The 57,671-nt window shown below is 30.0% G+C and carries 62 protein-coding genes (1 of these 62 running past the window's edge); 26 read left to right on the top strand and 36 right to left on the bottom strand.

Annotation, left to right across the window (positions count from 1 at the left end):
* Positions 1 to 1,110, top strand: the 3' portion of a protein-coding gene (locus tag ACW9UN_RS14910; RefSeq protein ID WP_459487144.1) for a hypothetical protein. Its footprint begins 873 nt before the window's first position; only the last 1,110 of its 1,983 coding nucleotides appear in the window; its start codon lies beyond the left edge, outside the window; it ends in the stop codon at positions 1,108 to 1,110.
* Positions 1,111 to 1,128: 18 nt separating this feature from the next.
* Here ACW9UN_RS14910 and ACW9UN_RS14905 read toward each other — a convergent pair whose 3' ends face one another.
* Positions 1,129 to 1,893: a TerB family tellurite resistance protein gene (locus ACW9UN_RS14905; protein ID WP_459487143.1), complete on the bottom strand. Its 765-nt coding sequence runs from the start codon at positions 1,891 to 1,893 to the stop codon at positions 1,129 to 1,131.
* A 160-nt stretch (positions 1,894 to 2,053) separates the two neighbouring features.
* On the opposite strand from ACW9UN_RS14905, the gene ACW9UN_RS14900 reads away from it, so the two are divergent.
* From ACW9UN_RS14900 to ACW9UN_RS14860, 9 genes are all read left to right on the top strand, one after another.
* The gene (locus ACW9UN_RS14900) at positions 2,054 to 2,464 is read left to right on the top strand and encodes a BrxA/BrxB family bacilliredoxin (RefSeq protein ID WP_459487142.1); all 411 of its coding nucleotides are present in this window, start codon (positions 2,054 to 2,056) and stop codon (positions 2,462 to 2,464) included.
* A gap of 73 nt (positions 2,465 to 2,537) precedes the next feature.
* Complete coding sequence (locus ACW9UN_RS14895; protein WP_459487141.1) at positions 2,538 to 2,777, top strand: hypothetical protein; 240 nt, start codon at positions 2,538 to 2,540, stop codon at positions 2,775 to 2,777.
* 81 nt (positions 2,778 to 2,858) lie between these two features.
* On the top strand, positions 2,859 to 3,356 hold the full coding sequence (locus tag ACW9UN_RS14890; protein ID WP_459487140.1) for a Riean_0653 family protein: 498 nt from the start codon (positions 2,859 to 2,861) through the stop codon (positions 3,354 to 3,356).
* Positions 3,357 to 3,394: 38 nt separating this feature from the next.
* Complete coding sequence (locus tag ACW9UN_RS14885) at positions 3,395 to 3,637, top strand: hypothetical protein (protein WP_459487139.1); 243 nt, start codon at positions 3,395 to 3,397, stop codon at positions 3,635 to 3,637.
* 3 nt (positions 3,638 to 3,640) lie between these two features.
* Complete coding sequence (locus ACW9UN_RS14880; protein ID WP_459487137.1) at positions 3,641 to 4,120, top strand: hypothetical protein; 480 nt, start codon at positions 3,641 to 3,643, stop codon at positions 4,118 to 4,120.
* Positions 4,093 to 4,740, top strand: coding sequence for an esterase/lipase family protein (locus tag ACW9UN_RS14875; RefSeq protein WP_459487136.1), 648 nt, complete (start codon positions 4,093 to 4,095; stop codon positions 4,738 to 4,740). Before ACW9UN_RS14880 ends, ACW9UN_RS14875 begins: the two co-directional genes overlap by 28 nt.
* A gap of 25 nt (positions 4,741 to 4,765) precedes the next feature.
* The gene (locus ACW9UN_RS14870) at positions 4,766 to 6,043 is read left to right on the top strand and encodes a hypothetical protein (RefSeq protein WP_459487135.1); all 1,278 of its coding nucleotides are present in this window, start codon (positions 4,766 to 4,768) and stop codon (positions 6,041 to 6,043) included.
* Positions 5,977 to 6,222, top strand: coding sequence for a T9SS type A sorting domain-containing protein (locus ACW9UN_RS14865; protein WP_459487134.1), 246 nt, complete (start codon positions 5,977 to 5,979; stop codon positions 6,220 to 6,222). Before ACW9UN_RS14870 ends, ACW9UN_RS14865 begins: the two co-directional genes overlap by 67 nt.
* Before the next feature lie 172 nt (positions 6,223 to 6,394).
* Positions 6,395 to 7,054 carry an HD domain-containing protein gene (locus tag ACW9UN_RS14860; RefSeq protein WP_459487133.1) on the top strand — a complete coding sequence of 220 codons (660 nt, stop codon included), beginning with the start codon at positions 6,395 to 6,397 and terminating at the stop codon, positions 7,052 to 7,054.
* On the opposite strand, the gene ACW9UN_RS14855 is transcribed toward ACW9UN_RS14860, so the two are convergent.
* Positions 7,055 to 7,240: a hypothetical protein gene (locus ACW9UN_RS14855; RefSeq protein WP_397444784.1), complete on the bottom strand. Its 186-nt coding sequence runs from the start codon at positions 7,238 to 7,240 to the stop codon at positions 7,055 to 7,057.
* 2 nt (positions 7,241 to 7,242) lie between these two features.
* The gene (locus ACW9UN_RS14850; RefSeq protein ID WP_459487132.1) at positions 7,243 to 8,115 is read right to left on the bottom strand and encodes an AraC family transcriptional regulator; all 873 of its coding nucleotides are present in this window, start codon (positions 8,113 to 8,115) and stop codon (positions 7,243 to 7,245) included.
* A 501-nt stretch (positions 8,116 to 8,616) separates the two neighbouring features.
* Between ACW9UN_RS14850 and ACW9UN_RS14845 the strand changes: the two genes are divergently transcribed.
* From ACW9UN_RS14845 to ACW9UN_RS14835, 3 genes are all read left to right on the top strand, one after another.
* The gene (locus ACW9UN_RS14845) at positions 8,617 to 9,201 is read left to right on the top strand and encodes a hypothetical protein (protein WP_459487131.1); all 585 of its coding nucleotides are present in this window, start codon (positions 8,617 to 8,619) and stop codon (positions 9,199 to 9,201) included.
* A gap of 261 nt (positions 9,202 to 9,462) precedes the next feature.
* Positions 9,463 to 10,047, top strand: a complete 585-nt coding sequence (locus ACW9UN_RS14840) for a T9SS type A sorting domain-containing protein (protein WP_459487130.1) — start codon at positions 9,463 to 9,465, stop codon at positions 10,045 to 10,047.
* Between the two features lie 262 nt (positions 10,048 to 10,309).
* Complete coding sequence (locus ACW9UN_RS14835) at positions 10,310 to 10,891, top strand: hypothetical protein (protein ID WP_459487129.1); 582 nt, start codon at positions 10,310 to 10,312, stop codon at positions 10,889 to 10,891.
* A 659-nt stretch (positions 10,892 to 11,550) separates the two neighbouring features.
* On the opposite strand, the gene ACW9UN_RS14830 is transcribed toward ACW9UN_RS14835, so the two are convergent.
* Both ACW9UN_RS14830 and ACW9UN_RS14825 read right to left on the bottom strand, forming a co-directional pair.
* Positions 11,551 to 11,694, bottom strand: coding sequence for a hypothetical protein (locus ACW9UN_RS14830; RefSeq protein WP_459487128.1), 144 nt, complete (start codon positions 11,692 to 11,694; stop codon positions 11,551 to 11,553).
* Between the two features lie 134 nt (positions 11,695 to 11,828).
* Entirely contained in the window at positions 11,829 to 12,608 is a 780-nt protein-coding gene (locus ACW9UN_RS14825) for an amidohydrolase (RefSeq protein ID WP_459487127.1), read from the bottom strand.
* Positions 12,609 to 12,677: 69 nt separating this feature from the next.
* Here ACW9UN_RS14825 and ACW9UN_RS14820 point away from each other — a divergent pair, with 69 nt between their 5' ends.
* Positions 12,678 to 15,416 (top strand): PD-(D/E)XK nuclease family protein, encoded by a 2,739-nt coding sequence (locus ACW9UN_RS14820; RefSeq protein WP_459487126.1) that lies wholly within the window; start codon positions 12,678 to 12,680, stop codon positions 15,414 to 15,416.
* Positions 15,417 to 15,451: 35 nt separating this feature from the next.
* Positions 15,452 to 15,673, top strand: a complete 222-nt coding sequence (locus ACW9UN_RS14815; RefSeq protein ID WP_459487125.1) for a hypothetical protein — start codon at positions 15,452 to 15,454, stop codon at positions 15,671 to 15,673.
* A gap of 1 nt (position 15,674) precedes the next feature.
* On the opposite strand, the gene ACW9UN_RS14810 is transcribed toward ACW9UN_RS14815, so the two are convergent.
* Positions 15,675 to 16,466 (bottom strand): universal stress protein, encoded by a 792-nt coding sequence (locus ACW9UN_RS14810; protein ID WP_459487124.1) that lies wholly within the window; start codon positions 16,464 to 16,466, stop codon positions 15,675 to 15,677.
* 236 nt (positions 16,467 to 16,702) lie between these two features.
* On the opposite strand from ACW9UN_RS14810, the gene ACW9UN_RS14805 reads away from it, so the two are divergent.
* The 5 genes from ACW9UN_RS14805 (at position 16,703) to ACW9UN_RS14785 (ending at position 21,961) form a co-directional block, all read left to right on the top strand.
* The gene (locus ACW9UN_RS14805; protein ID WP_459487123.1) at positions 16,703 to 18,037 is read left to right on the top strand and encodes an MATE family efflux transporter; all 1,335 of its coding nucleotides are present in this window, start codon (positions 16,703 to 16,705) and stop codon (positions 18,035 to 18,037) included.
* 55 nt (positions 18,038 to 18,092) lie between these two features.
* A complete protein-coding gene (locus ACW9UN_RS14800; RefSeq protein WP_459487122.1) occupies positions 18,093 to 18,710 on the top strand; it encodes a hypothetical protein in 618 nt (205 codons plus the stop codon).
* Between the two features lie 199 nt (positions 18,711 to 18,909).
* Positions 18,910 to 19,374 carry a hypothetical protein gene (locus tag ACW9UN_RS14795; protein ID WP_459487121.1) on the top strand — a complete coding sequence of 155 codons (465 nt, stop codon included), beginning with the start codon at positions 18,910 to 18,912 and terminating at the stop codon, positions 19,372 to 19,374.
* Positions 19,375 to 19,425: 51 nt separating this feature from the next.
* Positions 19,426 to 20,835, top strand: a complete 1,410-nt coding sequence (locus tag ACW9UN_RS14790) for a sensor histidine kinase (RefSeq protein ID WP_459487163.1) — start codon at positions 19,426 to 19,428, stop codon at positions 20,833 to 20,835.
* Between the two features lie 343 nt (positions 20,836 to 21,178).
* The gene (locus ACW9UN_RS14785) at positions 21,179 to 21,961 is read left to right on the top strand and encodes an enoyl-CoA hydratase/isomerase family protein (protein WP_459487120.1); all 783 of its coding nucleotides are present in this window, start codon (positions 21,179 to 21,181) and stop codon (positions 21,959 to 21,961) included.
* 144 nt (positions 21,962 to 22,105) lie between these two features.
* On the opposite strand, the gene ACW9UN_RS14780 is transcribed toward ACW9UN_RS14785, so the two are convergent.
* The 3 genes from ACW9UN_RS14780 to ACW9UN_RS14770 are packed head-to-tail and all read right to left on the bottom strand — an operon-like array spanning position 22,106 to position 24,250.
* Positions 22,106 to 23,089, bottom strand: a complete 984-nt coding sequence (locus ACW9UN_RS14780; protein ID WP_459487119.1) for an acyl-ACP desaturase — start codon at positions 23,087 to 23,089, stop codon at positions 22,106 to 22,108.
* 4 nt (positions 23,090 to 23,093) lie between these two features.
* Complete coding sequence (locus tag ACW9UN_RS14775; protein WP_459487118.1) at positions 23,094 to 23,822, bottom strand: lysophospholipid acyltransferase family protein; 729 nt, start codon at positions 23,820 to 23,822, stop codon at positions 23,094 to 23,096.
* Entirely contained in the window at positions 23,822 to 24,250 is a 429-nt protein-coding gene (locus ACW9UN_RS14770; RefSeq protein ID WP_459487116.1) for a hypothetical protein, read from the bottom strand. The genes ACW9UN_RS14775 and ACW9UN_RS14770 overlap by 1 nt, the downstream gene beginning before the upstream one ends.
* A gap of 459 nt (positions 24,251 to 24,709) precedes the next feature.
* On the opposite strand from ACW9UN_RS14770, the gene ACW9UN_RS14765 reads away from it, so the two are divergent.
* Entirely contained in the window at positions 24,710 to 27,286 is a 2,577-nt protein-coding gene (locus tag ACW9UN_RS14765; protein WP_459487115.1) for a glycoside hydrolase family 3 C-terminal domain-containing protein, read from the top strand.
* Between the two features lie 59 nt (positions 27,287 to 27,345).
* On the opposite strand, the gene ACW9UN_RS14760 is transcribed toward ACW9UN_RS14765, so the two are convergent.
* The 21 genes from ACW9UN_RS14760 to trxA all read right to left on the bottom strand — a co-directional run bounded on the left by ACW9UN_RS14760 (position 27,346) and on the right by trxA (position 44,743).
* Entirely contained in the window at positions 27,346 to 28,824 is a 1,479-nt protein-coding gene (locus ACW9UN_RS14760) for a tetratricopeptide repeat protein (RefSeq protein WP_459487114.1), read from the bottom strand.
* A gap of 195 nt (positions 28,825 to 29,019) precedes the next feature.
* Complete coding sequence (gene atpG / locus ACW9UN_RS14755; RefSeq protein WP_459487113.1) at positions 29,020 to 29,883, bottom strand: ATP synthase F1 subunit gamma; 864 nt, start codon at positions 29,881 to 29,883, stop codon at positions 29,020 to 29,022.
* 29 nt (positions 29,884 to 29,912) lie between these two features.
* Positions 29,913 to 30,251 carry a four helix bundle protein gene (locus ACW9UN_RS14750; protein ID WP_459487112.1) on the bottom strand — a complete coding sequence of 113 codons (339 nt, stop codon included), beginning with the start codon at positions 30,249 to 30,251 and terminating at the stop codon, positions 29,913 to 29,915.
* A gap of 31 nt (positions 30,252 to 30,282) precedes the next feature.
* Positions 30,283 to 31,860 carry a F0F1 ATP synthase subunit alpha gene (atpA, locus tag ACW9UN_RS14745; protein WP_459487111.1) on the bottom strand — a complete coding sequence of 526 codons (1,578 nt, stop codon included), beginning with the start codon at positions 31,858 to 31,860 and terminating at the stop codon, positions 30,283 to 30,285.
* A gap of 100 nt (positions 31,861 to 31,960) precedes the next feature.
* Complete coding sequence (gene atpH / locus ACW9UN_RS14740; RefSeq protein WP_459487110.1) at positions 31,961 to 32,518, bottom strand: ATP synthase F1 subunit delta; 558 nt, start codon at positions 32,516 to 32,518, stop codon at positions 31,961 to 31,963.
* Between the two features lie 4 nt (positions 32,519 to 32,522).
* Positions 32,523 to 33,023 carry a F0F1 ATP synthase subunit B gene (locus tag ACW9UN_RS14735; RefSeq protein ID WP_459487109.1) on the bottom strand — a complete coding sequence of 167 codons (501 nt, stop codon included), beginning with the start codon at positions 33,021 to 33,023 and terminating at the stop codon, positions 32,523 to 32,525.
* Between the two features lie 147 nt (positions 33,024 to 33,170).
* Positions 33,171 to 33,359 carry an ATP synthase F0 subunit C gene (gene atpE / locus ACW9UN_RS14730; RefSeq protein ID WP_013993139.1) on the bottom strand — a complete coding sequence of 63 codons (189 nt, stop codon included), beginning with the start codon at positions 33,357 to 33,359 and terminating at the stop codon, positions 33,171 to 33,173.
* A gap of 36 nt (positions 33,360 to 33,395) precedes the next feature.
* Positions 33,396 to 34,532, bottom strand: coding sequence for a F0F1 ATP synthase subunit A (gene atpB / locus ACW9UN_RS14725; RefSeq protein WP_459487107.1), 1,137 nt, complete (start codon positions 34,530 to 34,532; stop codon positions 33,396 to 33,398).
* 80 nt (positions 34,533 to 34,612) lie between these two features.
* Complete coding sequence (locus ACW9UN_RS14720) at positions 34,613 to 35,002, bottom strand: DUF6168 family protein (RefSeq protein ID WP_459487106.1); 390 nt, start codon at positions 35,000 to 35,002, stop codon at positions 34,613 to 34,615.
* On the bottom strand, positions 34,995 to 35,237 hold the full coding sequence (locus ACW9UN_RS14715) for an AtpZ/AtpI family protein (RefSeq protein WP_459487105.1): 243 nt from the start codon (positions 35,235 to 35,237) through the stop codon (positions 34,995 to 34,997). The genes ACW9UN_RS14720 and ACW9UN_RS14715 overlap by 8 nt, the downstream gene beginning before the upstream one ends.
* Positions 35,176 to 35,574 (bottom strand): bactofilin family protein, encoded by a 399-nt coding sequence (locus tag ACW9UN_RS14710; protein ID WP_459487103.1) that lies wholly within the window; start codon positions 35,572 to 35,574, stop codon positions 35,176 to 35,178. Before ACW9UN_RS14710 ends, ACW9UN_RS14715 begins: the two co-directional genes overlap by 62 nt.
* A gap of 27 nt (positions 35,575 to 35,601) precedes the next feature.
* Positions 35,602 to 37,830 (bottom strand): type IX secretion system periplasmic lipoprotein PorW/SprE, encoded by a 2,229-nt coding sequence (gene porW, locus ACW9UN_RS14705; protein ID WP_459487101.1) that lies wholly within the window; start codon positions 37,828 to 37,830, stop codon positions 35,602 to 35,604.
* A 291-nt stretch (positions 37,831 to 38,121) separates the two neighbouring features.
* On the bottom strand, positions 38,122 to 38,817 hold the full coding sequence (locus ACW9UN_RS14700) for an ABC transporter ATP-binding protein (protein ID WP_459487099.1): 696 nt from the start codon (positions 38,815 to 38,817) through the stop codon (positions 38,122 to 38,124).
* A gap of 7 nt (positions 38,818 to 38,824) precedes the next feature.
* Positions 38,825 to 40,291, bottom strand: coding sequence for a DUF5687 family protein (locus ACW9UN_RS14695; protein WP_459487097.1), 1,467 nt, complete (start codon positions 40,289 to 40,291; stop codon positions 38,825 to 38,827).
* A 51-nt stretch (positions 40,292 to 40,342) separates the two neighbouring features.
* Positions 40,343 to 41,050 carry a hypothetical protein gene (locus ACW9UN_RS14690; RefSeq protein ID WP_459487095.1) on the bottom strand — a complete coding sequence of 236 codons (708 nt, stop codon included), beginning with the start codon at positions 41,048 to 41,050 and terminating at the stop codon, positions 40,343 to 40,345.
* 9 nt (positions 41,051 to 41,059) lie between these two features.
* A complete protein-coding gene (locus ACW9UN_RS14685; RefSeq protein ID WP_459487093.1) occupies positions 41,060 to 41,758 on the bottom strand; it encodes a hypothetical protein in 699 nt (232 codons plus the stop codon).
* The gene (locus ACW9UN_RS14680) at positions 41,755 to 42,438 is read right to left on the bottom strand and encodes a hypothetical protein (RefSeq protein WP_459487091.1); all 684 of its coding nucleotides are present in this window, start codon (positions 42,436 to 42,438) and stop codon (positions 41,755 to 41,757) included. Before ACW9UN_RS14680 ends, ACW9UN_RS14685 begins: the two co-directional genes overlap by 4 nt.
* 2 nt (positions 42,439 to 42,440) lie before the next feature.
* Positions 42,441 to 43,118: a hypothetical protein gene (locus ACW9UN_RS14675; protein ID WP_459487089.1), complete on the bottom strand. Its 678-nt coding sequence runs from the start codon at positions 43,116 to 43,118 to the stop codon at positions 42,441 to 42,443.
* A gap of 2 nt (positions 43,119 to 43,120) precedes the next feature.
* The gene (locus tag ACW9UN_RS14670) at positions 43,121 to 43,774 is read right to left on the bottom strand and encodes a hypothetical protein (protein ID WP_459487087.1); all 654 of its coding nucleotides are present in this window, start codon (positions 43,772 to 43,774) and stop codon (positions 43,121 to 43,123) included.
* Positions 43,775 to 43,786: 12 nt separating this feature from the next.
* Entirely contained in the window at positions 43,787 to 44,125 is a 339-nt protein-coding gene (locus ACW9UN_RS14665; RefSeq protein ID WP_459487085.1) for a PadR family transcriptional regulator, read from the bottom strand.
* 258 nt (positions 44,126 to 44,383) lie between these two features.
* Entirely contained in the window at positions 44,384 to 44,743 is a 360-nt protein-coding gene (gene trxA, locus ACW9UN_RS14660) for a thioredoxin (protein WP_459487083.1), read from the bottom strand.
* Positions 44,744 to 44,897: 154 nt separating this feature from the next.
* Between trxA and ACW9UN_RS14655 the strand changes: the two genes are divergently transcribed.
* A complete protein-coding gene (locus tag ACW9UN_RS14655; RefSeq protein WP_459487162.1) occupies positions 44,898 to 47,051 on the top strand; it encodes a prolyl oligopeptidase family serine peptidase in 2,154 nt (717 codons plus the stop codon).
* Between the two features lie 120 nt (positions 47,052 to 47,171).
* On the opposite strand, the gene ACW9UN_RS14650 is transcribed toward ACW9UN_RS14655, so the two are convergent.
* Positions 47,172 to 48,014: a DMT family transporter gene (locus tag ACW9UN_RS14650; protein ID WP_459487081.1), complete on the bottom strand. Its 843-nt coding sequence runs from the start codon at positions 48,012 to 48,014 to the stop codon at positions 47,172 to 47,174.
* 202 nt (positions 48,015 to 48,216) lie between these two features.
* Positions 48,217 to 48,561 (bottom strand): HopJ type III effector protein, encoded by a 345-nt coding sequence (locus tag ACW9UN_RS14645; RefSeq protein ID WP_459487079.1) that lies wholly within the window; start codon positions 48,559 to 48,561, stop codon positions 48,217 to 48,219.
* A 118-nt stretch (positions 48,562 to 48,679) separates the two neighbouring features.
* Here ACW9UN_RS14645 and ACW9UN_RS14640 point away from each other — a divergent pair, with 118 nt between their 5' ends.
* From ACW9UN_RS14640 to ACW9UN_RS14630, 3 genes are read left to right on the top strand one after another with little or no spacing between them, the layout of a single operon-like run.
* The gene (locus ACW9UN_RS14640; RefSeq protein ID WP_459487077.1) at positions 48,680 to 49,192 is read left to right on the top strand and encodes a GFO_1088 family ECF-type sigma factor; all 513 of its coding nucleotides are present in this window, start codon (positions 48,680 to 48,682) and stop codon (positions 49,190 to 49,192) included.
* Entirely contained in the window at positions 49,173 to 49,601 is a 429-nt protein-coding gene (locus tag ACW9UN_RS14635) for a hypothetical protein (protein ID WP_459487075.1), read from the top strand. The genes ACW9UN_RS14640 and ACW9UN_RS14635 overlap by 20 nt, the downstream gene beginning before the upstream one ends.
* Before the next feature lie 31 nt (positions 49,602 to 49,632).
* Positions 49,633 to 50,157, top strand: a complete 525-nt coding sequence (locus ACW9UN_RS14630) for a hypothetical protein (RefSeq protein ID WP_459487073.1) — start codon at positions 49,633 to 49,635, stop codon at positions 50,155 to 50,157.
* A gap of 74 nt (positions 50,158 to 50,231) precedes the next feature.
* Here ACW9UN_RS14630 and ACW9UN_RS14625 read toward each other — a convergent pair whose 3' ends face one another.
* The 4 genes from ACW9UN_RS14625 to ACW9UN_RS14610 all read right to left on the bottom strand — a co-directional run bounded on the left by ACW9UN_RS14625 (position 50,232) and on the right by ACW9UN_RS14610 (position 56,962).
* The gene (locus ACW9UN_RS14625) at positions 50,232 to 53,738 is read right to left on the bottom strand and encodes an efflux RND transporter permease subunit (protein ID WP_459487071.1); all 3,507 of its coding nucleotides are present in this window, start codon (positions 53,736 to 53,738) and stop codon (positions 50,232 to 50,234) included.
* Positions 53,739 to 53,843: 105 nt separating this feature from the next.
* Positions 53,844 to 55,013: an efflux RND transporter periplasmic adaptor subunit gene (locus ACW9UN_RS14620; RefSeq protein ID WP_459487069.1), complete on the bottom strand. Its 1,170-nt coding sequence runs from the start codon at positions 55,011 to 55,013 to the stop codon at positions 53,844 to 53,846.
* Between the two features lie 11 nt (positions 55,014 to 55,024).
* A complete protein-coding gene (locus ACW9UN_RS14615) occupies positions 55,025 to 56,356 on the bottom strand; it encodes a TolC family protein (protein ID WP_459487067.1) in 1,332 nt (443 codons plus the stop codon).
* Entirely contained in the window at positions 56,357 to 56,962 is a 606-nt protein-coding gene (locus ACW9UN_RS14610) for a TetR/AcrR family transcriptional regulator (protein ID WP_459487065.1), read from the bottom strand.
* Between the two features lie 128 nt (positions 56,963 to 57,090).
* Between ACW9UN_RS14610 and ACW9UN_RS14605 the strand changes: the two genes are divergently transcribed.
* Positions 57,091 to 57,671, top strand: a 581-nt coding sequence (locus ACW9UN_RS14605; protein WP_459487063.1) for a polyprenyl synthetase family protein, incomplete at its 3' end; no start/stop codon positions are given.

Here is a 57,671-nt window from a genome sequence, read left to right as displayed (position 1 = left end):
ATTATTTCAATGGGTAAAGGAGATGCTAATTTTAGTAACAATTATATTTCGGATTCTCAAGGAATGTTTGTAGACAATAGAATGTTTACGGATACTTTAAAGCCGATTACAATTGATAGTAATTATTTTAGTAATATGACTGGACCGCAAGTTGTTAGAAATATGAACGAACTAAATCCAATAGAAATAAACAACAATACTTACAGTACTAACATTCCATTTTATAATAACGACTCTGGTAACTTGAATAATTTTAGCCTTAGTAATAATAATTTGTCAACTATTCATCAAATTACATTTAAAGATACCATTAATAATGATTATTCACTTTCTGATGACACCCCTTTAGCTTTAAAAGGATTAGGAGCAACTAGTGGGCCAGAATTTTTTGATGTTCTACCAACCGCTCAACAGATTGTTATTGATAGTACAATGGTTACTGACCAAGTAGCTGGAGGCAGTGTGGTTTCTCCACTATTTCTGTTTGATGAACAACAAACTGACGTATTTGCCAACGAACATCCTGCAAGTAATTCTTGGAAACCATTTTGGTCTTGGAATGATGAAACTGCACCTTATCATGTAGTAATTGATTTGGGAGAAGAATATCATCTAACAGAAATTTACCTACATGATATGCATGACACCTATGAATTTACGGTTGAATATGGAAGCGAAAATAACTGGACAGAATTATTTGTAGATTCTTGCTCGAGCTTTAATACTTGGAAAACACACATTACTAATGTGGATACAAGATACTTAAGATTATCAATGTATGAAAATGTATTTGGAGCTGTAAACGAAATTATAGTGTTTGGTTATTCAAATGCTATTCCAGAAACTACAAACCAACAAGAATCGACCATAAACCCCATAATTCAGAAAGATACTAAAACACGTGCTAATACATCTGAGCAACACGAGGTAAATATTTTTGACATTTACGGAAAAAAAGTAATGTCAAAAATCACTCAAGTATTTGATAAAAAATATATTAACGCATTTAAAGGAACAGCCTATAAGAAATTAAAAAAAGGTTGTTACATTGCTTTATTTAAAAATAAAGGTGATGGGAGTTTAAAAAAAATAAAATTTTATAAACGCTAAAATTGATTATTAAAATTTCTAGAAATCTCGTTCGTTTTTAATTTTTTCATAAGCATCTTGTATGCTTTGAAACTTTTCTTTAGCACCTTGTAGATGCTCATCACCTAAATCTCTTAATTTATCTGGGTGGTATTTTTTTACTAACTTTCTGTACGATTTTTTTATTTCATCATTAGATGCAAATTTGTCTACTTCTAAAATTTTATAGGCATTACCAGAAGCATCATAAAACATTGCTTTTATAGACTCGTAATCATTTTGATTGATGTATAAATAACCAGAAATTTTCTTGATTTCATCAATTTCTTTTTGTGACACAAATTCGTCTGCTTTGGCAATACCAAATAAGAAATGAATTAACTGTAAACGTGAAGCGTGAGACATATGTTCTCTAATTTGTATACAAACTTGGCGTGCAGAAATCTCTTTTTTAACAACACCTTTAAATAATTTAAAAGCATTATTGGCACGCTCTTTACCATACATACTCAAAAATTGAGAACGTACAAAGTTCAATTCACGTTGGTCTACTTTTCCATCTGCCTTAATCACAATAGAGGCTAAAACCAGTAAACTCATTTCAAAATCACCAGATTGAGTGCTAGATTGTCTTTTAGAAGTTCTTCTAGGTTGCTCTCTATCATAATCTATTTGTTCTTGCTTAAAATCATCAATTTCAAATTTGTCTACAAAGCTTCCTAAGGCAAAGCCAATAGCTGCACCTATTGGACCCCCTAACGTAAAACCTAAACCTGCTCCTAACCATTTGGTAAAACTTCCCATAAAAATTTTAATTTTGAGCTCAAAGATAAGGAATCAACAGTATTTTAAGTATTTTTTAAAATATCAATTTTATTGATATACCTATCAACAGTAGTTAATTATCAACTTGAATTCTGTGCTTTTTATGATTATCTTTGTACCTCTAAAATTATAGATAATTATGTATCCAGAAGAATTAGTAAAACCAATGCGTGATCAATTAATTGACGCTGGTTTCGAAGCACTATATACAAGTGAAGACGTAGAAAAAGCAATGGCAAAAGAAGGTACTACTTTAGTAATGGTAAATTCGGTTTGTGGTTGTGCTGCTGGTACTGCAAGACCTGGAGCAATAGCTTCTTTAGGCGCAGATAAAGTACCCACCAATTTAACCACTGTTTTTGCAGGTGTAGAAAAAGAATCTACTCAAAAAGCGAGAGAATTTATGGTTCCTTTTCCACCATCATCTCCTGCAATTGCCTTATTTAAAGATGGTAATTTAGTGCACATGTTAGAGCGCCATCATATTGAAGGCCGTTCTGCACAAATGATTGCACAAAATTTAGCAGCTGCTTACGAAGAGCATTGTTAATCCTATCCAGAGAAAGAACATTAAAAAAATCCACTGAAAAAGTGGATTTTTTTTTGTAAAATCTAATCAAATTATGGCATCACAATTTTCATCATATACTAAAGAAGAGCTTATTAAAAAACTGAAGAAACAGAAGACTTTAGCGATTGTGCAAGGTTTTTTATTAATACTTATGATTGTTTTTGCAGTATTTTATACTGTTGAAAAAGGAGTTTCTTTCCAAACGTTTCTACCCTTATTCTTTGCGCCGATGTTATTTGTAATGCTATTTGAAATGAAGAAAATTAAGGAGGAGTTGGCTTTAAGAAAATAATAATTACTGTTGTTGATTAACAATAAAGTAACATCTGTTTAAATAATGATTTGTAGTTTTATGTAAAATTAAACCTCCACTATGAAAAAAAAACGCTTACCTAAAAAAAACAGCTTTTTAATACTATTTGTAATCACGATAGTATTTTACAATTGCAATCTTTTAAATGACGATAACAACACACCTCAACTCCCAGAAGCTACTCAATCAGGTAAAGGAACCTTTGCTTTTAAAGTAAATGATGAAATTGTAAATATTACAAATACTTCTAAACAAACAGCAATTTTTCAGCAAGAACAGCTTCAGTTTGGAGCTGGAGGTGTATATATAATCTTGGGTAACCCTTTAGAAATAAACAAGAGCTATGATATAACTGGGTTTGCTAGATATAATGTTAATCCTAATGCTTTATCCTGTTATTATGATTTTGAATACTCCTATGAAGGAAATGTTTTCTTCACCAAAATAGACAGAACCAACTATATTATTTCTGGCACTTTTGAGTTTTCGACAAACAATGATGATTGTGAAGATATAAAAATTACAGAAGGTGTATTTGATATGAAATACATTCCTTAATACTTATTTAATTACTTAACTTTTTTAAAACAAAAACTATGAAAAAAATTATTCTTTCTAGCATACTTTGTATGCTTTTATGGCAATCTTATGCCCAAAACAATGCATATTACAACAGAATGCAACACGTATTTGGTAATATCGATAAAACCAAAGTGACTACTGGCTATTTAAAAGAATTTGGTGTTCGTTTTAATACTGTAGAAAATTATGATGGGGTTAATGATACTTTAAATTTTGTAGATAAAATACAATGGCAATCTTTATACAGCAGTTTGTAGACAATGCGTGTGGGCACTATTGCTCAAAATATGACAGCTGCCAATACTGTTTTTAATTTCTTAAAAAACCAGCAAGAAATCAGCAGCACAGATGTATTATTGGCATTACAACACTACAACTACCAGCAATACAAAACCAATGCCTTAAGCAATGGAGATATAACTGTAAGTAATGATCGTATTTATGATGTAGCTGGTAGAAACCCTTATGAAACTAAAACTATTTTTGGTATTTCCCCTTTAAAAAAACAGTTGCAAGGGCAAACCTTTACTTTTAAACTCCCCTCTAACCTAATTTATAGCAATACTGGATTAAGCGTACAACAAGTAGAAATTGATTTTGATGATGGTTCTGGCTACCAAAACGTAGGTTTAAATACTGAAAAAAGCATCAACTACTTTACAAGTGGCATTAAAGAACTGAGCTATAAAATTACCTTTAGCAATAATGCTGTTTGTATAGCCATTCTAAAATATGGATAGATTATATTCCAAACATTCAGGCAAGATTTGATGGAGGAGATTTACTTTTTGACAGGGAATTAAGAACAGGTGATCCTTGGAATGGTGCTAGTACTTCTGGTTTTGTAACTATAGAATTAGCAGATGGACACACTCAATTAACTAAGCCTTTAATTGTAGTGGAAGGTTTTGACCCAAATGATGACTTTAATTATTTTAGTTTGATAAATGGCACTAGGAATGGAGGTCTCCAAGTAGATATTGACCCAAACCCTACTAGTTTCCAATCTTTAAACGATGCAATTGAAGACCAGAACTACGATTTGGTATTTGTAGATTACCAAAATGGTACAGATTTTATACAACGCAATGCTTTAATGGTAGAAGACGTTATTGAATGGGTTAATGGTTTAAAGGCTAATAACCCTAATGCAGAACCTAATGTTGTAATGGGGTTGAGTATGGGCGGTTTGGTAGCACGTTATGCCTTACGCCATATGGAAATGACCAATTTGGTGCATGATACTGAATTATATATTAGTCATGATACCCCACACCAAGGAGCTAATGCGCCTTTGGGTTTTCAAGCAATGGTTCGGCATTTAAAAGGAGAAACTATAAAATTACCCATATTTTTTTAGTTTATTTACTTTTGAAACGGTGGGTGTGGATTCTTTTATAGAAGGTTTAGATGATGGTTATAATCTATTAGAATCACCTGCAGCTCAACAAATGTTAATTTATCAGTTAGATGGCCAAGGACCGAACCTAACCACAAATAACAACAATGCATTGTCTACTGCTTTTTATAATGAATATCATACAATGGGTAACCCAACTCAAGGCAATATACGTAATATTGCCATTTCTAGTGGCTCAGAATGTGGAGGTCCTCAAGGTTTTACTGACAATGCAACAATGATATATTTAGATGAAAGAACTCATTTCCTTTATTGGCAAAGTTTAGTCTTAGGGTTTGTACAACTTGCGGGATGGAATCCTTTAAAAGCTGTAAGTTCTGTTTTTTCTACTGATACAGATATCGTTGGTCGCTTTACAGTAAAGTCTTTACCAAATCAAGAAGTAAAACAAATATACAATGGTGAAATTTTTATCAGTAAAACAATATTATGGTCTATTACTGTTCATGAACCTTTAATTGATGAATATAGTGTTAATTCTGAAGCTAATATGCTTCCATTAGATAATGCCAGTGGTGGTATTTATGATGTAGAAAACTTCTCTGAATTGCCAGATAATATAGCAAATTCTTTTACTCAAAGAACATTTAACTTTGTACCAACATACAGTAGCTTAAATATTGGTGATGGTACACAAACCATTACTTATGCAGATTTAAATAAAACTTATTCACCTATTGCACCTCCAAATGGGGCTAAGCATATTCCTTTTGATAATTTTTATACCAATGTGTTACAAAATGAAAATCATATTCAGTTTACACTTGAAAATGGTCAATGGCTAATGGAAGAATTAAATACTACTAGTGATAAAGGTTTTTACTCCTGTCCTTCTGATTGTGGTAACAATTTAAATTTAGAAATTTTAGGTACTAATCAAATATGTGATACCAACTCTGGAAATTACGTTATTCAAAATTTACAAGGTAATTTACCAATCAGTTGGAGTGTTTATCCATCTGGTGTGGTTACTATTACTAATAATAGCTATAACAATGTAACTATTACTCCTAGTAGTAACTATGTTGGTGATGTTGCACTGTCTGCGCAAATAAGTACTAGTTGTGCCAATGAAACTTTTACAGTTACAAAAACAATTCAAGTAGGAACAGCAATGCCAATATTGTATGATTTGAATGGAAACGAAGTTTTCTATTTTGAATACTGTCTTTCAGTATGGAATCCTATAACGTTTTTTATGCCTGGAACATTACTAAAACAAATATTAAATCTAAGCAATTAAATACTTTACATAAAAATAATAACAGTACAGCAAAACTATATGACCTACAAGGTAATGTAGTAAAAACCATCTCACCAGCAGTAGGTATGATTGATGTAGAAGGTTTAAAATCTGGTAATTATATTTTAGTAATTATTTTTAATGATAAAACTGAAAGTCATAGCATATTAATTAGGTAGATTTGCAATTATTATTAATTTTAAAAAAGCTGTCTAAAAAGTAGGTTTAGATGACATTTTGAGCGAAGTCGAAAAAACTATGTATTTAATTATCAATAAATAAGGTTTCTCCATTGCAGTCGAAATGACAAATTTTAATACTTTTCAGACAGCCTTTTTATTTTTACACCATATGAATCAAGAAAAAATAATACAAAATACCGTCGAATTTGTTAAAGAAGAACTTAAAAATGCAGAAGGTGGCCACGATTGGTTTCATATTGAACGTGTTTTTAAAAATGCCATTTTAATATCAAAAGAAGAAAATGTAGATATTTTTGTAGTTTCTTTAGCGGCTTTACTACACGATATTGCTGATCCAAAATTTCATAAAGGCAATGAAAAAATAGGTCCTAAAAAAGCAAAACACTTTTTAATTGATCAAAAAGTGCCTAAAGAAATAGGAAAGCATGTTGTAAAGATTATCAAAAACATGTCTTTTAAAAATACTTTTGATACTCATAAAAAACATTTTACATCAAAAGAATTAGAAGTTGTAAAAGATGCAGACAGATTAGATGCCATTGGCGCTATTGGTATTGCTCGTTGTTTTAATTATGGTGGATTTAAAAATAGGGCTTTATACGACCCTGAGATTTTACCAAATTTAAATATGACTAAAGAGGAATATAAAAATACTGATACACCAACAATTAATCATTTTTATGAGAAATTGTTGCTACTTAAAGACCAAATGAACACTAATTCAGCTAAAAAAATTGCTGAAAAAAGACATCATTTTATGGAAATATATTTACAACAGTTTTATGATGAGTGGAATGGTAAGCTATAATTAGCTTTCTCTTGCCACTTCTAAAGCTGTTATTTTATACTCTAAAACAGACAATTCTTCGCCAAATTCTACAATTTGCTCTACGGTTAAATCTTTGCTTGAATTTACAAAGTCTTTAATTTGTCTACTCTTAAAACTATAGTAATCTATAGCTTTATCGATTTTAGTTTTTACCATTACACTCATAATTACTGTATTAAATTTTTTAATTCGCTTCTGTATACTGATGCGCTTTTACCTGTAAACTCTTTAAATAACTTATTAAAATGAGAAAAATTGTTGAAACCACACTCAAAACTGATATCAGCAATGCTCATATTGCTCTCAGCTAATAATTTTGTAGCATGCACAACCCTGTACTCATTTACTAATTTTGTAAATGTTTTTCCTGTTGTTTTCTTAAAATACCTACAAAATGCTGGAACAGTCATGCTTGCCAATTCAGAAATTTCATCTAAACTAATATGATCTTTAAAATTTTCGTTGATGTGCTTGTAAATTACCTCAATCTTATTACTGTCTTGATGCACGCTTTCAAAAGCAAAACCATTGGCGTTTAATAAGGTATAATCATCAGTTGTAGCCAAATCATTTAAAATTTCTACAAAAGATGTAATTCTATGAACCCCTTGTAATTCAATTAATTTTTCAATTTTAGCTCCAATTCTTTGTTTAATTTCTATGTTGAATCGAATTCCTTTTTTAGCCCGCTCAAAAAGTGCATCAATCGCAGCCATTTCTGGAACCTTAAAAAAATCTTTTCCTAAGAAATCGGGTAAGAACTGAATTAAAGTTTCAGAACCATTATTTGTTAAACGGTCTAAATAGCCAATATGTGGCAAATTTGAACCTATTAATACCAATTGACTATTATTAAAATAACTAATATGGTTTCCTATATGTCTTTTACCTTTGCCTTTATTAACATATACAAGCTCTATTTCTGGATGAAAATGCCAGAATGGTTTGTTCGTTTTTAAAAACTCTACGTGCTTTTTTAATAAAAAAGAGCTACCAAAATCTGGTGTGATTTTTTCGAGAGTTGGTTTTTTCTGTATCATACTGCAAAAATACAACATCTGCAAATGACTATGTGTATAGAATTATCAATTTTATAAACCATATTAACTTTAACATAGCTTAACATTGTTAAAAATGTTAATTTTGCATACAAATCAACTAATTCTGTTGTTTCTATCATTGCATTATACTTTTATATTTGTACTGTCTATAAAAGGTTGCAGCCTATGAAATATAGAACAGTGTTTGTTAAGATTTTTTCTTGACAAAACAAAAAGTTAAAAAGTATTGTTTATAGTTAATTATCAGATTTATTAGTAGTCTGGAAAAGCGAGCCTAAAGGGCTCGTTTTTTTTGTACCTAATTAAACTTAATTATTTGAGAACTATATATAATTGCCAATAATATATTCTATATTAACAATACTGTTTTTATATAAAACGTATTCGGTTAATAAAGCACACAAACACAATAATTCTGTTGTTTTCCAATAAATGCTTCTGCCATAACTTTGCGGTATAAAACTTATAAAAGTTTATATTATGAAAACACTTAAAAAAAGGTTAGTACTAGTAGCAATTGTAATGTTAGGAGCATTTACCAACTACGCAAACAGCAAAGATGGAAATTACAATTTAGATGTTAAAAAAGTAAAAGTTGTATTTACAGGAGCTAAGAAAGGAGAGCAGCTTACTATTAAAGACGATAATGGAACTGTACTGTATTCTGAAGATATTAAAAAAGAAGGCAAACTCAGTAAAGTATTCGACTTTTCTAAACTTAACGACGGTAATTATACGCTAGAGCTAGAAAAAGATTTTCAAATTATTGTAAGACCTTTAAAAATTAATGGTAATAAAGTAACTTTAGATGATAGTGCTAAAAAAGTAATTTTTAAGCCTGTTGTTAGAAGTATAGATAATAAATTACTAATATCTAAAATTACTTTTGATGAAAAACCATTAGATGTTGCATTGTATTTTAACAATGAAATCATTTATTCAGAAACGCTTGAAGGAAACACAATTTTAAATCGTGTGTATAAATTGGATGAAGAAATTAAAGGTGAATACAAAGTTGTAATTTATAATAATGGTAGAAGTTTCACCAACAGATTTGAAATTTAAAAAGTATTGTTTATAGTTAATTATCAGGTTTTTAAAATCTGGAACGACGAGCCTTTATAGGCTCGTTTTTTTTGGCATTGCACCAAATTTTTTAAGAAATACAAACTATATATAATTGTCAAGAATATATTCTATATTAACTTTATTTTTTCATAAAAATTTTATTTAGTTAATAAAGTATATAATAATAACAATTCTGTTGTTTTCCAATAAATGCTTCTGCCATAACTTTGCAGTGTAAATCTTATAAAAGTTTATATTATGAAAACACTTAAAAAAAGGTTAGTACTAATAGCAATTGTAATGCTAGGAGCATTTACCAACTACGCAAGCAACAAAGATGGAAATTACAATTTAGATGCTAAAAAAGTAAAAGTTGTATTTAAAGGAGCTAAAAAGGGACAGCAGCTTACTATTAAAGACGATAATGGAACTGTATTGTATTCTGAAAATATTAAAAAGGAAGGTAAACTTAGTAAAGTATTCGACTTTTCTAAACTTAACAACGGTAACTATACGCTAGAATTAGAAAAAGATTTTCAAATTATTGTAAAGCCTTTAAAAATTAATGGTAATAAAGTAACTTTAGATGAAAGCTCTAAAAAAATAATTTATAAACCTGTTGTGAGAAATGAAAACAACAAGTTATTCATATCTAAAATTGCATTTGATAAAAAACCGCTAGAAGTAGCATTGTATTACAACGACGAAATTATTTACTCAGAAACTGTAAAAGGAGATGCCATTTTAAATAGAGTTTATAAATTAGATAAAGAAATTAAAGGTGGCTACAAAGTTATCATTCGTAATAATGGGAGAAGCTTTATCAAAGAATTCAAAATTTAAAAATATTGTTTTTAGTTAATTATCAGATTTTTAAAAATCTGGAACAACGAGCCTTTATAGGCTCGTTTTTTTTGGCATTATACCAAATTTTAAAAGAAATACAAACTATATAAAATTATTAATAATATACTCTATTTTAACTTAATATTAAGTTAACATAAACAATAAGGTTAATATTGAACACAAAAAGACCAATTGTGTTGTTCTTTAAACAAGACTTCTACCATACCTTTGTAGTGTAAATCTTAAAAAAGTTTATATTATGAAAACACTTAAAAAAAGATTATTAGTAGTAGTTATTATGTTGGGAACATTAATAAACTACGCAAACGACAAGAATGTAAATGTTGAATTAAATGCTAAAAAAACAAAAGTAGTATTTAGAGGAGTTAAAAAAGGACAACAATTAACCATTAAAGATGAAAATGGTATTGTTCTACACCTAGAAAATGTAGATAATACAGGAAACCTTATTAAGTTTTTTGATTTTTCTAAGTTACAAGATGGGAATTACACTTTAGAATTGGATAAAGATTTTCAAATTATTATTAAAACTCTTCAAGTAAAGGAGGGCAAAGTAATTTTTAATGAAAATGCTAAAAAAGTAATTTTTAAACCTGTTATTAGAAACAAAGAAAACAGGTTAATGATTAGTAGAATTGCCTTTGACACTAAGCCATTAGAAGTTGCATTGTACTACAATGATGAAATAATTTATTCTGAGGTTGTAAAAGGAGACAACATTGTAAACAGAATCTACAAGTTAGACGAAAACCTAAAAGGAGATTACACTGTTATTGTTAGAAATAATGGCAGAAATTATATTGATGAGTTTAAAATTTAAAAAGTTTAATTTTTGGTTTATAATCTAGATTTTGTGAATCTAAAAAAAAGAAGGTACTAAACCAATTTTTGGCTATATTTGAAAACAGGATTAAATTATGAAAAATCTAATCCTGTAATTTTTAACTTACACACTTTTTGGGAAAGTGTCTTTATTTTTTAGTTTGTTTTAGAATTCAAAAACAAAAATTCAAAGCCCCTTCAGGTTTCCAAAACCTGAAGGGGCTGTTCTTTAAATAATATTAAAATCATCTTTATCATTTAAAAACCCCAATTTTTCTCTTACCTTTTCTTGATTTTTTTTATCTAAAGCAGCTTCAATCATATCAATTTTATTTTTAGAGATATCAGAAAGCACATCACCTAAACAATCAATAATTATAGAATTTCTAGAATATTCATAATTATTGGCAATACTTCTTGTTCACTTTAACAAATTGCTTAACTCATATTTTCAATTGCACATGCTTTTAAAAAAGCATTCCTTGCTTTAATTCTTTTTGTTTGACTTGAATTTAAAGACCCTTCAGGTTTTTAAAACCTGAAGGGTCTGTTCTATCTATAAAATTTATTTTCTTCTTCTTTTTTAAAGAATATTAAAATCAGCTTTATCATTTAAAAACCTCAATTTTTCTCTAACCTTTTCATGATTGTTATTGTTTAAAGTAACTTCAATAATTCCAATTTATAATTAGGTAAATCAGGAGTTTCATCACCTAAATAATGAACAATTACAGAATTTCTAGAATATTTATAATTATTAGTATCAATTCCTGTTCTATTTACTCCTATTATATAACTCATATTTTCTATAGCATACGCTATTAAAATCGTATTCCTAACTTTAATTCTTTTTGTTTGATAAATTTAAAGCCCCTTCAGGTTTTCAAAACCTGAAGGATCTGTTCTATCTGTAAAATTTATTTTCTTCTTCATTTTTATAGAATATTAAAATCATCTTTATCATTTAAAAATCCCAATTTTTCTCTAATTTTTTGTTGATTGTTTTTGTTTAAAGTAGCTTCAATCATTCCAATTTTATTTTTTGAGACATCAGAAAGTACATCACCTAAATAATCAACAATTAAAGAACTTCCAGAATATTCATAATTATTGGCATCAATTCCGGTTCTATTTACACCAATTACATAGCACATATTCTCTATTGCACGTGCTTTTAAAAGTGTATCCCAAGCTTTAATTCTTTTAACAGGCCAATTAGCTACAAAAATTAAAAGATCGTAATTCTCTGTATTTCTAGCCCAAACAGGAAAACGTAAATCGTAACAAATTAACGGACAAATTTTCCATCCTTTATACGCTATAATTAGCTTTTTATTTCCAGAAGTGTATGCTTTATCTTCACCAGCTAAGGTAAAAGAGTGCCTTTTATCATACGTTTCTATTTTTCCTGAAGGATGCACAAAAATCAAACGATTGTAATAGTTGTTGTCATCTTCAATTACTAAGCTTCCTGTTAAAGCTAAATTATTTTCTTGTGCCATTTTTATCATCCAAGAAACTGCATTTCCATTCATTTTTTCAGCAACATTTTTGGGTTCCATTGTAAAACCTGTGGTAAACATTTCTGGCAAAACTACTAGATCTGTTTCTTTAGGTAGACTTCTAATTTTTTCATCAAAAAAGGCAAGATTTTGAGTGGGATTTTCCCAAACTAAATCTGCTTGAATACCAACAACTCGTAATTCGTTTTTCATCAAAATAAAATTAAAGATTAAAGAGGTATAAATGTAAGTTTTTGTAATTTAGAAAACCAAAAATTAACGATGCAATCTTTTATTTCAGAAACTTTAGATGATATTTTACAAACCACAAAATCATTTGAAAATGTGGTTTTTATACTGCCTTCGCAAAGAGCAAAGATTTTTGTAAAACAAGAGTTTAAAGATAAGATTAGCATCGGTTTTTTACCAGAAATGCTAAATATAGAGCAATTTATTCAGCGAATTTCTGGCGTTCAAAAAGTAGATAGTATTCAACTCTTGTTTCATTTTTATAGTATTTATAAAAGCGTAGAAAAAAATCCGGATTCTTTTGACGTATTTTCTTCTTGGGCAATAACAGTGTTGCAAGATTTTAATGAAATTGATCAACATTTGGTAAATACCAAAGACATTTTTATTTATTTAAGAGATATAGAGCGTTTAAGAAAATGGTCTGTAAAAGGCACTTTTAAAGAAACAGAATTAATTAAAGATCACAATTCGTTTTTAGAAAAACTAAAGAATTATTACGATGCTTTTTATCAATTTTTATTAGATAAAAACATTGGTTATCAAGGATTAATGTATAAAGAATCCGCTAAAAAAGTTGATGAATATTTAGATGAGAATAGTGATAAAACCTTTTATTTTATTGGGTTTAATGCTTTAAATAAAGCAGAAGAATTATTATTTCAGAAAACTTTAGAAAGAGGTAATGCCGAAATTTATTGGGATATTGACGAAGCTTTTTACAACTCCAATCATCAAGCAGGTAAGTTTATCAGAAAGTATAAAAAAGAGTGGAAATATTACGAAAAACATCCACTTAAGAGTTTAGGGAATACTTTTTCTAAACCTAAAAAAATAGAGGTAATTGGCGCAGCTAAAAACACTACACAAATAAAATATATTGGCGAAATTTTACAACAAAAATCACACGCCAATGATACAGCTTTGGTTTTGGCAGATGAAACTTTATTGCCCATTAGCTTAAACTCGTTGCCTAAGAACATTAATCATATTAATATTACTATGGGATATCCGTTAAAAGATGTTCCTACAACTGGGTTGCTTTTTGCTGTTTTTCAATTGTTTATATCACAAGAAAAGTTACAGAAAAATAGTGTCAATGCATTTTATTACAAAGATGTAAATCGTTTTTTCAAACATCAATTAATATATGGATTGTTAGAGGGTATTGATAATTTTACGACACAGATTGCTAGAGAAAATCAGACGTTTATCAATGAAAATCATATAAATACGCTTTTAAAACAAGCAATACCAGAAGTTAAAAAAGTAATCTTAAATTTATTTAAACCTTTTGATACAGTTGCTAATTTTATAGACATTATTTTAGCATTAATCGATTTGTTAAAAGACAATGTAAATGCAATAGAAAAAGAATATTTGTTTCGTTTTTACACCACTTTTACACAACTTAAAACCTTGCAAGGAACGTTTGAATATTTTAGAGATTTAAAAACATTGGCTCAGTTTTTTAGGCAACTAATTGCTTCGGAAAGTTTGTCTTTTCAAGGAGAGCCTCTAAAAGGACTACAATTAATGGGGATGTTAGAAACGCGTGTTTTAGATTTTGAAAACATCATTTTAGTATCTGCAAATGAAGGGATTTTACCAGCCAATAGTCAGCAAAATTCTTTTATACCTTTTGATGTAAAAGTGCAATTTGGTTTGCCTACGTACAGAGAAAAAGATGCTATTTTCTCGTACCATTTTTTCAGATTAATACAAAGAGCCAAAAACGTGTACATTTTATACAATACAGAACACGATGTTTTTGGAAGTGGAGAAAAAAGCCGATTTGTAACTCAGCTAGAAATGATGCGAACAGATATTATTCAGAAAACTGTATCGCCAAAAGTATTGCCTCAAAAAATAGAATTAAAAGAAATTTCTAAAAATAATTTGGTTTTTGATCGATTAAAAGAATTGGCAGAAAAAGGATTTTCGCCATCATCATTAACCAACTACTTGTACAACCCTATTGCATTTTACAAACAAAAAATTTTAAAAATTAAAGAATTTGATGATGTAGAAGAAACTGTGGCGTACAACACCTTAGGAACTGTAGTTCACGAAACCTTAGATGAACTCTATAAACCGTTTATGGGTAAATTTTTAAAGTTTGATGATGTTGTTACCATGGAAAAATCTGCCCAAGATTTAGTGTCAAAACATTTTAAAATCCATTTTAAAAATGGTGATATTTCTACAGGTAAAAACCGCTTAATTTTTGAAGTTGCCAATCGTTTTGTAGTTAATTTTTTGGCATCAGAAAAAAGAGTTTTAAAGGATGATAATAATCAACTAAAAATAATTGCTACAGAAGAAAACTTATCCGCAGAAATAGAAATTGACGGAATTGATTTTCCTGTAAAAATTCACGGAAATGTAGATCGAGTTGATGAATTGAATGGCGATGTAAGAATTATAGATTACAAATCTGGAATGGTAAAAGGTACAGAATTAAAAGTATTGGATTTTGAGCAACTTAGAGTTAAAGAACAATACAAAGCCATTCAGGTTTTACTTTATTCTTATTTATATACTCAAAATAAAAAATTCGATTTTTCTAAGAATTTAAAAGCAGGTATTTATTCTTTTAAAAACCTGAAAGAAGGATTCTTAGCTATCAATTTTTCATCAAATAGTAGAAATCCTGATACCAATATTACCCAAGAAAAATTAGAAGAGTTTATAGACGAAGTAAAAGTGTATATAACAGAAATATATAACCCACAAATTGGATTTATAGAACCTGCTGATTTAAAGTATTAATTTGGGCTTTAAATTGTAATTTCTATGTTTAGAATATGGAAAATATCAACGCAATTTTTATAGATTTTAGAAAAACTGATAAACAAACGAATTCAGTAAGAATGATGGCTGTTTTTCTTATTTTAGTTTTTGCTATAGTTCCTTTGGCAGAGATTGTTACAGGTTTAGATTATAATGCCATATCTCATTATTCAAAAATTTCTTGCATTGTTGGTTTGGAATCTTTCGAACCATTATCTTTCAAAGCAATAAAATAAACTACTTTCCCTTTAAAATTAACAAAGGCACATTTGTAAAAAACTCTTCTTTAAGAATGGTATTCTTTTCCCAAAGTTTTTTGAAAAATCCTCTTTTACGTCTAAAAACGCACAACATGTCTGGGTTATGAGTTTTAATATGCTCTAAAACACCTTGAAACGTAGTTGAATTTTCGGTAACTGTTAATGTAGATTTTAATTGATCTAAATTTTGGTCAATTACCAAATCTTCTTGAGAATATTCAGGAGTTTTTACCAAAAGTAAATTTACTCGTGTATCGAATTTATCAACAACAAATTGTATAGGTTTTAAAACGTTTTTACTTTTTATAATTCCAGATTTAAAAGCCATTAAAACATTTTTTAAAGGCGTGTACTTATAATTTTCTGGAACAGTTAGCATAGGGATATCGGTTTGTTTTACTAAGCTACCAGCTGTTTTACCTAAAAATAATTCTTCTTTAATAGAGTTGCTTTTTGCACCAACAATTATCAAATCTATACCTAAATCATCATCAATACTTAAAACGCTATCAACGACTCCACCTTTTGCAGCAATAAGTTTAACATCTACATTTTTTGTATTCACAGTTTTTACCATAGTTCGTAAATATAAATTGGTTTCACGTTCTATAATACTATCAATATTAATCATTGTTCCTGCTTTAGATTGTGCACTATATGCTCTAAACACAAAAATTTTTGCATTAATTTCTGAAGCAAAATCAATGGCAAATTGTAAGGTGTTTTGTGCACTTTCTGTAAATCCTATAGGTACTAAAATGTGATGCATGGTAGGTGTATTTTATAAAACAAAGTTACTAATTTTTTAATAAAGACGTAGGTTGTAAACGGTTCTATGTTTTAGATAAAGTTTTAGGTAATTTATTTTTGAGGATGATAAATTACTTAAATATAACCTCACATTTTTTGTTTTGATAGTATGGTATGGTTGATAGTAGCAGTTTCTTTCTTACAGAACAGTTTGTAAACCTTTTTTAGAGGTGTACCTTTGCAAAAACAAGTATTTTGAAAACTGATATTAGTCTAAAACGCATTAATAAATTGGCGATTCCCGCTTTAATAGCGGGTATTGCAGAGCCCTTGTTATCAATAACTGATACAGCAATTATAGGAAATATTAAACTTAATGCTACAGAAAGCTTAGCTGCTGTAGGTATTGTAGGTGCATATATTTCGATGTTAATTTGGGTATTTGGTCAAGTTCGTAGTGCTATATCTTCTATAATATCTCAATATGTAGGGGCTAATAAATTAAATGATATTAAAACGCTACCAGCACAAGCAATACTTATTGTGGTATTAGGAAGTGTATTAATTTTGGCAATTTCATACCCATTTGCAAAACAAATTTTCCAGTTTTATAATGCATCTGGTGAAGTTTTAGAATATTGTATTCGATATTTTAAAATCAGAATTTTTGGATTCCCGTTTTCATTATTTGTATTTGCTATTTTTGGAGTTTTTAGAGGGTTGCAAAACACTTTTTATCCTATGATTATTGCTATAATAGGGGCGCTACTAAACATTGTATTAGATATTGTTTTAGTGTATGGAGTAGATGGGTTTGTACCAGCAATGTATATAGAAGGTGCTGCTTATGCAAGTGTAATTGCGCAAATTACAATGGCAATACTTGCTTTTGTTTTGCTGATTAAAAAAACAACAATTTCTTTAAAATTAGGAAAATCATTTCATGAAGAAATTCCTAGGTTATTAGGGATGATAGGAAACCTATTTATAAGAACTATTGCTTTAAATACAGCATTATATTTTGCAACTTCTTACGCTACAGATTACGGAGCTGCTTATATTGCTGCATATACAATTGGTGTTAATATTTGGTTATTGGGTGCGTTTATGGTTGATGGATACTCTAGTGCAGGAAATATTTTATCAGGCAAATTACTAGGTGCAAAAGAATATAAAACTTTGGTTACCTTAAGCACAAAACTGTTTAAATACGGTTTAATTATGGGCTGTATAATTGCCATCATAGGCTTTGTTTTTTACAATTTTATTGGAGAAATTTTCACTAAAGAAGCTGATGTTTTAGAACAATTTTATCATGTATTTTGGATTGTTTTATTAACCCAACCTATTAATGCCATTACCTTTATTTTTGACGGAATGTTTAAAGGAATGGGGTTTATGAAGTATTTAAGAAACGTCTTAATTTTGTCAACAGGTCTAGTTTTTATTCCAACTTTACTATTTTTTGATTGGCTAGATTATAAATTGGCGGCAATTTGGATTGCTTTCACCCTTTGGATATTAGCTAGAGGCTTACCTTTAATTTTAAAATTTAGACGTACATTTTTGCCTTTAGCTGACAAAAAATAAAATTATTTTTTAGTTAAAACAAATAAATTACTTTTGATAAAAAACCAAACACACCATGAATTTAAAAAAAATTGCATTGCTAATTGTAGTAGTTGTTTTGTATGCTAGCTGTGCTTCGTCTTATCAAACCATCAACCCACAAACTGTTAATTATTTATCAAAATCAGAAGATCAAGGCGTAAAATTAGAGTATAAATACGAACTTTTAAACAAAAAGTATAAAAAGAAAGAATTGGCAAAAGGCGTAAGATTAATAGCAATAAAAATCACTAATAACTCAGCTAACGATTTGGTTTTTGGTGAAAATGTTACATTAAATTACGATAATGGTTCTGCAATTTATGTTATGGATAATGATAGGGTATTTACATCATTAAAACAAAGTCCTGCTTCTTATTTGTGGTATTTATTGTTAACACCAACAAACTTATATACAACCGAAACTGAAAATGGGTACCAAACACAAAATACTGTATTTCCTATTGGTTTAATTCTTGGACCTGGCTTAACAGCCGGAAATATGACAGCTGCCAGCACTGCCAATAAAAAGTTTAAGAGCGATTTAATAAGGTACAATTTAAACGGATTAACCATTAAACAAGGGCAAACAGTATCTGGTTTAATTGGTATTCGTTCAGATGATTATAATGCTATAAATATCAAAGTAAATTAGCCTTAAAACATAGAATTAGTTTAACAGATGTAGTCTAAAAAGTAAATTTATATATCATTTAGAGTGAGGTAAAAAAACTATATTTTTGATTGTTAGTAAATAATATTTTTACATTACAAACAGATGATGATAAGTTGTAATACTTTTTAAACAGCCGCTTTTTTTATTTATATATCTTGCATACTCAATAATCATATAAATGAAAAAAAATATAATACTGCTTATTGCTGTTTTAGGCATACTTATTGTTGCTTGTAAAAAAGAAAAGTCGTTGCAAGAATATATGACAGATTCTTGGCAAACCACCTATCTAAAAATAGAAATGCCAACCTATGAGCAATCAGATACTTTAAAAACACATGAAGATAAGTTTGATAATGATCCAGAATTAATTGCTCAATCAAAATATAATGCAGACGGTACTTTTAATGCTTGGTTTATCAATAAAAAAAAAGAAAAGGTATCTGAATCTGATGGAAAATGGAGCGTAAAAGGTGATTCGCTTTTTGTAACATTTTTCTATAATAAAAGAGCAATGAAAGTTAGTTATCATATTACAAAAACCGAAGAAGGTTTTTTAGGAAAAAGTACAAATGATTGGGATAATGATGGTGAATTTGATGATTTTTTAATAATGAAAACAAAACGTTTAAAAACCGATTAAAACTTGTTTAATATCAGTAAAGTATCTTTAAGAATACGCATTTTTTTATCGATGACACTCTTGGTGTTGTTAGCATCCATATTAATTTTGGGGGTAACTGTTTATCAATATGACGAACAAACCAAAGATTATAATATTAAACGTTTTGAGCGTAAAGAGGCTACCACTATAGAAACTATAGAATTAGAGCTAACAAACAAGACAACTTACCCTATTAAAACCGAAAATTTAGCAAAGATTTTTAGAAATCGTATTTATGAAATATCGTCAATAAATAAATTAAATATTTCTATTTTCGATTTGCATGGTAATTTATTAGTGTCCTCGAAAACCAACGCTTTTGAACCCAATATAATTCAACCCTTACCTTATGATATTTTAAATGATTTGGCACAAAATTCTAATCACACCATCTTAATTCCATTGGTAAAAAATGGGATGGGGTATCAAACATCTTATAGTTATATAAATGACCCTAAATTTAAGCGAATTGGTATTTTAGAACTACAGTTTACACAGGATAATTCTGAGATTGAGCACGAGTTAAAAGAATTCATTACAAGGTTAAGTTTGGTGTATTTGTTAATGTTTATGATAGCAATTGCATTAGCATACTTTTTATCGAGTTATATTACAAGATCAATCAAAGCCATTTCTGATAAAATGGAGCAAACACGCTTACACGAACGTAATGAAAAAATTGTATTAAATTCTGCAAGTACAGAAATTGAAACTTTAGTAGAAGCTTACAATAATATGATTGATCAATTGGAAGAAAGTGCCGTAAAACTAGCCAAAAGCGAACGCGAACAAGCTTGGCGAGAAATGGCAAAGCAGGTAGCCCACGAAATTAAAAATCCGTTAACACCAATGCGATTATCAGTACAAAGCTTTGAACGAAAATTTAATCCAGAAGATGATAACATCAGAGAAAAGTTGAAAGAATACAGCCAAACTTTAATTCAACAAATAGATGTTATGAGTTCTATTGCATCAGCATTTTCTGACTTTGCTAAAATGCCAACTCAAAAAAGAGAAAAAATTGAAGTAATAAGTATTGTAAAGTTGGCATTAGATATTTTTAATGAAGATTTTATTACATACACCACAGATGAAAAAGAATTATTTGCCAATTTAGATAAAACACAATTAATTCGTATTGTAACCAATTTGGTAAAAAATGCACTTCAAGCTTCAAAAAAAGAAGAAAACCCTATTATTGATGTAAAAGTAAGTTCAGAGAAAAATAATATAAAAATTAAAGTTTCTGACAATGGAAGAGGAATCTCTGAGGAAGTAAAAAACCTAATTTTTGAGCCGAAATTTACTACAAAATCAAGCGGAATGGGTTTAGGGCTTCCAATGATTAAAAATATTATAGAAGCTTATGATGGTACTATTTCTTTTTCTTCTGAAGAAGGCATAGGAACCGTTTTTACTGTAATTTTACCGAAACAATAGCGTTGTTACAAAAAAAAGTAGCTATACTTAAAGCCGATTTGTGTACAAAAGCAATAACTTGGTTAGGATTCTTACAAACACAAAACATAAATTAAACAACCCTTTATCGTAAAGAAAATTTAGTCTACGATGCGTTTTTGATGTGAAAATCAAATACATGCGATTAGGTTTCAAAAAACAGTTATATAGCACCCATAAATTGGTAAGAGTTTTATGTAAAACAACAATAAAGAACTTGTTACTTGACTCATATTTCTTAATTTAGATGTCTTAACAAAATTTACTGAATAATAAAAAATAAAGTCATTTTTGATTTATAAATTATAATATAAATAAAAACATCATGAAATTTAACAACATACTAGTTCAAAAAAAAGATTCTTTAGCGCAAATAACCATAAACAGGCCCAAAAAATTAAATGCTTTAAATAAAGAAACCATTCAAGAGTTATCTGATGCCTTTAAAGAATTAGAAGCAAATGTTGGTGTAAAAGTTATTATATTAACAGGTTCTGGCGAAAAAGCTTTTGTTGCTGGTGCAGATATTTCTGAATTTGCAGATTTTTCTGTGGCTGAAGGAGGTAGTTTAGCTAAAGAGGGGCATGAAATTTTATTCGATTATGTAGAGGGTTTATCAACACCAGTAATTGCAGCTGTAAATGGCTTTGCTTTAGGAGGAGGCTTAGAATTAGCTATGGCTTGCCATTTTAGAATAGCATCAGATAATGCAAAAATGGGTTTGCCAGAAGTTTCTTTAGGTGTAATTCCAGGTTATGGTGGTACACAACGTCTGCCTCAATTAGTAGGAAAAGGAAAAGCAATGGAAATGATTATGACAGCTGCTATGATTTCTGCAGATGAAGCTAAAAGTTTGGGTTTAGTAAATTATGTAACTACCCAAGAAGAACTATTGCCTTTAGCAGAAAAATTAGCAGTTAAAATTATGCGAAATTCACCAGTAGCCATATCGCTTGCAATTAAAGCCGTAAATGCTAATTATAAAGATGGTGTTAATGGTTTTGATACAGAAATCGAAGGGTTTGGTGCTTGTTTTGGTACAGCAGATTTTAAAGAAGGTACAACAGCGTTTTTAGAAAAAAGAAAGGCAAAGTTTCTAGGGAAATAATCAAAAAAAAACCGAGCCAAAGTAGGCTCGTTTTTTTCTAAAACTAACTAAAATCAGCAAACAAGTTTAGCCCTGATTGCAACGACATCCTTTTTTGCTTTTCGCAAAAAAGATATAGTGGAAAGCAGGAAATAGCTTCTAAAACTAACTAGGTTGTAACATCCACTTAAACTGAAAGTCTGTATCTGGTACTTTAATTCTTTCTGTAATTCTGTACATTCTGTCTGGAAGCTTCATTAAGTAATCTCTTGCTTTTTCTGCTTCTGGAGTTAGGTTTGTTATTTTATCAATTTCCCACATGGTGTTCAATTTCTTTAAAATATCTACATAATCAAAACCAGTGTATACGCCAATTCTTTGTGCAACTGTAGAGAAATCGTCGAATAAGCTTCCTTTTGCGCCAAAAGATTCTCTTAAATGCATGGCTGGCATAACAATTTTGTGTTTCATCATGTGCTGAAAAGCCAACATCATTTCACTAGCATCTATCTGAAAAATTTCTTTTACAAAATGTGCATATGCTTGGTGATGACGCATTTCGTCTCCTGCAATAATTTTAGACATTTTTGCCAATGCTTTATGTCCTTTTTTACGAGCAATTTTAGCTACATTGTTATGAGAAACATAAGTAGCCAACTCTTGAAAAGTAGTATATACAAAGTTTTTATATGGATCTGTTGATGTACCAATATCAAAACCATCTGCAATTAAATGTTGCGTAGAAATTTCTACTTCGCGCATATTTACACGTCCTGATAAATACAAGTATTTATTTAAAACATCTCCATGTCTGTTTTCTTCGGCTGTCCATGTTCTTACCCATTTTGCCCAACTATTGTCTGGGTCTTGAGTAACACCATCTAAATCTAACAACCAAGATTCGTAGGTTGGCAAGGCTTCTTCTGTAATAGTATCGCCTACTAAAACCACCCAGAAATCGTCATGCAATTCTTTAGATATTTCTCTAATTTCTTCTACTTCTGTAATAAAAGAATCTTTTTGTGAGTTGGGTAAGAAATCTGTAGGTTGCCAAATTTTTTCTGCTGGTATTAAATAGGTTTCCATAAAGTGCTGCATCTTTTTTTCTAAAGTTAACATCACTTCTTTTCTAACGTTATGTATCGACATAATTTTATTTTATATGTTTTGTAATTACTGATTCTGTCTTTTCTAACAATTCATCAAAAGGCATTGAATCAATTTTTATAGGTTTATGTGTTGTAATGGTAATTGGACTACCTAAACCTAAAGGAAATTTTCCATATTTGAAAACTTTCCACGAATTATTTATGGTTAAAGGTACAACATAACCATCTTTATTAAATTTGGTAATTACTTTTAATCCGTTTGAAGAAAACTTTTTAGGTTTACCTGTTTTACTTCTTGTGCCTTCAGGGAAAATGGTTGCTCCCCATTTGTTTTGTTTTATTCTTTTAGCAAACTCTACCAAAGCTGAAATAGCTTGTTTTGGATCTTTTCTATTGATAAGTGCTGCACCTCCGTTTCTTAAATTGTAAGACACACTTGGGATGCCTTTTCCTAACTCAATTTTAGCAACAAATTTGGGGTTGTATTTTCTAAAAAACCAACCAATTGGTGGAATATCAAATGTACTTTGATGGTTTGAAACAAAAATCAATGATGCTTCTTTAGGTAAGGTATATTCGTTTTTAAGATAGATAGGGATTCCTAAAATCAACATTGATTTTACCAAACAAAAATTTAAAGCGGCAACCACTTTTGCATGTGCATTATGCCCAAAAAGGTTAAAACTCAACCATTGAAATGGATGAAAAAAAACCAATAAAAGAATAAATGTGACTGCAAAAATTGGTGAAAGTATGTAACTGATTATTTTCATTAACTAAACCAATTAGACCAAGGAATTCTTGAAAGAATTAGTACTAATGCCAATCCGTAAAAGATGGCAAATGTTTTAAACTTTGCACCACTTTCTGTTTTCTTTTTATGTTTAGACCAACCTATGGTGATCAATACGATTGCTAAAATCATCATTATTGGATGCTCTACTGCTAATAATCTTGTGGTTTTATCTGCCATAACTTCGCTTCCGTTATTTTTTAGTGCTTTATACCATGGAGACATAAAATACCAAGCTAAACCTATTAATAATTGAATATGAGAAACTATTAGTGTAAATAACCCAATACGTAAGTCTTTATCGGTAAATTGTTTTTTTTGTGTTAAACCAATTATTGCGTTTACTACAGCAAAAACTAGTATAGCAAGAGCTAAGTAAGCCCAATATGAGTGAATATCTTTTAGCATAATTAAAAAATTTAATAGCGTAAAGTTACGATATAATGTATAAAAGACCGACTAAAATATAAATTTTAGACATCGTCTTTTAAAATTTATAAACTTTCTTTTACGAAAAAGTATTTTCTGTATTTACATTTAAATCTGCCATTTCCTAAGCTTCATATTCTTGTCATTAAAATTCCTGTTTTCGTTATAGTAATTAATCCGAATCAAAACTATTGATATTGTAGTATATTAAATGAATATCTGTTTTTTTCTTTAATTGTAATGCATCAAAAACAATTACTCCAAATTATATACCAAGATAGAAATTTGTTGGTAAATCGTTTCTAATAGAACAATCGATCATTTTTTTATAAGAAATGGCTTAAAAACGCACTTGTCTTACTAATGTCCATATTCATTTTTATAAAAGTACCTTATTTGATACTACCTTTCAATCAATTAATCATAAACATATATACAATGAAATATCAAAAAATAATCTTACTGTTTGCAGTGGTATTTTTATCACCTTTGGTGATGAAAGCCCAAATTTGGAAAGACCCAAATGCAAAAGTAGAAGACAGAGTAGAAGATTTACTGTCTAAAATGACTTTAGAAGAAAAAATAAGTTATTGTGGTTCTAGAATTCCAGAAATTGAAAGATTAGGTGTTCCTTATTTTGAATGGTATGGAGAAGCTTTGCACGGAATTATTGGCTGGAACTGCACCCAATTTCCACAAAATATTGCAATGGGTGCCACTTGGAATCCAGATTTAATGTTTGATGTGGCTACAGCAATTTCTAACGAAGCTAGAGCCTTAAAAAATATGGGCAAAAAAGAAGTGATGATGTTCTCGCCAACTGTAAATATGGCTAGAGATCCTAGATGGGGTAGAAATGGAGAATGTTATAGCGAAGATCCTTTTTTAATGTCAGAAATTGCAAGAATGTACGTTAGAGGAATGCAAGGTAATGATCCTAAATATGTAAAAACTGTAACTACTGTAAAACATTATGTTGCCAATAATATAGAAAAAGGTAGAGAAAGATCGCAATCGTACGTAAGTAAAAAAGATTTATACGAATATTATTTTCCTGCTTACAAAACTTGTATTGTAGATGAAGAAGCAACAGGAATTATGACAGGTTTAAATGGTTTAAATGGCATTCCTTGTTCTGCTCATGATTGGTTGGTAAATGGAGTTTTACGAAACGAATGGGGTTTTAAAGGCTATGTAATTGCAGATTGGGCTGCTATACAAGGCTTAGAAAACCGTATGAAATATGCAGGTAGTCAAGCAGAAGCTGCAGCTATAGCTATAAAAGCAGGTGTAGATCAAGAATGTTTTAGAAATAAAGTTAAAAAAGCACCCATGGTAAATGCCTTGCCAGATGCCTTACAACAAGGTTTACTTACAGAAGAAGAACTCAATGTTTCTGTTCGTAGATTATTAAGATTACGTTTTATGACTGGTGATTTTGATGACCCAAAACTAAATCCATATTCAGAAATACCTGCAAGTGTTTTAGAAAGCAATGCTCATAAAAAATTAGCCTTAAAAGCAGCTGAACAATCTATGGTTTTATTAAAAAATGATAACAATGCACTTCCTTTAAAAAAGGATATTAAAAGCATTGCCATGATTGGTCCTTTTGCTGATCGTTGTTGGATGGGAATTTACTCTGGTCATCCAAAGAGCAAAGTGAGTCCTTTACAAGGAATTCAAAATTATACCAATGCAAACGTAAATTTTGCTCAAGGTTGTGAAGTTACTGCAAAAGATGATGATGATCAAAAAATTGCAGAAGCTGTAGCTTTGGCAAAAAAATCGGATCAAGTGATTTTAGTAGTTGGTAATGACGAAACTACATCCACAGAAAACACAGACAGAAAATCGATTAAATTACCTGGCAATCAACATAAATTAATTAAAGCAGTTAAAGCAGTAAACAACAATGTAATTTTAGTTTTAGTGCCTAGTGGACCTACTGCAATTACTTGGGAACAAGAAAATATTGACGGAATTGTTTGTATGTGGCCAAATGGACAAGAACAAGGAAATGCTTTAGCAAATGTATTATTTGGTGATGTAAATCCTGGTGGAAAATTAAACGCAACTTGGTTTAAGTCTGATAAAGATTTGCCAGATTTTAAAGATTATAGCATTCAAGAAGGAGGCAGAACTTATATGTATTTTAAAGGAAAACCTTTGTATCCTTTTGGATATGGTTTAAGTTATACTGATTTTAAAATCAACAATGTAAAACTAGATCGCAAAAAATTAAATGCTGATGAAAAACTAACCATTTCTGCAACTGTAGAAAATATTGGAAATGTATATGGTGATGAAGTTGTGCAGGTTTACATTCGTGATGTAAAATCATCAGAAAAAACACCTTTAAAAGCCTTAAAAGGATTTCAGCGTGTTTCTGTAGCATCAGGAAAAACAAATACTGTTGCAATTGAAATTCCTTATGAAGCCTTTTCTTATTACAACACCAAAAAAGAAAAATACATGGTAGAAAAAGGTGCTTTTGAAATATTGGTGGGGAATTCTAGTGAAAACATTTCATCAGTACAAACCATAGAAGTTGCAGGCGGAATTTTACCAGAAGTAAAAGTGGGACAAAAAAGTGCTTTTTATAAATTTGATAAAGAAAAACATGGCAGAAAATGGAATTATTTATATAAAAACAAATCTGACATTACTTCTACAAACAAAGAAAAAGAAGACAATTCTGAATGGATAGAATATGAAATTACTTTTGTAGATCCTGGTTTTTATGTAAATACTTGGGATGCTGAATTGAGTTTTAAAAATGCAAGTAAAGAAGCAATTATAGAAACTTTTATGGCCGGAAATGCTATAAAAACCTATACCATTTTAAACAAGCAACGTAAGCTAAAGATTAAGATTCCTATTCCACCAGAATATGGAAAACCTGTTCGTTTAAGAATTAAAACAAGAAGTGGAACAGTTGAACACGAATCGATTAAAATAATTCCACCAGGTGACGTAAAACCTTTTGTGGTTACTAAAATCATTAAAAAATAACACTTAAAATTGTAAATTAAAAAGGCAAGTAATTCAATTTTACTTGCCTTTTTTATCCTCTAAATGCTATTCATATAAGTTGTTAAATTAACATCTCTTTGTAAATCTAACTTTTTACGCAATCTATAGCGCGCTTTATTAACACCATCATTAGAAATCCCTAGCAATTGCGACATTTCTTTTGTAGAGAAGTTTAACTTTACCAAAGCACATAACTTTAGTTCATTTCTGCTTAAATCAGGATGTTTTTTACCTAAAGAATTATAAAATGAAGTATTTACTTGTACAAATCTAGCTTCAAAATCTTCCCACATTTTAGTAGAATTTACCTTAATTGTACTTTTTAGATGTGCTATTTGTATGTCATCATCCTGTTTTTTAACAGCCTCCAAACCTTGTTTTATTTCATTGAGCAACTTGTCTTTTTCCATTAATTGTAGTGCAGTTACTGCCAATTCTTTTTTCTGAATTTCTATTTCAGCATTTGCTCTTTCTGTTGCGAGTTTTTTTTCTATTTGATGTTTTTTTCGCTGTAATCGAATTCCAAAAAAAGCACCAACAGTTGTTAGCAAAAAAAGAATGATTGCAAAAATAAACTGTAATCTAAATTTATCTTTTTCGTTTTTTGCCAATTGTAATTGCTGTTCTTTCTGAATTCGATTGTTTTCTAGGATAGATTTTCGATAGGAATCTTTAATTTGAAACAAACGATTATTTCGATCACTTTGGCTACCAAACAAACTATCGCCCAAATTTTTGGATACATTCATTTGCTGAAATGCCAATTTGTAATTCCCTAATTCACTGTTGAGTTTAGATATTTTTTTCAATAAATCTACCTTTAAACCAATTCTAGATTTCTGTTGATTGATAACAGCCAAACACTTATTATAATAAATAAGCGCTTTTTGAGGTTGCTTTTTTGCCACATATAAATCTCCTAACATAGAATAAACAATGGATGCAAATTGATGTTTAGATGTTATATCATTTTCTATAGAGGTTAAAATTTCTTCGGCCTCATTATACCTATTTGTTAAAGTATATAAATGAGCTTTTTCAGTAAAAAAATAAACGTTATTCCCTTTTTTAACGTCTAACAATTGTTCTGCTGTGGCCAAATACTCTTGAGCTTTTACATAATCTCCATTCATTCTAAACGTAAGTGCTGCAGTATAATAAAGATTAAATTTTACGTTGATATTTTTAAAATCTCCAGATTTTTTAGCATAAAAAAACACAGAATCTATAGCAGAAATGGCCTGCTCTTTCTTAAAAAAGATAGAATATAAACTGCTTAAATGTAGGTAAGCTTTGTATTTTATTTTTGGGTTTTTAATGGAATCTGCAGTAATTAAAACCTCCCATATTTCGTCATAAGCTTCAGGGTAAAGTGCTTTTGATGTTAGTGCCCTAGAATGTTCTATTTTTTGTTCTAAAGCTTTGTAAACATCTTTATATGATGATTCTTTTGTGTTTTTTTGACTTGTTAAAGTTTGAAAAGAAATCAATATCAAAAAAAGAAGAAGTTTTGGCATAAAACAAATATCAAAAAAAAATCGCAATTGAATCCTAAAAGAATCAATTGCGATTGTATATTTTAAAAAGAAAATCTTACTTTACTTTCGTCTAATTGTTCAAGGCTTCGCTTGATGTAAATTTGACTCTACTTACGTTTCGTCTAATTGTTCAATGCTTCGCTTGATGTAAATTTGACTCTACTTACGTTTCGTCTAATTGTTCAAAGCTTCAGCTCCACCAACAATTTCTAAGATTTCGTTAGTAATTGCAGCTTGACGTGCTTTGTTATACGTTAATAATAATTCATCTCTTAATTCAGATGCATTATCAGTTGCTTTGTGCATAGCTGTCATACGTGCACCATGTTCAGAAGCAAAACTATCTCTAATACCTTTGTATAATTGCGTTTTTAAAGACTTAGGAATTAAAGCCTCTACAATCTCTTCTTTTGATGGCTCAAAAATATAATCAGAATTAGATATATCCTCTCCTCCTTCAATTGGTTTTATAGGTAAAAACTGCTCTACTTGTGGTATTTGTGTAGCTGCATTTTTAAATTGATTGTATACCAATTCAATTTTATCGTAAGTTCCATCCACAAATAATTCCATTAACTTTTCTGCTACTAATGCAACATTATCAAAAGTTAAATCATCATAAATATCATTTCTAGTAGCTACAACATTGTATTCTTTAATTAATACATCTGCTCCTTTTTTACCAATAGAAAAAATATCTACTTGTTTATCAGCATACTTTTCTGCAACTGTTTTAACAACTGTTTTAGTTATTGATGAGTTAAAACCACCACACAAACCTCTATTAGATGTTACTACAACTAATAACACTTTAGAAACCTCTCTTTCTGTAGAATATGCTCCACCAGTATCACTATCTAAAGTTGCGCTTAAATTTTGCAACAATTCTGTTAATTTAGATGAATAAGGGCGCATTGCTGTAATTGCATCTTGAGCCTTTTTCAACTTTGCAGCAGAAACCATTTTCATTGCAGAAGTAATCTGCATTGTAGATTTGATTGAGGTGATTCTGTTACGTATTTCTTTTAAGTTTGCCATTTTTCAAATTATGAATTATGAGTGTTGAGTTATGAGTTTTTGATGATTGCTACTAAAATTCTTATCAACTCTTCACATTTACTTTTCAATTCTACAGGGACATCTCTTCCTGTGGCTTCTAATATTTCTATCCAGTACTTAGTTTCATCTGCCTCTTTCAAGGCTATACCAAATTTATTTTTAAAATCTTTTTTACTAACTCCTCTCTGAGCTTCTCGAGTATTTGCTCCAATACTAGTTCCACTTTTTAGTAATTGTGAAGCTAACTCAAAATCTTTGTTCATTTTAAGAGTATCACAGAATTTAACTACTTCACAGGCAAAATGAAAGCTTTTAACTCTAATTGGGCTTTCATTCAACCTACTCATAACTCATAATTCTACTCTCTTAAATTATTAACTATGCAAAATGCTTAGTAATTTCTGCAGCTGCTGCTTCTAATGTTGCAGTAGCTTCTGGAGTTAATTTACCAGATTTTAATACATCTAAAGTATCTCTATGTTTTGCATTTAAATAATCGATATAATCTTTCTCGAATTTCTTTACTTGGTTAACAGGAACGTCTTTTAATAAGTTCTTAGAACCAGCATAGATAATTGCAATTTGATCTTCTACAGTAAAAGGATCATTTTGTGCTTGTTTTAAAATCTCAACGTTTCTTTGTCCTTTAGAAATTACGTTCATTGTAGCTGCATCTAAATCAGATCCAAACTTAGCAAATGCTTCTAATTCTCTAAACTGAGCTTGATCTAATTTTAACGTACCAGATACCTTTTTCATAGATTTAATCTGTGCATTACCTCCAACACGAGATACAGAAATACCTACGTTAATTGCTGGTCTTACACCTGAGTTAAATAAATCTCCATCTAAGAAAATTTGTCCATCTGTAATCGAAATTACGTTTGTTGGAATATATGCTGATACATCACCTGCTTGTGTTTCGATAATTGGTAATGCAGTTAAAGAACCTCCACCTTTTACAATACCTTTTAAGGTATCAGGTAAATCGTTCATTTCACTTGCAATTTTATCATCATTGATTACTTTTGCAGCTCTTTCTAATAATCTTGAGTGTAAGTAAAATACATCACCAGGATACGCCTCACGTCCTGGAGGTCTTCTTAATAATAAAGAAATTTCACGGTATGCAACTGCTTGTTTTGATAAATCATCAAAAACAATTAATGCTGGTCTACCTGTGTCTCTAAAATACTCTCCAATTGCAGCTCCTGCAAATGGTGCATAAACTTGCATTGCTGCAGGATCTGATGCATTTGCAGCAACAATAGTAGTATAAGCTAATGCTCCTCTTTCTTCTAACATATTTGCAATAGCAGCAACTGTTGATGCTTTTTGACCTACTGCAACATATATACAATATACTGGGTTACCAGCATCGTAAAATTCTTTTTGATTTAAGATGGTATCTATAGCAACAGTAGATTTACCTGTTTGACGGTCTCCAATAATCAACTCACGCTGACCTCTACCAACAGGAATCATTGCATCAATAGATTTAATACCAGTTTGTAATGGCTCAGTTACTGGCTCTCTATAAATAACCCCAGGAGCTCTACGCTCTAAAGGCATTTCGTAAGTAGTACCAGAAATTGGCCCCTTACCATCTATAGGACTACCTAAAGTATCTACAACTCTACCTACAATTCCTTCACCTGCTCTTAAAGATGCAATTCTTTCAGTTCTTTTAACTGTAGAACCTTCTCTTACAGAAGTTGAAGCTCCTAATAATACAACACCTGCATTATCTTCTTCTAAGTTTAAAACAATACCTTCTAATCCGTTATCGAATTCTACTAACTCACCATATTGTACGTTAGACAATCCGTAAACACGAGCAATACCATCACCTACTTGTAATACTGTACCTACTTCGCTTAATGAAGCCTGAGCTTCAAAATTAGTTAATTGTTCTTTTAAAATTGCTGATACTTCAGCTGGTTTAATACTTGCCATCTTATTTTAGTTTTTAGCTTTTGGCTGCTAGCTGTTAGCTATTTACTTTTAATTTTAATTTGCTTTTACAAATGGCTGATTGCCATAAGCGAAAAGCTGACTATATTTTTGGAATGTAATGACTGTTGTCGAATTCCTTTTTTAATTCACTTAAATAATTAGAAATACTCGCATCATACTGTACATCACCAACGCGTAAAATGAATCCACCTAAAATATTTGGATTCACAATGTTTTCTAGATTGGCTTTTTCTCCAGTTAAAGCTTCAATTTTAGCCAATACTTTTTGCTCTATTGCTGGTGTAATTGGTACGGCTGTAGTAACTTTTGCTACCTGAATATGATGATAGTAATCGAAAATAATTGTGTATTGCTTGGCAATAGACTCTAACATTGATAGTCTTTTATTTTCTTGCAATAAATTAAAAAGCCCTAAGGTAATATTGTTTACTTGGTTGGAGAATGTAGCTTTTAGAACATTTATTTTATCCGCAGATTTAATTATCGGACTCTGTAAGGCAACACCAAGTTCAGGGTTTTCTGAAATTGTTGTAGCGATTAATTGCATATCTGAATTTACAGCTGAATCATCTTTTGAATCTTTTGCAAGATTTAAGATTGCTTTTGCGTAACGTAATGCTGCTCTTGCGTCTTTCATACAACTAGTTTAACTCTACTTCTTTTAAAATTCCTTCAACTAAAGCTAATTGATCTTTTTTATTAGATAACTCTTTTTTAATTACAGATTCTGCAATACCAATAGATAGTTCTGCTACGTTTTTCTTTAACTCAGCTAAAGCTGCTTGTTTTTCTTGCTGAATTGAAGCTTGTGCAGTTTCTATTAACTTAGTAGTTACTTCTTTTGCATCTTCTTTTGCATCAGCAATAATTTTATCACTAATTGCTCTTGCCTCTTTCATCATGGCTTCTCTTTCTACTCTTGCCTCTTTTGCTAACCTTTCATTATCGGCAGTTAAGTTTTGCATTTCTTTACGCGCATTTTCAGCTGCTGCCAATGCATCTTCAATTCCAGCTTCTCTTTCTTCTAAAGAATTTAAAATTGGTTTCCACGCAAATTTTACCATTAAACCAATTAAGGCTAATAATAAAATTGTAGACACTACAAATAATCCTGGTGAAAAATCGTTTAATAAAGTTTCCATTCTATAAACTAATTATATATTTTTTCTTTCTGTTTAATTTAAAACAACTTATGTTCCTTTAAAATGTTATTCCTGTGGAAATAGGAATCTAAAAACACAATCTGTAACCAACCGTTACAGAATTGTGCTTTTTTGTTTTTGTTTGGCTTATTTTCCTAAGAATAACGCACCAAATGCTAAACCTTCTAATAATGCAGCGATAATAATCATTGCTGTTTGGATTTTTCCTGTTGCTTCTGGTTGACGAGCAATACCTTCCATTGCTTTACCACCAATTTGACCTAATCCAATTCCTGCTCCGATTACGATTAATCCTGCTCCAATTAAATTGTACATAATAAATGTATTTATATTAAATTAAACAAACTTGTATTAATGAGCCTCAGCATGATCTTCTACAGCCATACCAATAAATAATGCCGAAAGCATTGTAAAGATATACGCTTGTAAAAACGCTACTAAAACCTCAATTAATGTTATAAAAAATGATAATACTAAAGACAAACCTGTTGCACCAACAACCCCTAAAGATTCTTTTAAAGTGAACATAATTGCAATTAAGCTCATTACCACAATATGACCTGCTGAAATGTTCGCAAATAAACGAACTAATAATGAAAATGGCTTTATTAATAAAGCACCAGCTAATTCTATAATTGCTAACACTGGACGAATTAAAACAGGAACTCCTGGCATCCATAACATATGCAACCAATATCCTTTTGTACCACTTACAGAATAAATTACCAAAGTAAAAATTGCCAAACAAGCTGTAACTGCTAATTGACCTGTTACATTAAAACCAAATGGAGTTAACCCAGCTAAATTTAATACCCAAATAAAGAAAAATACGGTTAACAAATACCCTGTAAATCTTCTGTAGTGCTTATCGCCAATATTTGGTCTTGCAATTTCGTCTCTAACATAAAGCACTAAAGGTTCTAAAACTCTAGCAAAACCTGTAGGCACTTTTTTAGTTTTATATTGCTTTGCCAATCTAGAAAACCAAAACAACAACAAAAACCCTATCAACAAAATACCCACTACACTTTTAGTAATTGAAAAATCTAACACCTTGTGTGCATTTGTAGGATGATGGTCTGCATCAAAATTAATAGAAGCTGCATTTTCATGCAACTCGTAGATCTTAGAATGTACTTTTGCAAATTTTGATCCGTTTTTAGATACAATTACATGCCCATCATCATTGTGATGAAATTCAGAAGACATAAATGCAACTAGCCCATTGCTTGACCATAAAATGACTGGTAAAGGAAAGCCAAAATGATGTCTTTTACCATCATCACCTGTGTACGAAAACAAAGAAAAATCATGAGAATCTTTAATGTGATGTAGAATGTAAGCCTCTACTTCATCTTTCGTATTTACACGACCACCATCGTTTTGATTGTCATGCTTTTTATCTGTACCAGAAGCAAAAATAGTCGCAGAAAAAAGGGCTAAAAATGCTATTGTAAGAAATTTGATTGATTTTTTTGCAATCTTCATGGTAAAAATACGCTTTCTAAATTCGGCGCAAAGATATGCAATATTTCAGAACCACAAACCATTTTTTAAAGAATTGTTAATTATTGTTTTTTCATTAAAATTTTAGCCACAAAAACGGCTTCTGTTAATAAAAATATAATTGCGGGTAAAAACAGTGCTATTCTTGCATCAAAAGACAAGTCATCCTTTGTAAATAATGGGTTGTAGAAGACAATACATAAAAGTACTATTTTTAAAACTATGGTTGCTAAATAGATAAAACCTAATTGTTCAAAGATTTTATTAACAGTTGAAAAGATTAAAAAATTAGTGCAAATTAATAGTGAAAAGCCTAGGTGAAACAGGTACACTTTTTTTAATGAAAATGGTAAAATTATGTGTTGATTTTGGATATAATTATCATGTAAAAAAAGGCTTACAAAAAATATTGTAAAAAACACCAATGTGTATAATAGAATGCTTTTAATCATTAATTCTATTGGCTTGTTTAATTAAAGAATACATGGCTAAGAAAATAGCTAAAAGTGTAATGGTTTCTTTTAAAAAATGAGTGTTAAAATTAGTATCTAACCATTTGCCAAATAAAAACCCCAAATAAATGGTTAAACCCATTTGTAAACCTGCACCAGAAAGTTGTAATGCTTTATTTAAAGGCTTTTTTACTTCTTTTTTGGTCTTTTTGTTGTTCGGCTGATTGTTTTCCATTTTCTAGATTTAGAACTTTTGGTGCTACTTTCATTGCACATGATGCGTTAAATGTTGCTCCTGGTTCTACAGATAGTTTACCCACTATAACATCACCAGAAATATTTGCTGATGTTTTAATGGTTAAAATATTTTCTACATTTAATGTTCCTGAAAATGTGCCTTCTATATCTGTATTATGAGCATTGATATTTCCGTTAACTATGCCACCAGAACCAATAATAACCCTACCTTTTGTAGTTAAATCGCCTTCTAAAGTACCATCAATTCTGTAATCTCCTTCAGAAATTATTTCTCCTTTTATTTTAGTATTCTTTGCAATTACATTTCTTTCCATTATTCGTTAGACTTTATTTTTAGAAGTTTACTTTCCTAATTGTGCTACAATTTCTTTTGCTTTTTTTCCTTCTTCCGTGTTTCCATAGCTAACAGCAACAAATTCTAAGGCTGTTTTATAGGCTTCTTTATTTTTAAACTTTCCAATAGCAAAGGCTTTTAACAATTCGAATTTTGGTAACAATTCGGAATTTGGAATTGTTGGTAACAATTCATCAACCTTGACAATGGTTTCTTCAAACTTATCGTCTTTGTAAAGATAATATATTTCTTTATATGCCTTTTCTACTTTGCTTACCTCAACTTTTTCTTCTGTAAGATCGGCATCAGGATTTTGAATAATCTGAGCAAACTTAGTATCCGCATAATCGTTTAAAATTACACTCTTAAATTTCTCTGCTTGCCCAACATCTCCTAAATTGGTATAAATTTGGTACAAATGCCAATTTATAGGCAATATCAACTCCTTTTCTGGTTGTAAAGTAGCGACTCTTTCCAATCGTTTTTTGGCTAAATTTTGATTTTTGAATTGCTCTTTGTAAATCAACCCTAATTCATAAAGTGCTTGATTTCTTTGTATTTTTAAACTATCAATTACATTTTCATCTGTAGGTATTGCACTCAAATAAGTATCTAAATCGTACTTTGCATTGGTTTTAGTAACTTTTTCGGAATCTTGAGCTGCGCCACCAATGGTTGCTTTTTCAGCCCACCTCCAATTATCTTCTAACTTACGAGTTCCCCAAATTTTTTGAAATTCTGATTTTCCAAAACTTAAGGATTGGGTATTGTAAAAATACCAATTTCCTTTGTCTACCCCAGAAAAACCTCCTCCTGCATTTCCAAAAGCCAATTGATTTAATCGCAATTGCGCAGCATCTTCATCTGCTTTTTTAATCTTAGTAATATACTCTTCAAAAAACTTTTTCTGATCTTCTTCTGATAATGATGAAATTCTAATAATACTATCGTTGGTTGCTACAACCTTTTCAAAATCAATTAATGAAGCTAAATTTTTATGTTTTCTTTTGATACGTCTAATTCTTAAATTCAACGTGTCTTTTGCAATCTGCAAAACGCTATCGTAATATGCACTTGCTTTTTGATATTCATCTGCCTTAAACGATAAATTTGCTAATTTTTCGAAGGTGAAGGTTTTTTGTTTATCTCCTGCATCTTTTGTTCTCAAAGACTGGTTATAATCCTTAATTGCCAATTGAATACTATCTTTATTTTGATATAATACTCCTCTTTGATAATACAATGCATCTAAATAAGGTCTGTTTTCTCTAACTTTTATCAACTTATTCAATTGTTCTAAAACAATTGCTGCAATAGAATCGTTAGTTGCATTTTTAGCCAATTCTACATGAGCACGAATTTTATATTTGTAAGGTGCTTTTTTAAAATTTGCCAATCTCTGAAAAACTAAACTTGCAGAATCTTTTTTATTTTCTTGGCTATATAGTTGTCCTAAAACAAAAAGGTTTCTGGCACCTTGCGCTCTGTTTTGTAAAGTTCTTGTAGCTAAATGTAAGTGTTCTTTCGCTTTTTGTAAACTATCGCTTTTTACATAAGCCATTGCTAAAGCTGTATGCCCTTGTTCTTTTATTTTTTCTGGAAGATTGGCCTCTAACGTGTCTCTAACTACCAATAACAACTTCAATGTTTCAATGGCTCTTTCTTCATTATCCATTCTAATAGCGGCTTTTGCTCGCCAAATTTTAGTTTCTGCAATTAAATTTGCATTTGGATAATTTGCAATTACATAATTAAACGCCTCTACAGCTGGGACAAAACGTTGCGAATAATAACGAGATTTACCTAACAGTAAATACGCATCATCAATTTGCCTATTGTGCTCCATACCATCAATATTCATTCCGTGCTTTTGAATAGCTTTTATAGCTTTATCTTCTGCTTTTTCGAAAGTAGTGAGCGCTTTTTTTTCTTCGGATTTAGTATTTGAACCTCCAAAACCAGCTCCAGGACCACTATTATTAAATTTTGGTATAGCTATTTTGTCTTCTTCAAATTGAATCGGTTCTATGGGTAACTGCTGAAACCAATCGTCTTTATACTGATTGTTGATATCTTCAATACCTTGTTTAAAGGCTTCTTTACCATTAAACAACACATTGTATTTTGTAGTTAATGCGTGATAATTTCTATTGATAATGGTATCTTTTTTGGTGCTACAGGCATATATAGCAGCAAAAAATATAAAAATGATGATTATTTTTTGAGTGTTTTTCACACAGGTAAATCTAAATGAATTAATTTATTTCTAAGAGCTAAATACTCTTATTTACAACTGATTTATAACAAAAATAGTATGCGTACAGCTTGTAAAAATAATAATAAAATCAAAATAGACTGCCTTAATTGAAAAGAGATGCAAATTTTACTGAAAAAAGACTTAAAACATTGCGTCTACAACTTTCTTATTTTACTACGAATTCACGAATTATTGAATTTGGTTGATTGATAAAAATTGTGAATTTGCAACACCATAAATTTCTGACTTAGCAGGAATGACAGTTGAATATTAAACCGAAAAATAGCTCTCTAATTCTTTTAACGTTTCTGCAGAAGTTTCGATATCTTTTACCACATTTCCTTTATCTAGTACAACAATTCTTTCGCAAACTTCGGTTACGTGTGTTAAATCGTGGCTTGAAATCAACACAGTTACTTCTCTGTTTTCTGTTAGTTCTTTGATAATTTTCTTTAATCGAATTTGCGTTGTTGGATCTAAATTTGCGAAAGGTTCATCTAAAATTACCACTTGAGGATTCCCCATCATTGCAGCAACAATGCCTGCTTTCTTTTGGTTTCCTTTACTTAAATCTCTTAAATATTTTTTCTTTCCAATTATTTCATCATTAAAAAACTCATCGAACTTTGCTATAAAGGTTTTCACATCAGCTTTGTTCATCCCTCTTAAATCGCCAATAAACTCAAAATATTCATCTGGAGTTAAATATCCTATTAAAAAAGATTCATCTATGAATGATCCTGTAAATGTTTTCCAATCTTCACTGGTGTTTACTTGAATATCGTGATTTACAATAGCTCCTGTTGTTGGTCTAATCAAATCTAATAAAATGTTAAAATAGGTGGTTTTACCTGCACCATTGTTACCCACCAAACCAAAACTTTGACCTGTTGGAATTTCTAAAGCATCTATGTTTAATACTTCTGCTTTTCCGTATTTTTTTGAAAGTTGCGTAGTTTGTATCATTGTATTTTTAATTATCTTGATTAAATGCGTGAATCATTACATATTTGTTTGCAATGTATTTTTTTGTGATGGCTGCCATTAATTTTTTATGTAATGCAACACCAATAAAGCCCATAATTGCTATGGTAGCAGTTGCAATTTCGAAACTTACCAACCAATTGATGAGCCCAAAAATTGCCATTGGTAGTAACATTAATGGAAAACCAATTAACCATTGTACAGCTCCTGTTCCTTGAAAATTGAAAGCCGCTTTTTCATCTAAATTTATTTTTTTTCTATTAAACGTTCCACCATATAAAATTACGTGAGTATTTACACCTACGTTATAAATCATGGCCGCAAAATGAACCAATAATACTTTCCACCCAAAATATACATAAGGAATACCTAACACAAAAAGTGCAACAACGCTAATTGTCATTATCGTAAATTTTGATTTTAAATAACGTTCGTATTTGAAATTTTGACTCATCAACATTTTATAATAACTGCTATCCCAAGCAGGAATAAATTGCCCAAAGTTGATTAAAAAGGTTCCTGTTGAAAATATCCCTACTAAAACATACATGAATTGCATATCAGCATACATAGGATTTGGGTAAAAAAACAGACCATACAAAAGCCCTACAGCAACCATCCATACAGAAGATTTTGTACGTTTATTACGCCACATTAAGCGTAAATCGTTTTTGATAAAGGGAGCTAAATCTCCTAATCTATCTGTAAAAGATAAATCTGAAGCACTTACTTCTTTAGTTTGCTCGGATATCAACGCATCTAAATACACCTCGTTTTTGAGTTGTTTGTAATTAGTTACATATAAAGCAAATAACAAAACCAAAAAGATTAGGCACAACAAAGGAGTCGCATAAATGGCATCAAAACCTTGCCCAATAAAAGCTGGTAAATTAAACCACTCAAAATATTGCACAAAATACCCAAGAATTAAAACCGTAATTAAACCTCCAAAAACAGCATTATTTTTATTTACTAAAAAATTAAAAAAGTTGGCACATTGCGTTATTAATATCATTGTAGCCAACCAGCCTAAAACTCCGACTGTATCATAACCCTCTTTAATTAAAACCACAGCAAATGGAATGTAAAAAAACAAACCCATGATATTAAAAAAAGATAATGCCGATTTTCCTAAAATAAAGTGAACAATTTTACTTCTTGCAATTGGTAAAATTAATAAAGGTTTAATGTTCATAACCGGTAATTTTTGCATGATGTACCTGAAAATCAAATCACCAATAATAGCATACATTAAAAATGAATTAACCAACACTAAAGGATCTTGCTGTGGAAATTGATCTTTTATAATGTAAAATGCACTAATCCCTAAAATCAAAAAAGAAGCGGCAAAATAAAGTGCAAAGAAACCAATTAGAATTTTTGCGCCTACACTTTTGCTAAAAGAAGCCGAACGAAAAAATTGTTTCCATTCTAAATTTAAAAAATGTGAAATCATAGGTTACTTGGTTTGTTTAGTTGATAATTAGTTGTTTGATTTTGGATATTGTTACAAATTTTTTACCATTTTATATTCTGGATAGGTTTCTTGCAACAATTCTTGGGCTTTTTTAGGCATTAAATAATTGGTTACATAAAAGAGAATTATTAATAATGTAGCACATAATGAAATTAGCAATAACCAACTATTATCTAGAGAACTAAAAGAAACTCTAGTTAAATTTACTAAGTTGAAAAGATTTACAAAAGTAATGATTGTAAAGCCATTTTTTGTTTGCCCAATCATAGCTTCTAACAAGAAAATCTTTTCATTTCTTTGTTCTTTCTTTTTGTGTTTTCTTCTCGATTTTGTTTGTTTTATCAAATCAAAAGTAATTAAAACAAAAAGTGATCCTAATAAAATATATTCTGAATATGGCACTCTTAAAATTAGAAATAAACCTAAGAAAATACTGGCTGTAATAACAACTTTAGGCAACGTAAACCATTCTTTAAAAAAACGCCACAATATTTTTCTGTAACGCTTGTTCATTTGTTTTTGTTTGGCTTCAATAACATCCATAAAACCAAATATTCCAAATTTTTTAAAGGATTTATCTCGTGCTTCTTCAAAAGATAATTTTGGATGTTCTACCCAAATTTGCTCAATATCGTTTGCCAAATGATCTACCAATTCTGTTTGTACATCATAATGATATACATAATGCTGTCTTGTAAATTTGTATAAATTTTCTATTTGTATTTCTGATAATTTCATAAATAAAAATTAAACGAATTTGTATTCTGGATAGGTTTCTTGCAACAATTGATTGGCTTTTTTAGGAATAACCATTAAAGTGATATACGCAATAAGTACTAAAAGTGTTATTAAAAAAGCAGAAAGGAATTTTCTAAAATCGCCCATCAATAAAAAATCTTTGGTATTGTTAAAAGGGAAATCGAAAAACCAAAATAAAAGTACACAGATATTTGCCATTCCGTTTACATTAATAATACTTTCAAACAACCATTTTTTACCTGTTTTTTGATACTTTATTTTAAGCTTTCTACCCTTAATAATCATATAAATAATTTGTAAAAGCATTACCATTATAAAAATAGTGTAATACAGGTAACTCCCAAATTGATAATCTTGCACAACATAAAATCCTAAAAAAAGTATAATTGTAAGTACAATTTTTGGCAATTGAAACCATTCTTTAACAAATTTTAAAACCAGTTTAAAATACTGCTTTGTCATTTGCCATTCTTTGGCTTGTACTACATCCATAAAACCAAAAATGCCAAATTTTTTGAAGGATTTATCTCGTGCTTCTTCAAAAGATAATTTTGGATGTTCTACCCAAATTTGCTCAATATCGTTTGCCAAATGATCTACCAATTCTGTTTGTACATCATAATGTTCTACATAATGTTTTCTGGTAAATTTGTATAAGTTTTCTATTTGGAGGTTTGTGAGTTTCATATACTTTTTAACTTCAATTCTATATTTTTTATCTTTTTTAAGGTTTTATGATGAACTAAAATACCTGCTGAAGAAAAAAGCGTATTTAAACAAGTTACTGCAAACCAAACAAGCAGCTGAGTTTCTTTGGCAACAGGAATAATTCCATCTGGTTTTACAAATTGAATAACTCCATTTAGCATTAAAAATGAAAAGAAAATATAAAAGGTACTATAAGTTAAATAACCAGATTTCCTTTTTTTAGAAAATTCTGAAAAATATAAAAAGCCGCCATAAATCATTGGTGCAAACAAGATAAACATTGTAATTACTTTAAACGTTTTTAAATTAAAAGTTACTAAAACAAAATAGTAGAAACTTGTTATTAGAAAGATTAAAAAAATTGATTTAAAATTTGTAAAAAACAATCCTATTTGATTAAAATACTGTTTTCTAACAATTTTATTAATACCAAACAAACGTTGTTTTGTTAAATCATCAAAACTGCCATTCCAGCCTAAAAAAATAAACGAATTCTGAACCATTTTTTTAAAATTAGCTTCAGAACTATTTTCTTTTAAATTTTTCTCAAGATCAGAAACTACATGATCTAATAGTTCTATTCTAATGTCCCAATATTTTACACCTTCGTTTTCTAAACGATGTTCTATGTATTGTATTTGTTCTTTTGATAATTCCATAGTTACACTATTACATTTGGATATTGTTCTTTTACCAATTTTTTATTTTGATGAAAAACAGATTCTCCAGACCAATAAAACAAAACTAACAACACAAAAATGCCCAAATGAATATTGTTTTGCATTGGATTTAAAAAACTTTCATCGCCTCTAAAATTAGTTATAGAGTTAAAGCAAACAAAAATTAAGTTTAACACTTGTAAAAAATTATTGGTTTTGTTTAAAACTAAAAAGGGTTCTTTTTGTTCTTTTTTCGATTTTTTGTTTTGATAAAAAATTCGAAGAACTAAAAATAATAAAACACCATATAAACAAAAGAAGAAATTTTCTTTGTCTTCAAAGAAATTCATCAATAAAAATAATAAGTAAAATACGGCTACAGTAACAACAATTTTTGGCAACTTAAAAAACCTAATTAAGTGTATAAAAGACTGTTTGTAAAACTTTTTATTGACTGATTTTGTTTTCTCTTTTAACAATTTACTAAAACCGCTATCAGAAAAGTTTCTGTGAATGTTTCTAATTTCTTTTTTAAAATCTAAATCTGGATTTTTAGCTAACCTTTCTTCTAAAATATTGGCAAAATGATCTACAATTTCTGTTCTCACATCATAATATTTTATGCCGCAAGAAAAAATGTAATTGTCTATTTGTAAAAGTTGTTCTTTTGATAATTCCATAGTTATGAAATTTTATATTTTTTGATGGCTTGTTCGTGCTTTTTGTAGAAATAATGACAGATATAAGTAACTGCAAAACCTGCACTTTGAAAACTGATTAAAAAGGGAATAAAACTTTTATCATCGTTAAAATGATTGCCCATAAATAAAGGAAGTACTAAAAAGATGATTCCTAAATACTGTGTTCTTAAAATAAAACTGTAAGTTGTTTTTACTTTAGATTTATACACTTTTGTAATTAAAAAGATCAAGTAAAGCAAAAAACCGATGTTTAATCCGTTTAAAAATCCATTCGTAAAATCTGAGAAACCCTCTGAAAAAACAATATGAAAATTTGTGAAAATTAGCATAGGTAAAAAATAACAAGCCAGATACAAAAAGTAAAAAGGCTTAAAAATTTTTACCGCATTTTTAACCACAATTTTGGACTCATGATATTGAAAACCAAAAAAGAAACTAGAAGATTCTCTAAAATGTTTATCCCATTTTAAAACGGTTATTTTAAAGGCGTTTTCAAAAGAATAATTTTTATTCAAAAAGCTCTCTAAATCTGAAACCATATGATCTAAAACTTCTACTCTTAAATCAATAAAATTGAATCTTTTTTTATCTAAATATTCTTCTACTTTTTGTATTTGTTCTGTTGTTAATTCCATAGCTAAAAATTTTTACTCCAAACTAAATTTAGGATTCACCAAATGTTGCATCGTTTTTAAAAACTCTTGCATTTCTGCCAATTTGTTTACAGTTTCTTTGGTGCCACTTTCTGTTAATTTGTAATATTTTCGAAGTCTATTGCCCACTTTTGCAACCTCAACATCTAGCAAACCATCAGCTTCTAATTTGTGCAATGCAGGATACAAAGCACCTTCTGTAATTTTTAGTTCGCCTTTGGTGAGTTCTTTTACTTTCTGAGTAATTTCATACCCATACATTTTATCATTAGTTTCTAATAATTTTAAAATGATGGTTTGTAAAGAACCTTTGTATAATTTCTGATTTCCCATTTTTGGTGTTTAATCGTTTTATAGTTGAAATGTGTAATTGTTAACAGTAATTGCGAGTTTACGAAGCAATCTTAAAATTTAACTAACAGATTGCTTCACTTTGTACGCAATGAGAATTATTGAAAACAAATATACATAATTTTCTTATGCATATAAAAATTATGTATTAATTTTGATTCATAAAAAAATCCCAAAACTAAATTTTGGGATTTTCATTTATGCTTTAGTTCCTTCCCTTTGGGAAGGTTAGGATAGGCTTTACTTTTCTACTTTTAAAACATCTGCAATTAGCCTTTCTAAATCAGCTTTTGGTAAAGCTCCATTTGCCATTTGTGGTTCTGCATCTACAGGACAAAATAACATTGACGGAATACTTCTAATACCAAAGGCAGCAGATAATTCTTGCTCTGCTTCAGTATCAATTTTATAAATATCTATTTTGCCCTCATACTCTTTAGATAATTGTTCTAAAATTGGAGCAATCATTTTACAAGGGCCACACCAATCTGCATAAAAATCGATTAAAGCTGGTTTGTCTCCTTCAAATTTCCATGCTGCGTTTTCTTCAAAATTAAACACCTTTTCTAAAAAAGTTGCTTTTGTTAAGTTTTCTGTCATAATAAATCTATTTTACACAAAAGTAGTCGTTTTTTTAGGTTGATAATTACAAATCCTGATCTTGTAAATTATCTATATGTTAAAAACTAGCAAATGCTTGATAATGCTGTAAATAACTTTTACATTTAAACCAAAAAATTTCACGAATATGAAAATCAAATTTATTCCACACCTTATTTTAGCAAGTATTACTTTAGCTTCTTGTACCCAAGAAATAAAACACAAAAATATAGAAGTGAATTATCCAGAAACTGAAAAAAAACCAGTTGTAGACACCTTATTTGGCACAGCTGTAACCGACAATTATAGATGGTTAGAAGACGATAGAAGTACAGAAACAGAAGCTTGGGTAAAAGCAGAGAACGCTGTTACTTTCAATTATTTAAGCAAAATACCTTACAAAGAACAATTAAAATCTCGTTTATCAGAAATGATAAACTACGAAAGAATTGGAACTCCTTATACAGAAGGCGATTATACTTATTTTTCTAAAAATGATGGTTTGCAAAATCAGTCTGTTATCTATAGAAAAAAGGGAGATGCTGAGCCAGAAATTTTCTTAGACCCAAATACTTTTTCTGAAGATGGTACCACTTCTTTAGGCACATTAAGTTTTTCTAAAAATGGAAAAACTGCTGCCTATTCTATCTCAGAAGGTGGTTCTGATTGGAGAAAAATTATAGTTTTAGATGTGGAATCTAAAACCATAAAAGAAGACACTTTGGTTGATGTAAAATTCTCCGAAATTTCTTGGTACAAAAACGAAGGTTTTTATTACTCAAGTTATGACAAACCTAAAGGAAGCGAATTGTCTGCAAAAACAGATCAACATAAATTGTATTACCATAAATTAGGAACATCACAAAAAAAGGATAAAGTTATTTTTGGAGAAACTCCAGAAGAAAAACACAGGTATGTAAGTGGTTATTTAACTGAAGATAATAAATATTTAGTAATTACTGCGTCTGTATCTACCTCTGGTAATAAATTGTTTATTAAAGATTTATCGAAACCAAATAGTAAATTAATCACTGTTTTAGATCACACAAAAAGTGATACCAACGTCATCCATAACAGAGATAGCAAATTGTATTTGGTAACCAATTTAAACGCAGCAAATAAAAAAGTGGTTACTGTTGATGCTGCTCATCCTACTCCAGAAAACTGGGAAGATTTTATTCCTGAAACAGAAAACGTATTGTCTCCTTCTACAGGTGCTGGATATTTTTTTGCAAGTTATATGGTAGATGCTGTATCTAAAGTAGTACAATATGATGTTGATGGAAACTTAATTCGCGAAGTAAAACTACCTGGTTTAGGAACCGCTTATGGCTTTGAAGGAAAAACCAAAGACAAAACATTGTATTTTAGTTTTACCAATTACAAAACACCAAGTTCTTTGTTTCAATTAAATCCTGAAAACGGAACGTATACAACCTACTGGAAACCTGCTCATGATTTTAATACTGATGATTATATAAGCAATCAGATTTTTTATACTTCTAAAGACAGTACAAAAGTACCTATGATTATTACCTATAAAAAAGGGTTGGAATTGAATGGGAAAAATCCAACGATTTTATATGGTTATGGAGGATTTGATGTTAGCCTTACACCAAGTTTTAGCTCTATAATGGCTGTTTGGATGGAACAAGGAGGAATTTATGCTGTACCCAATTTACGTGGTGGAGGCGAATATGGTAAAAAATGGCATATTGCTGGTACTAAAATGCAAAAGCAAAATGTTTTTGACGATTTTATAGCAGCTGCAGAATATTTAATTGAAAATAACTACACCTCTTCAGATTTCTTAGCCATTAATGGAGGCTCAAATGGAGGCTTATTAGTTGGGGCTACAATGACACAAAGACCAGAGTTGATGAAAGTAGCTTTGCCTGCTGTTGGTGTTTTAGACATGTTGCGTTATCACACCTTTACAGCTGGTGCTGGTTGGGCTTACGATTTTGGAACTGCTAATGATAGCAAAGAAATGTTCAATTATTTAAAAGGATATTCACCAGTACATAATGTAAAAAAAGGCACAAAATATCCAGCAACTTTAGTAACCACAGGAGATCATGATGATAGAGTTGTGCCAGCACACAGTTTTAAATTTACAGCAGAATTGCAAGAAAAACAAGCTGGCGAAAACCCTGTTTTAATTAGAATAGAAACCAATGCTGGTCATGGAGCAGGTACACCAGTTGCAAAAATAATAGAACAATATGCAGATATTTTTGGTTTTACCTTATTTAATATGGGTTTTGAGCAATTGCCAAATCCGCCAAAATCGGAAATAAAAAGTTAGTTTTTTTATTTTGCAACCCTAAAAATTATCATGAAAATCTCTTAAAATGTATTTTTAATTTTTTGCTAAAAAGAAGAAAAACATGGTTTATACAACCTTAAAATAAAAACTATTGTACTGTTAATTTGTTTTTCTTTTGATATAGATATTGTAAATCAATCCTGATAAAATAAGAATAATTCCTAAAATTGTCCAACCATTATAGATGTCTCCAAACCAAAACGTGCCGATTACAATCGTTATAATTACCTCAAGATATTTAATTGGAGCTACTAAATTGGTTTCTTCTGCCTGGAATGCTTTCGTCATATACAACTGACCAAAATACCCAAAAATACCTGTGCTTAAGAAAAGAATCCACTCTATTAAGCTAGGTTGTATCCAATACTTTATAGACAATAATCCACCAAAAGTAAAGGCCATTATCATAAAGTAATTGATAATAACTAAAGGATGCTCTGAGTTTCCAATTTTACGAATTACCACAAAAATTACCCCTAGGAAAACCGCAGAAAAAATGACAAAAAATAAGCCCAATGTTTCTACATCTGCGCCAAATCCTTTTATAATTAAAACACCTACAAATGCAATTAAAAAAAGCAACCATTGTATGGCTTTAATTTTTTCTTTTAAAAAAATTAAAGCAAAAATAGCAGCAAAAATTGGGGCTGTATATCTTAACGAAACAGCAGTACCAATACTTAAATAATTTAATGATTGAAAAAAACAGGTTAAAGAAATTACGCCTGCTACACCTCTAATGATTAACCATTTTTTGTTAGTACCCCAAAAAGGCACCTTTTGTTTGAGCACTAATGGTATGGTAAATAATAAAGTTCCTATAGACCTAAAAAACACTACTTGATATACATGAAACGTACTTAAATATTTTACAACAGCACCCATCAAAGAAAATGCAATTGCACTAAAAACCATGTATAAAATCGCTTTATTTTGTGTCATATAGTTTGATGTAAATATAACGTAATATATAAACTAATACGCCTTATACTAAAGCAATTTTTGACTCAAACAAAAAATAGAATTACTGCTAAATTATTATAAAAACACAACCCTACACTAAGCAGAAACTGTATGGTTTGTACATTACTCTAAATTCAGTTTGAATGGTATGCATTTTTTATTTTAATTGATAAATTTTACCCTATTTTTTTAAGGTTAATGTATCAGTTGTAAAAGAAAGACCTTCAAAACCAGTTTGCATAAAATTTCTAATATTTTGATGAGAAGTTCCGTTTTTATCACCTAAAACATTTTGATAATGTTCTCCAAAACAGAAAAGAGTTTCCTTTTTAGTAAGTTTTTGTGTGTTTGCAAAAGCGAATAATTTACAAGAACCTGAATTTTCGCCTACTGCGTTTTTAATGTCTCCATTTGTAAATGCTGTTGGTGTAAAGTTATAGTTTTCTTCTATGACTTGCATTGTTTCTGCAAAAACAATTGAAGTTGGATTTTCTTTTAGTTTGGTTTTGAATTCTTCTATGGTCATTTTTTAATTTAAATTGGACTTCAAATTTAATTGAAAAAAGTTGAGTAATTTATCATCTTGTAAAGAAATACAAAATTCTTTGTTATAAATTATTACTCTTTAACGTTATATAAAAAGAATGACCAAACAAGAGTTTAAATACACTATATTTTCTTTGTCAGAACGCATTTATCCATTGGTGGCAAGAATGTTGGGCAATCAAAATGCAGAAGACGCTATTCAAGAAATAATGCTAAAACTCTGGCAAAAACGACACAAAGTTGCAAAACATCCTAATATAAAAGGATTGGTTTTTTTAACAGCACGCAATTATTGTATAGACATTTTACGCAAAAAACCACATTTGGTAGCTAATGCTACAACTCATTTTAAAGTGATAAAAGCGTCAAACGAAAATACTAGTTTAGAATGGCAAGAACTGAATTCCATTATTCAAGAAATTCTAAAACAATTGCCCAAACAGCAGCAAGAGGTTTTTATAATGCGAGATATTGATGGTTACGAATTTAAAGAGATTGCAGCAGCGTTAAACATTAAAATTGAACACGTTCGTGTTTTGGTATCAAGAGCTAGAAAATTTATAGGAGCATCTTTAGAAAAAACATACAATTATGAACGAGGAAACTATTAAAAACATCCTTGAAAAATACAAAGCAGCAAAAACTTCTTTAGAAGAAGAAAAAAAGTTGTTTTGCAGTATTCAAAAAATGGACAAACCCTTAAAAAAATGGTCTTTTTTTGTGAAACAAAACCAAAATAAAATTCCTGAAAACTTAAATGATAAATTGTGGGTATCATTTGAAGAAAAAACAAAAACGCCTCATACATTTAACGTTAGTTTATGGGCTATGGCTGCTTCTTTAGCCTTTTTGTTTTCGGTGTTTGTGTATAATACATACACAGATAAAATGTCTGAAAGTGAAAAATCTGCATTGTTAGAAGAAGCTAAAAAGATGTTTGTAGATAAAAATAAAGAGCAGAAAATCTATAAAAAAATCTTAGAAAACGATTTAATTATTGTGTATACAAAAACGAATTAAAAAATTTATTCATATCTAAATATTTAAAAAAATGAAAAAAATAATAATGGTAGCAGTTTTAATGTTGTGCTCAATTTCAATAGCTTACGCCCAACAAAATGGTAATCTTAAAACAAGTGCTACACCAGTAAAAAAAACTGATAAGGAAAGTTTATTAATACAATTAAAAGAGGGTGCAAAACCAAAGATTATTGTAGATGGTAAGGTATTCGATTTTCCTATGGAACTAATTGATCAAAGCAAAATAGCTTCAGTTTTTGTTGTAAAAGGCAAAGAAGCAATTAAAAAGTATGATGCACCAAATGGTGTTATTTTGATAAAAACAAAAGGAGCAGATCAACTAGATTTTTCTAATATTGATGTAACGCAAAAGCATAAAATCGATAATAAACAGCATCCAAAGGTAATTCTTGACGGAAAAGTTGTTAATAAAAGTATATTAGATACTTTAAGTTCTAATAAAATTGAAAAAGTAGAGATTGTAAAAGGCAAGAATGCTTTGAAGTTGTATAATGCACCAAATGGTGTTATTATTATTACCACTAAAAAAATGTAGTTTGTACAGGGTATAAACAATAAAAAAGGGTTAGCATTATGATAAAGCTAACCCTTTTTTGTAATTTATTTTACTTATCCTAGTTTTTGAATTTGTTCTTCTAATTCTAGTTGTTTATCACTTTTATTTCCTTTCAACCACATTTTAAATTGTGTGATTAAGAAAAATAAAATAGGCACTACCACTAAGGTTAAGAAAGTAGCTACAAAAAGGCCATAAATTACGGTCCATGCTAAAGGACCCCAGAAAATTACGTTATCTCCACCCATATAAATTTTAGCATCAAACTCACTAAAAAGAGAGAAGAAATCGATATTTAAACCAATTGCTAACGGAATTAATCCTAAAATGGTGGTAATTGCTGTTAATAAAACCGGACGCAAACGAGCTTTACCTGCTTTTACAACGCTTTCAAAAAGGTATTCTTTTGGTAAATATTCATTTTCACCTAAGCCTACTTCTTCCTTTTTTCTATCGATTAATAATTGCGTATAATCAAGAAGTACAACACCGTTATTAACCACAATACCTGCTAGAGATATAATTCCCATCATGGTCATCATAATAACAAAAGAAGAACCTGTTAACACAATACCTCCAAAAACCCCAATAAAACTCAAGAAAATAGCAATCATAATGATTCCTGGTTTTGAAACCGAGTTGAATTGGAAAATCAAAATAAAGAAAATCAATGCTAACCCTTTAAAAAATGCTCCACCTAAAAAGGCTTGTTGTTTGTTTTGTTCTTCAATTTGACCTGTATAATCAATTTTAATATTTTCAGGTTTTTCAGTAAAGTTTTTCATCTCTTCACGAATCTGATTTACAACTGCAGCAGCATCTACATAACCTGGCGCTAATTGAGAATATACAGTAACCACACGTTTGGTATCTCTGTGTTTAATAGCACTAAAGCCAGAACTATTGCTTTGTTTTGCAATTGCCGAAATTGGAACCGCTTTTATTTGTCCGTTTGATGGATCTCTAAACGTTATTTTCTGATTAAATAGCGCACTTTTGTTATATCTAATATCTTCTTTAAAACGCACATTAATATCGTAATCATCACCATCTTCTTTATAAATACCTGCTTTAGCTCCAAAAATTGCGTTACGTAATTGTTGCCCAACTTGACCTGTTGAAATCCCTAGTTCTCCTGCTTTTTTGCGGTCAACAACAACTTTCATTGATGGTTTGTCTTTGTTTACATCAATCTTTAACTCATCAACACCAGGTACATTTCTTGTATTTACATAAGCACGCATTTTTTCTGCTGTTGCAATCAACTCTTCGTAATTATCACCTTTAAGTTCAATATTTATAGGCGCACCTGCAGGTGGTCCATTAGCATCTTTTTCTACAGAAATTAAGACTCCAGGATAAACACCAGTTAAGGCTTCTTGCACTTTTTGACGTAATTCTTCACTATCTAAACCACGCCTATATTTGTATTGGCGCATAGAAGCTGTGATTTTACCTTTATGTGGCATTTCTGCAGCAGAACCTCCATCAGTTTGTGGATTTCCAGCACCTTCACCTACTTGAGAAACGGAGCTTTCTACCATAAAGTTTCTATCACCATCCATATACATCTCTTGATTTAAGATACCATATACACGTTGTTCTATTTCTTTGGTAATTTTATTGGTTTCGTAAATGTCTGTTCCTTGTGGATATTCGATATAAACAACCACTTGATTGGGTTTGTTGTCTGGAAAGAATTCAATTTTGGTTCTCTGAGTTCCTACAGACCATCCAAAACCAGCAAAAGCTGCAAATAAAAGTACAAATGTACCAATAGTAATTGCAATAGGTTTCCACCCTTTTAAAGCGCCTCTTAAAGTTATTTCATAGGCATTTTCTAGCCAAACTAAGGTATTTCTTTGAAAGTAGTTTGCGGCTTTTCTTAAAATGAATCTGTACACCCATAACATAATTGCGGTAAATACCATTACTGAGCCTAAACCTCTGAATTCGCCGCCAAAAACAAGAATTAAGAGTCCAATTCCGCCAATGATAGAGGAAACAAATATGATTCTTTTTAGAGGCATATCTTTATCTTCTGTTGTCATAAATTGAGATACTAATACAGAATTAAAGAAAATAGCAACTACTAAAGATGAACCTAAAACAACCGAAAGCGTAATTGGGAAATAGATCATAAACTGCCCAAAAAGCCCTGGCCATAAACCTAAAGGCACAAAGGCTGCAACTGTAGTTACTGTAGATATGATAATAGGATATGCAATTTCGCCAATACCTTTTTTAGCAGCTTCTACTCTACTTAAACCCTCTTCATCCATTAAACGATATACGTTTTCAACAACTACAATTCCGTTGTCAACCAACATTCCAAGCCCCATAATTAATCCGAAGAGAATCATGGTATTTAAGGTGTAGCCCATTGCACCAAGAATCATTAAAGACATAAACATAGACATTGGTATGGCAAAACCAACAAACAATGCATTTTTAAAGCCTAAAAAGAACATTAAAACGGTTACTACTAATATGATTCCGAAGATGATGTTGTTTACCAAATCATCTACTTGACCAATGGTTTTGTCCGACAAATCATTAGTGATGCTTACTTCTAAATCTGCTGGAAAATATTCGTTTATGGCTTTATCTACCAAAACTTTAATTTCGTCTGCAGCAGCTACCATGTTTTTACCAGCACGTTTTTTAACATCTAACATTACTACCTGTTTACCATCTTTTCTGGCAAAAGTTGTTTTGTCTTTTTCTCTAAAACTAACTGTAGCAATGTCTTTTAAGTAGATTGCATTACCTTTTTCAGATTTAATTACAAAATCTTCAAGCTCAGAAGGCTTGTCGATTTCACCTAAAATTCTGATGGTTCTTCTTTGTCCGCTAGCAATTAAATTACCTGCAGAAGAGGTGATATTTCCGTTTTGGATGGCCCCAACAATATCATTAAAACTTACTTCCATAGCCATCATTTTATAAATGTCTACAGCAATTTCAACTTCTCGTTCTTGTACACCTCTAATTACAGCTTCTTTAACTTCTGTTAGGTCTTCGATATCATCTTGCAGATATTCACCAAATTCTTTTAGTTTTTGAAGCGGATAATCACCAGAAATATTTACGTTAAGAAATGGAATTTCTTCCGAAAGGTTTAAGTCGAACGCATTAGGATCTACTTTTGCGCCATTAAATGTTGGCCAATCTTCAGATGCTTTTTCTGTATCTAGTTTATCTTTTACTCGTTGTTTGGCAACTTCAACATCCATATCATCATCAAATTCTACGATAATCATAGAATAATCTTCTTGAGATGTTGAGGTAATTTCTACAACACCACTTAAGTCTTTTAATTGGTCTTCAAGCGGATCTGTAATGAGTTTTTCTATATCTTCAGCAGTGTTACCAGGATATAACGTACTGATATAAATTTTGGTTTCTTTAATTTCTGGAAAATCTTCTCTTGGCATACTAAAGTATGCAGAAATTCCAAGAATAAGAATTAAGAAAATAGCAACATACATGGTGGTTTTGTTGTTAATTGCCCACGATGAAAGCTTAAATTCTTTATCTGTTTTTTTTTGATTAGTCATTAGATGATTTTTTTATTGTTTTGTTGATGAGTTCTCGATACAATTTTTGGTATCGGAAAATCACTCAAACTGACATATTTATTTACTGAAAACTGTAACTGCATACTATTTACTAATTTTCACTTCTTGACCATCTTTTACAGTTCTTGCACCAGCTTCTATCAATTGGTCTCCCACATTAACACCGTTTAAAATTTCGATAATGTCTCCCTGTGTTTTTCCTGTTTTTACAACCACTTGTTTAGCAGTTCCTTTATCACCTTTAATATTTTTAACAACGTATACATATTGTTTACCTTCTGCATTTTCTGAAATGATACTTTGTGGAATTAAAACTGCTTCAGGATTGGTATAATCGTTAATTTTTAATTTTGCTGTTAAGTTTGGTTTAATACTTCTATCTTGGTTTGGCACACCAATTTCTATACTGAATGTTCTGTTAGCTGGGTTGATAAAATTACCTGTTTGACGCACTTTTGTAGCTACAGTTTTACCCAAAACAGGAAAATTAATAGTTACAGATTTGCCAGGTGTAATGCTAGATATGTAGGTTTCTGGTACATCTGCTTCAATAAACATATTACCTAAGTTTACAATTCTAAAAACTTCAGATCCTGGTCCTGGAGAAACAACTGTACCTTGGTCTTTTATAACATCATCTATAATACCAGAAAAAGGCGCTCTAATGGTTGTTTTATCGAACTGTTTTTTAAGCTGAGCCAAAGCATTTTTTTGAGCTTCGTAGTTGGTTTTGGCTTGTAAAAACTGAATTTCGGAACCAATTTTTTCGTCCCATAATCTTTGTTGACGCTCATAAGTGGTTTTAGCTAAAGCTGTTGTAGCCTCTAATTGTGCTACTTGTTGTGCCATACCACTATCATCAATTTTAGCTAAAGCTTGGCCTTTGGTAACGTTTTGACCTTCTTTTACATACACTTTCTCTAACCTACCAGCCATTTCTGGATAAATTAAAACGTTTTGTTTTGTTTTTACATTACCCTGTAATTCTAAATAATGTGTAAACACTTCATTTTTAGCTTTAAAAGCAGTTACTAAAGGTACTCTTTTAAGTGTATCTAACTTTTCGATTTCTGTGTTTAACAGTTTTATATTGTCAGAAATTTCTTGCATTTTCTTATCCAATTCAGATTTTTTGGTTCTAATCTGTTTTAGGTTGTTGGTAGCAATTATTTCTTCAATAGATTGCTCTTTTTTATCTCCTCCGCAAGAAGATAAAATGAATAGTGCGAGTAGTAGTGAATATATTTTTCTCATTTCTGATTTGGTTATTTAATTGGAATATTTAATGCGTTTTCTAAAGTTGCTTTTTTAGCAATAATGTTTAACATTGCTTGTACATAAGCGTTTTGCTGCGAGTATAGTTGATTTTGTGCTTGCAATAAATCGAAACTTGTGGTTATACCTTCGTTGAATTTTATTTGTTGTTTTTTTTCTATTCTTTCTGCAAGATTTAGGTTTTTTTGTGCAGTTTGGTAATTGTCGATACTTAATTGATAATCGCTTTTTGCACTTTGAACAGCCAAACTAAGTTTTTGCTTGGTTTCTTCTAAACGAATATCTGCATTTTCTAAGGCAAACTTTGCTTGTGCTGTTTTTGCTTTTCTACCAAAACTACTAAAAATTGGTACATTTAAACTTACCCCAAATAATGAGGATTGAAACCAGCGTTGTTCTCCTTTAAAAAAGGTAAAACTGTTAGAAAAAGCTTGTGTACCATAATTTACAAATGCATTTAAACTTGGTAAATTTTTACTTTTTTCTAATTGCACCATCAACCGTTTTGTTTCTCTATCGTTCTCGGCAATTTTAAAATCGATATGATTATCAATATTAAATTCCGTAACCAGTAAATTTAAATCTGTATTTGCTAAAACTAAAGATTCAAGTGTATCTGTTAACACAATTTGAGTATCTATATCATTGCCTAAAGCAATATTTAGCATCTTATAAGCAATCGTTTTTAATCTATTTGAAGCTTTAAGATTATTCTCTAGATTACCTTTAATAATTTCGAACTGCTCTACATTTTCTTGTTCTGTTAATCCATTTTCGTAAGCGACTTTAGTTTCTTTTAGAATTTTATCATTTACCTGTTGATTTCTTTTAAGGATTTCAATACTTTTTTCGGTAACTAAAATATTTCCGTAAGCGTTAATAACAGCCTCTCTAGTAAGTAATTCTGTTTTTTCTTTGGCTTGTTCAGAAATTTTTAAATAGGTTTTAGAAGCTTGTAATCCTACCAAATACGAACCATCAAAAAGCAACTGTGTTAAAGTTACAGAAGCATTTACGTTTTGTTTTGTTCCAAAAACAAACTCTTCGTTTACTCCATCTCCATTAATATCTGCAACGCTTATGGGTTGCTTAATATAGTTTTGATAATCTAAACTTCCGTTAATTTGTGGCAATCCAATAGTAGTAGTTTCCCAAACCGTTTCTTTGGCAATTTTAATATCGTTTTCGGCGGCTTTTGCATTATAGCTATTAGTGAGCGCAATTTTTATAGCTTCATTTAAAGAAAGTTCTATAGTTTTTTTTTGCGCATTTAGCGAAATTGAAAATGCTAAAAAAGAAATGATGTATATGTATTTCTTCATTTATAATTGGTTATTTTTGAGTTGATGTTCTAGTTGTTGTATCCCTTTTGCTGTGCAAATACCTCTGAGGTGATATTCTAGGTAAAAATTCATTATTGTTTTCATAGAGTAGTTGTTTAACGGAAATAAATCTTTGTTCTTTATGCTAATCATACCATTAAAATAGATGCGCGAAATAAATTCATAATCAATATTTTTTCTGTAAACACCTATTTCAACGCCATATTTTAAATTTTCTACAATACAACCCTGCATAATTTGAAATTGTTTTTCTTTTAATGATTCATATATTTTGGGGTAATATTTTTGAAGTTGATACTGAGGAGATGATTTTTCGTCTTTTAAATGATTCATTACAAACTCTTTAATATAAAAAAGCTCATCTATAGGGTTTTCTTTTAATGCGCAAATTTTATCAATACCATCAGAAATAACACAAAAAGTATGCTTAGTTACAGCATCAACCAATTCTGTTTTATTTTTAAAATATTTGTAAATTGTTTTTTTAGAAACACCTAAAGCACTGGCAATTTCATCCATCGTAACACTCTTAAAACCCAAGTTTAAGAATAATTCATTCGATTTTTCTAAAATTTTTTGTCTCATAACTGTCAGCAAAAGTACAACAGGAAACTTAAGAAACAAAAAAAGTTTCCAAAGTTTTAATGTTTTTTTAACATTCGAATTAAAAAGTGATATTTGTTTACATTATTTTTACAAAAAAATATACAGATTTGGACATTTTACATTATCAACAGAAATTTTTAGAATATTTAGAATCAAAAAATTGGATTCAAGAACCTAAAAACCTTTATGAACCTGTAGATTATATTTTACAGTTGGGTGGTAAAAGAATAAGACCAGTTTTAGCCTTAATGGCTGCAGATATTTTTGGTAAAGATTACCAAGAAGCATTACCAGCAGCTTTGGCAATTGAGGTTTTTCATAACTTTACTTTGGTGCATGATGATATAATGGATGATGCGCCTTTAAGAAGAGGAAAACCAACAGTTCATGAAAAGTGGGATGTTAATACAGGCATTCTTTCTGGTGATGCTATGTTAATTTTAGCGTATCAATATTTTGAGAATTACGCGCCTGATGTATTTCAGAAATTGGCAAAATTATTTAGTAAAACAGCTTTAGAGGTTTGTGATGGTCAGCAATTAGATGTTGATTTTGAAACTAGAAATGATGTTACTATAGCTGAATATATTAACATGATTCGTTTAAAGACTTCGGTTTTGGTAGCAGCTGCTTTAAAAATGGGAGCAATAGTTGCAGAAACAAATCACCAAAATGCCAACTTAATTTA

Source organism: Polaribacter litoreus, from assembly GCF_054584775.1.
This window is presented reverse-complemented; position numbering and strand designations above follow the sequence as displayed.

Coding starts and splice junctions, on each gene's coding strand:
- ACW9UN_RS14860 (WP_459487133.1), top strand. CDS start 6,395: ATGAATCAAGAAAAAATAATACAAAATACCGTCGAATTTGTTAAAGAA.
- ACW9UN_RS14795 (WP_459487121.1), top strand. CDS start 18,910: ATGAAAAAAAATATAATACTGCTTATTGCTGTTTTAGGCATACTTATT.
- atpH (WP_459487110.1), bottom strand. CDS start 32,518: ATGAAAGACGCAAGAGCAGCATTACGTTACGCAAAAGCAATCTTAAAT.
- ACW9UN_RS14650 (WP_459487081.1), bottom strand. CDS start 48,014: ATGACACAAAATAAAGCGATTTTATACATGGTTTTTAGTGCAATTGCA.
- ACW9UN_RS14770 (WP_459487116.1), bottom strand. CDS start 24,250: ATGCTAAAAGATATTCACTCATATTGGGCTTACTTAGCTCTTGCTATA.
- ACW9UN_RS14670 (WP_459487087.1), bottom strand. CDS start 43,774: ATGGAATTAACAACAGAACAAATACAAAAAGTAGAAGAATATTTAGAT.
- ACW9UN_RS14720 (WP_459487106.1), bottom strand. CDS start 35,002: ATGATTAAAAGCATTCTATTATACACATTGGTGTTTTTTACAATATTT.
- ACW9UN_RS14750 (WP_459487112.1), bottom strand. CDS start 30,251: ATGAGTAGGTTGAATGAAAGCCCAATTAGAGTTAAAAGCTTTCATTTT.
- ACW9UN_RS14645 (WP_459487079.1), bottom strand. CDS start 48,561: ATGACCATAGAAGAATTCAAAACCAAACTAAAAGAAAATCCAACTTCA.
- ACW9UN_RS14760 (WP_459487114.1), bottom strand. CDS start 28,824: ATGCCAAAACTTCTTCTTTTTTTGATATTGATTTCTTTTCAAACTTTA.
- ACW9UN_RS14780 (WP_459487119.1), bottom strand. CDS start 23,089: ATGTCGATACATAACGTTAGAAAAGAAGTGATGTTAACTTTAGAAAAA.
- ACW9UN_RS14615 (WP_459487067.1), bottom strand. CDS start 56,356: ATGAAGAAATACATATACATCATTTCTTTTTTAGCATTTTCAATTTCG.
- ACW9UN_RS14820 (WP_459487126.1), top strand. CDS start 12,678: ATGCAATCTTTTATTTCAGAAACTTTAGATGATATTTTACAAACCACA.
- atpB (WP_459487107.1), bottom strand. CDS start 34,532: ATGAAGATTGCAAAAAAATCAATCAAATTTCTTACAATAGCATTTTTA.
- ACW9UN_RS14800 (WP_459487122.1), top strand. CDS start 18,093: ATGAATTTAAAAAAAATTGCATTGCTAATTGTAGTAGTTGTTTTGTAT.
- ACW9UN_RS14890 (WP_459487140.1), top strand. CDS start 2,859: ATGAAAAAAAAACGCTTACCTAAAAAAAACAGCTTTTTAATACTATTT.
- ACW9UN_RS14900 (WP_459487142.1), top strand. CDS start 2,054: ATGTATCCAGAAGAATTAGTAAAACCAATGCGTGATCAATTAATTGAC.
- ACW9UN_RS14865 (WP_459487134.1), top strand. CDS start 5,977: ATGGAATCCTATAACGTTTTTTATGCCTGGAACATTACTAAAACAAAT.
- ACW9UN_RS14885 (WP_459487139.1), top strand. CDS start 3,395: ATGAAAAAAATTATTCTTTCTAGCATACTTTGTATGCTTTTATGGCAA.
- ACW9UN_RS14840 (WP_459487130.1), top strand. CDS start 9,463: ATGAAAACACTTAAAAAAAGGTTAGTACTAATAGCAATTGTAATGCTA.
- ACW9UN_RS14685 (WP_459487093.1), bottom strand. CDS start 41,758: ATGAAACTCACAAACCTCCAAATAGAAAACTTATACAAATTTACCAGA.
- ACW9UN_RS14715 (WP_459487105.1), bottom strand. CDS start 35,237: ATGGAAAACAATCAGCCGAACAACAAAAAGACCAAAAAAGAAGTAAAA.
- ACW9UN_RS14635 (WP_459487075.1), top strand. CDS start 49,173: ATGAACGAGGAAACTATTAAAAACATCCTTGAAAAATACAAAGCAGCA.
- trxA (WP_459487083.1), bottom strand. CDS start 44,743: ATGACAGAAAACTTAACAAAAGCAACTTTTTTAGAAAAGGTGTTTAAT.
- ACW9UN_RS14700 (WP_459487099.1), bottom strand. CDS start 38,817: ATGATACAAACTACGCAACTTTCAAAAAAATACGGAAAAGCAGAAGTA.
- atpG (WP_459487113.1), bottom strand. CDS start 29,883: ATGGCAAACTTAAAAGAAATACGTAACAGAATCACCTCAATCAAATCT.
- ACW9UN_RS14675 (WP_459487089.1), bottom strand. CDS start 43,118: ATGGAATTATCAAAAGAACAACTTTTACAAATAGACAATTACATTTTT.
- ACW9UN_RS14845 (WP_459487131.1), top strand. CDS start 8,617: ATGAAAACACTTAAAAAAAGGTTAGTACTAGTAGCAATTGTAATGTTA.
- ACW9UN_RS14815 (WP_459487125.1), top strand. CDS start 15,452: ATGGAAAATATCAACGCAATTTTTATAGATTTTAGAAAAACTGATAAA.
- ACW9UN_RS14905 (WP_459487143.1), bottom strand. CDS start 1,893: ATGGGAAGTTTTACCAAATGGTTAGGAGCAGGTTTAGGTTTTACGTTA.
- ACW9UN_RS14825 (WP_459487127.1), bottom strand. CDS start 12,608: ATGAAAAACGAATTACGAGTTGTTGGTATTCAAGCAGATTTAGTTTGG.
- ACW9UN_RS14665 (WP_459487085.1), bottom strand. CDS start 44,125: ATGGGAAATCAGAAATTATACAAAGGTTCTTTACAAACCATCATTTTA.
- ACW9UN_RS14835 (WP_459487129.1), top strand. CDS start 10,310: ATGAAAACACTTAAAAAAAGATTATTAGTAGTAGTTATTATGTTGGGA.
- ACW9UN_RS14850 (WP_459487132.1), bottom strand. CDS start 8,115: ATGATACAGAAAAAACCAACTCTCGAAAAAATCACACCAGATTTTGGT.
- ACW9UN_RS14765 (WP_459487115.1), top strand. CDS start 24,710: ATGAAATATCAAAAAATAATCTTACTGTTTGCAGTGGTATTTTTATCA.
- ACW9UN_RS14625 (WP_459487071.1), bottom strand. CDS start 53,738: ATGACTAATCAAAAAAAAACAGATAAAGAATTTAAGCTTTCATCGTGG.
- ACW9UN_RS14830 (WP_459487128.1), bottom strand. CDS start 11,694: ATGAGTTATATAATAGGAGTAAATAGAACAGGAATTGATACTAATAAT.
- ACW9UN_RS14695 (WP_459487097.1), bottom strand. CDS start 40,291: ATGATTTCACATTTTTTAAATTTAGAATGGAAACAATTTTTTCGTTCG.
- ACW9UN_RS14610 (WP_459487065.1), bottom strand. CDS start 56,962: ATGAGACAAAAAATTTTAGAAAAATCGAATGAATTATTCTTAAACTTG.
- ACW9UN_RS14710 (WP_459487103.1), bottom strand. CDS start 35,574: ATGGAAAGAAATGTAATTGCAAAGAATACTAAAATAAAAGGAGAAATA.
- ACW9UN_RS14775 (WP_459487118.1), bottom strand. CDS start 23,822: ATGAAAATAATCAGTTACATACTTTCACCAATTTTTGCAGTCACATTT.
- ACW9UN_RS14735 (WP_459487109.1), bottom strand. CDS start 33,023: ATGGAAACTTTATTAAACGATTTTTCACCAGGATTATTTGTAGTGTCT.
- ACW9UN_RS14640 (WP_459487077.1), top strand. CDS start 48,680: ATGACCAAACAAGAGTTTAAATACACTATATTTTCTTTGTCAGAACGC.
- ACW9UN_RS14680 (WP_459487091.1), bottom strand. CDS start 42,438: ATGGAATTATCAAAAGAACAAATACAATACATAGAACATCGTTTAGAA.
- atpA (WP_459487111.1), bottom strand. CDS start 31,860: ATGGCAAGTATTAAACCAGCTGAAGTATCAGCAATTTTAAAAGAACAA.
- ACW9UN_RS14690 (WP_459487095.1), bottom strand. CDS start 41,050: ATGAAATTATCAGAAATACAAATAGAAAATTTATACAAATTTACAAGA.
- ACW9UN_RS14630 (WP_459487073.1), top strand. CDS start 49,633: ATGAAAAAAATAATAATGGTAGCAGTTTTAATGTTGTGCTCAATTTCA.
- ACW9UN_RS14855 (WP_397444784.1), bottom strand. CDS start 7,240: ATGAGTGTAATGGTAAAAACTAAAATCGATAAAGCTATAGATTACTAT.
- ACW9UN_RS14785 (WP_459487120.1), top strand. CDS start 21,179: ATGAAATTTAACAACATACTAGTTCAAAAAAAAGATTCTTTAGCGCAA.
- atpE (WP_013993139.1), bottom strand. CDS start 33,359: ATGTACAATTTAATTGGAGCAGGATTAATCGTAATCGGAGCAGGAATT.
- ACW9UN_RS14790 (WP_459487163.1), top strand. CDS start 19,426: ATGACACTCTTGGTGTTGTTAGCATCCATATTAATTTTGGGGGTAACT.
- ACW9UN_RS14620 (WP_459487069.1), bottom strand. CDS start 55,013: ATGAGAAAAATATATTCACTACTACTCGCACTATTCATTTTATCTTCT.
- ACW9UN_RS14895 (WP_459487141.1), top strand. CDS start 2,538: ATGGCATCACAATTTTCATCATATACTAAAGAAGAGCTTATTAAAAAA.
- ACW9UN_RS14810 (WP_459487124.1), bottom strand. CDS start 16,466: ATGCATCACATTTTAGTACCTATAGGATTTACAGAAAGTGCACAAAAC.
- ACW9UN_RS14880 (WP_459487137.1), top strand. CDS start 3,641: ATGCGTGTGGGCACTATTGCTCAAAATATGACAGCTGCCAATACTGTT.